At 61.7% G+C, this 57,671-nt stretch carries 48 protein-coding genes and 1 other RNA gene (1 of these 49 cut by a window edge); 24 read left to right on the plus strand and 25 right to left on the minus strand.

The genetic code is table 11. The annotated features are described in order from the left end of the window. On the plus strand, positions 1-350 hold a 350-nt coding region (locus ABI_RS25945), incomplete at its 5' end, for a hypothetical protein (protein ID WP_211211160.1). 254 nt (positions 351-604) lie between these two features. Here the strand turns inward: ABI_RS25945 and ABI_RS11220 are convergent. From ABI_RS11220 to ABI_RS11240, 5 genes are all read right to left on the minus strand, one after another. Further along, positions 605-1,090 carry a MarR family winged helix-turn-helix transcriptional regulator gene (locus ABI_RS11220; protein ID WP_083811485.1) on the minus strand — a complete coding sequence of 162 codons (486 nt, stop codon included), beginning with the start codon at positions 1,088-1,090 and terminating at the stop codon, positions 605-607. Further along, positions 1,083-2,414, minus strand: a complete 1,332-nt coding sequence (locus ABI_RS11225) for a S41 family peptidase (RefSeq protein ID WP_083811486.1) — start codon at positions 2,412-2,414, stop codon at positions 1,083-1,085. Before ABI_RS11225 ends, ABI_RS11220 begins: the two co-directional genes overlap by 8 nt. 127 nt (positions 2,415-2,541) lie before the next feature. Continuing rightward, positions 2,542-2,838: a type II toxin-antitoxin system RelE/ParE family toxin gene (locus ABI_RS11230; protein ID WP_040309164.1), complete on the minus strand. Its 297-nt coding sequence runs from the start codon at positions 2,836-2,838 to the stop codon at positions 2,542-2,544. Continuing rightward, positions 2,825-3,121 (minus strand): type II toxin-antitoxin system RelB/DinJ family antitoxin, encoded by a 297-nt coding sequence (locus ABI_RS11235; protein WP_040309165.1) that lies wholly within the window; start codon positions 3,119-3,121, stop codon positions 2,825-2,827. Before ABI_RS11235 ends, ABI_RS11230 begins: the two co-directional genes overlap by 14 nt. Before the next feature lie 157 nt (positions 3,122-3,278). After that, positions 3,279-3,653, minus strand: a complete 375-nt coding sequence (locus ABI_RS11240) for a GxxExxY protein (RefSeq protein WP_006273094.1) — start codon at positions 3,651-3,653, stop codon at positions 3,279-3,281. A gap of 382 nt (positions 3,654-4,035) precedes the next feature. Here ABI_RS11240 and ABI_RS11245 point away from each other — a divergent pair, with 382 nt between their 5' ends. Both ABI_RS11245 and ABI_RS11250 read left to right on the plus strand, forming a co-directional pair. After that, positions 4,036-6,141, plus strand: a complete 2,106-nt coding sequence (locus ABI_RS11245; protein WP_006273095.1) for an autotransporter assembly complex protein TamA — start codon at positions 4,036-4,038, stop codon at positions 6,139-6,141. A 2-nt stretch (positions 6,142-6,143) separates the two neighbouring features. Then, positions 6,144-10,448, plus strand: a complete 4,305-nt coding sequence (locus tag ABI_RS11250; RefSeq protein ID WP_006273096.1) for a translocation/assembly module TamB domain-containing protein — start codon at positions 6,144-6,146, stop codon at positions 10,446-10,448. Positions 10,449-10,586: 138 nt separating this feature from the next. Here ABI_RS11250 and ABI_RS11255 read toward each other — a convergent pair whose 3' ends face one another. Continuing rightward, entirely contained in the window at positions 10,587-11,702 is a 1,116-nt protein-coding gene (locus ABI_RS11255) for an Mrp/NBP35 family ATP-binding protein (RefSeq protein ID WP_006273097.1), read from the minus strand. Between the two features lie 84 nt (positions 11,703-11,786). Here ABI_RS11255 and miaA point away from each other — a divergent pair, with 84 nt between their 5' ends. Genes miaA through ABI_RS26240 form a run of 5 tightly spaced genes read left to right on the plus strand, consistent with a single transcriptional unit; the run spans position 11,787 to position 18,810 of the window. Next, positions 11,787-12,659, plus strand: a complete 873-nt coding sequence (miaA, locus tag ABI_RS11260; protein WP_006273098.1) for a tRNA (adenosine(37)-N6)-dimethylallyltransferase MiaA — start codon at positions 11,787-11,789, stop codon at positions 12,657-12,659. A 58-nt stretch (positions 12,660-12,717) separates the two neighbouring features. Next, a complete protein-coding gene (locus ABI_RS11265; protein WP_040309166.1) occupies positions 12,718-14,733 on the plus strand; it encodes an alpha/beta hydrolase family protein in 2,016 nt (671 codons plus the stop codon). A 59-nt stretch (positions 14,734-14,792) separates the two neighbouring features. After that, positions 14,793-16,781 carry an alpha/beta hydrolase family protein gene (locus ABI_RS11270; RefSeq protein ID WP_006273100.1) on the plus strand — a complete coding sequence of 663 codons (1,989 nt, stop codon included), beginning with the start codon at positions 14,793-14,795 and terminating at the stop codon, positions 16,779-16,781. 45 nt (positions 16,782-16,826) lie between these two features. Further along, complete coding sequence (locus tag ABI_RS26235) at positions 16,827-18,104, plus strand: hypothetical protein (protein WP_006273101.1); 1,278 nt, start codon at positions 16,827-16,829, stop codon at positions 18,102-18,104. Continuing rightward, positions 18,091-18,810, plus strand: a complete 720-nt coding sequence (locus ABI_RS26240; RefSeq protein ID WP_245531363.1) for an alpha/beta hydrolase family protein — start codon at positions 18,091-18,093, stop codon at positions 18,808-18,810. Before ABI_RS26235 ends, ABI_RS26240 begins: the two co-directional genes overlap by 14 nt. Positions 18,811-18,901: 91 nt before the next feature. Here ABI_RS26240 and ABI_RS11280 read toward each other — a convergent pair whose 3' ends face one another. Continuing rightward, positions 18,902-19,798, minus strand: a complete 897-nt coding sequence (locus tag ABI_RS11280) for a DUF3828 domain-containing protein (RefSeq protein WP_006273103.1) — start codon at positions 19,796-19,798, stop codon at positions 18,902-18,904. A gap of 168 nt (positions 19,799-19,966) precedes the next feature. Between ABI_RS11280 and ABI_RS11285 the strand changes: the two genes are divergently transcribed. The 3 genes from ABI_RS11285 (at position 19,967) to ABI_RS11295 (ending at position 23,976) form a co-directional block, all read left to right on the plus strand. Beyond that, the gene (locus ABI_RS11285) at positions 19,967-20,788 is read left to right on the plus strand and encodes a FadR/GntR family transcriptional regulator (RefSeq protein WP_085930193.1); all 822 of its coding nucleotides are present in this window, start codon (positions 19,967-19,969) and stop codon (positions 20,786-20,788) included. A gap of 202 nt (positions 20,789-20,990) precedes the next feature. Continuing rightward, positions 20,991-22,166, plus strand: a complete 1,176-nt coding sequence (locus tag ABI_RS11290; RefSeq protein WP_006273104.1) for an aldose epimerase family protein — start codon at positions 20,991-20,993, stop codon at positions 22,164-22,166. 7 nt (positions 22,167-22,173) lie between these two features. Continuing rightward, positions 22,174-23,976, plus strand: coding sequence for an IlvD/Edd family dehydratase (locus ABI_RS11295; protein WP_006273105.1), 1,803 nt, complete (start codon positions 22,174-22,176; stop codon positions 23,974-23,976). A 56-nt stretch (positions 23,977-24,032) separates the two neighbouring features. Here ABI_RS11295 and hutU read toward each other — a convergent pair whose 3' ends face one another. Genes hutU through hutI form a run of 3 tightly spaced genes read right to left on the minus strand, consistent with a single transcriptional unit; the run spans position 24,033 to position 28,420 of the window. Further along, on the minus strand, positions 24,033-25,697 hold the full coding sequence (gene hutU, locus ABI_RS11300) for a urocanate hydratase (protein WP_006273106.1): 1,665 nt from the start codon (positions 25,695-25,697) through the stop codon (positions 24,033-24,035). A 9-nt stretch (positions 25,698-25,706) separates the two neighbouring features. Further along, positions 25,707-27,233, minus strand: coding sequence for a histidine ammonia-lyase (gene hutH, locus ABI_RS11305; RefSeq protein WP_006273107.1), 1,527 nt, complete (start codon positions 27,231-27,233; stop codon positions 25,707-25,709). Then, on the minus strand, positions 27,230-28,420 hold the full coding sequence (gene hutI, locus ABI_RS11310; protein WP_006273108.1) for an imidazolonepropionase: 1,191 nt from the start codon (positions 28,418-28,420) through the stop codon (positions 27,230-27,232). The genes hutH and hutI overlap by 4 nt, the downstream gene beginning before the upstream one ends. Positions 28,421-28,523: 103 nt before the next feature. Here hutI and ABI_RS11315 point away from each other — a divergent pair, with 103 nt between their 5' ends. The 7 genes from ABI_RS11315 (at position 28,524) to ABI_RS11340 (ending at position 36,719) form a co-directional block, all read left to right on the plus strand. Further along, positions 28,524-29,876 (plus strand): formimidoylglutamate deiminase, encoded by a 1,353-nt coding sequence (locus ABI_RS11315; RefSeq protein WP_040309167.1) that lies wholly within the window; start codon positions 28,524-28,526, stop codon positions 29,874-29,876. Further along, positions 29,873-30,574: a histidine utilization transcriptional repressor HutC gene (gene hutC / locus ABI_RS11320; RefSeq protein ID WP_040309168.1), complete on the plus strand. Its 702-nt coding sequence runs from the start codon at positions 29,873-29,875 to the stop codon at positions 30,572-30,574. The genes ABI_RS11315 and hutC overlap by 4 nt, the downstream gene beginning before the upstream one ends. 166 nt (positions 30,575-30,740) lie before the next feature. Beyond that, positions 30,741-32,111, plus strand: a complete 1,371-nt coding sequence (locus ABI_RS11325) for an MFS transporter (protein WP_006273110.1) — start codon at positions 30,741-30,743, stop codon at positions 32,109-32,111. A gap of 242 nt (positions 32,112-32,353) precedes the next feature. Then, positions 32,354-33,187, plus strand: a complete 834-nt coding sequence (locus ABI_RS11330; protein ID WP_006273111.1) for a HAMP domain-containing protein — start codon at positions 32,354-32,356, stop codon at positions 33,185-33,187. Between the two features lie 61 nt (positions 33,188-33,248). Continuing rightward, positions 33,249-33,600: a transfer-messenger RNA gene (gene ssrA / locus ABI_RS24445) on the plus strand. Positions 33,601-33,739: 139 nt separating this feature from the next. Continuing rightward, positions 33,740-34,285, plus strand: coding sequence for an SspB family protein (locus ABI_RS11335; protein ID WP_006273112.1), 546 nt, complete (start codon positions 33,740-33,742; stop codon positions 34,283-34,285). A gap of 103 nt (positions 34,286-34,388) precedes the next feature. Then, a complete protein-coding gene (locus ABI_RS11340) occupies positions 34,389-36,719 on the plus strand; it encodes a serine hydrolase domain-containing protein (protein WP_245531339.1) in 2,331 nt (776 codons plus the stop codon). 233 nt (positions 36,720-36,952) lie between these two features. Here ABI_RS11340 and ABI_RS11345 read toward each other — a convergent pair whose 3' ends face one another. The 6 genes from ABI_RS11345 to ABI_RS24450 all read right to left on the minus strand — a co-directional run bounded on the left by ABI_RS11345 (position 36,953) and on the right by ABI_RS24450 (position 41,741). After that, complete coding sequence (locus tag ABI_RS11345; protein ID WP_040309169.1) at positions 36,953-37,312, minus strand: RusA family crossover junction endodeoxyribonuclease; 360 nt, start codon at positions 37,310-37,312, stop codon at positions 36,953-36,955. Then, positions 37,309-38,091, minus strand: a complete 783-nt coding sequence (locus ABI_RS11350) for a peptidylprolyl isomerase (protein WP_006273115.1) — start codon at positions 38,089-38,091, stop codon at positions 37,309-37,311. Before ABI_RS11350 ends, ABI_RS11345 begins: the two co-directional genes overlap by 4 nt. 128 nt (positions 38,092-38,219) lie before the next feature. Beyond that, positions 38,220-40,505: an ATP-dependent helicase gene (locus tag ABI_RS11355; protein ID WP_040309170.1), complete on the minus strand. Its 2,286-nt coding sequence runs from the start codon at positions 40,503-40,505 to the stop codon at positions 38,220-38,222. Between the two features lie 77 nt (positions 40,506-40,582). Beyond that, entirely contained in the window at positions 40,583-41,002 is a 420-nt protein-coding gene (locus tag ABI_RS11360) for a hypothetical protein (protein WP_040309171.1), read from the minus strand. A gap of 142 nt (positions 41,003-41,144) precedes the next feature. After that, positions 41,145-41,381 (minus strand): ribbon-helix-helix domain-containing protein, encoded by a 237-nt coding sequence (locus tag ABI_RS11365; protein WP_040309172.1) that lies wholly within the window; start codon positions 41,379-41,381, stop codon positions 41,145-41,147. 147 nt (positions 41,382-41,528) lie between these two features. Beyond that, a complete protein-coding gene (locus ABI_RS24450) occupies positions 41,529-41,741 on the minus strand; it encodes a DUF4169 family protein (protein ID WP_006273118.1) in 213 nt (70 codons plus the stop codon). A gap of 381 nt (positions 41,742-42,122) precedes the next feature. Here ABI_RS24450 and ABI_RS11370 point away from each other — a divergent pair, with 381 nt between their 5' ends. The 3 genes from ABI_RS11370 to ABI_RS11380 all read left to right on the plus strand — a co-directional run bounded on the left by ABI_RS11370 (position 42,123) and on the right by ABI_RS11380 (position 44,833). Then, entirely contained in the window at positions 42,123-42,521 is a 399-nt protein-coding gene (locus tag ABI_RS11370) for a YccF domain-containing protein (RefSeq protein ID WP_006273119.1), read from the plus strand. A 347-nt stretch (positions 42,522-42,868) separates the two neighbouring features. Continuing rightward, positions 42,869-43,909: a GIN domain-containing protein gene (locus ABI_RS11375; protein WP_006273121.1), complete on the plus strand. Its 1,041-nt coding sequence runs from the start codon at positions 42,869-42,871 to the stop codon at positions 43,907-43,909. Positions 43,910-44,005: 96 nt separating this feature from the next. Beyond that, a complete protein-coding gene (locus ABI_RS11380) occupies positions 44,006-44,833 on the plus strand; it encodes a slipin family protein (RefSeq protein WP_006273122.1) in 828 nt (275 codons plus the stop codon). A 157-nt stretch (positions 44,834-44,990) separates the two neighbouring features. Here ABI_RS11380 and uvrC read toward each other — a convergent pair whose 3' ends face one another. Beyond that, positions 44,991-46,895 carry an excinuclease ABC subunit UvrC gene (gene uvrC / locus ABI_RS11385; protein WP_006273123.1) on the minus strand — a complete coding sequence of 635 codons (1,905 nt, stop codon included), beginning with the start codon at positions 46,893-46,895 and terminating at the stop codon, positions 44,991-44,993. A gap of 258 nt (positions 46,896-47,153) precedes the next feature. Here uvrC and ABI_RS11390 point away from each other — a divergent pair, with 258 nt between their 5' ends. Further along, a complete protein-coding gene (locus ABI_RS11390; RefSeq protein WP_245531340.1) occupies positions 47,154-48,305 on the plus strand; it encodes an acyltransferase family protein in 1,152 nt (383 codons plus the stop codon). Positions 48,306-48,486: 181 nt separating this feature from the next. On the opposite strand, the gene ABI_RS11395 is transcribed toward ABI_RS11390, so the two are convergent. Continuing rightward, the gene (locus ABI_RS11395) at positions 48,487-49,743 is read right to left on the minus strand and encodes an MFS transporter (protein WP_006273125.1); all 1,257 of its coding nucleotides are present in this window, start codon (positions 49,741-49,743) and stop codon (positions 48,487-48,489) included. Positions 49,744-49,838: 95 nt separating this feature from the next. Between ABI_RS11395 and dapE the strand changes: the two genes are divergently transcribed. Then, entirely contained in the window at positions 49,839-50,990 is a 1,152-nt protein-coding gene (dapE, locus tag ABI_RS11400; protein WP_006273126.1) for a succinyl-diaminopimelate desuccinylase, read from the plus strand. A gap of 194 nt (positions 50,991-51,184) precedes the next feature. On the opposite strand, the gene truA is transcribed toward dapE, so the two are convergent. From truA to ABI_RS11420, 4 genes are all read right to left on the minus strand, one after another. After that, positions 51,185-51,958, minus strand: coding sequence for a tRNA pseudouridine(38-40) synthase TruA (gene truA, locus ABI_RS11405; RefSeq protein ID WP_006273127.1), 774 nt, complete (start codon positions 51,956-51,958; stop codon positions 51,185-51,187). Continuing rightward, positions 51,958-52,887, minus strand: a complete 930-nt coding sequence (gene fmt, locus ABI_RS11410; protein WP_006273128.1) for a methionyl-tRNA formyltransferase — start codon at positions 52,885-52,887, stop codon at positions 51,958-51,960. Before fmt ends, truA begins: the two co-directional genes overlap by 1 nt. 63 nt (positions 52,888-52,950) lie before the next feature. Continuing rightward, the gene (gene def, locus ABI_RS11415; RefSeq protein WP_006273129.1) at positions 52,951-53,484 is read right to left on the minus strand and encodes a peptide deformylase; all 534 of its coding nucleotides are present in this window, start codon (positions 53,482-53,484) and stop codon (positions 52,951-52,953) included. A 346-nt stretch (positions 53,485-53,830) separates the two neighbouring features. Further along, entirely contained in the window at positions 53,831-55,123 is a 1,293-nt protein-coding gene (locus ABI_RS11420; protein ID WP_040309173.1) for a DNA recombination protein RmuC, read from the minus strand. Positions 55,124-55,230: 107 nt separating this feature from the next. On the opposite strand from ABI_RS11420, the gene ABI_RS11425 reads away from it, so the two are divergent. Continuing rightward, entirely contained in the window at positions 55,231-55,788 is a 558-nt protein-coding gene (locus ABI_RS11425) for a VUT family protein (RefSeq protein WP_006273131.1), read from the plus strand. On the opposite strand, the gene recR is transcribed toward ABI_RS11425, so the two are convergent. The 3 genes in view from recR to ABI_RS11440 are tightly spaced (at most 6 nt apart) and all read right to left on the minus strand, a layout consistent with a single transcriptional unit that may run on beyond the window. Further along, the gene (gene recR / locus ABI_RS11430) at positions 55,785-56,387 is read right to left on the minus strand and encodes a recombination mediator RecR (protein ID WP_006273132.1); all 603 of its coding nucleotides are present in this window, start codon (positions 56,385-56,387) and stop codon (positions 55,785-55,787) included. The two genes, ABI_RS11425 and recR, sit on opposite strands and share 4 nt — an antisense overlap. Positions 56,388-56,393: 6 nt before the next feature. Beyond that, a complete protein-coding gene (locus ABI_RS11435; protein WP_374188350.1) occupies positions 56,394-56,726 on the minus strand; it encodes a YbaB/EbfC family nucleoid-associated protein in 333 nt (110 codons plus the stop codon). Next, positions 56,723-57,671, minus strand: the 3' portion of a protein-coding gene (locus ABI_RS11440; RefSeq protein WP_006273134.1) for a DNA polymerase III subunit gamma/tau. Its footprint extends 860 nt past the window's final position; only the last 949 of its 1,809 coding nucleotides appear in the window; its start codon lies beyond the right edge, outside the window — the gene reads right to left on this strand; its stop codon occupies positions 56,723-56,725. The genes ABI_RS11435 and ABI_RS11440 overlap by 4 nt, the downstream gene beginning before the upstream one ends.

Raw genomic sequence — 57,671 nt, forward strand, 5'->3', positions numbered from 1 at the left:
TAATTAAAGAGCACTTCACGGGACCGCTGGTGTGTTCGCAAGAAAATGCCACTTTCGTTCTTGCTGGCCGGACTACTGGAGGTAAGTTCTCGGTCTATGATTACCGTTACAGGTACCTTCCAGCCGAGGGGGAAGTTATGCATGGAGGGCAGAAGGTGGTTATATTTCAAGGGAACAAGTATATTGGTCAGTATACGTTGTCACCTCCTCCGTATACCGCCATATCCGTGGATGGCAAGCATGTCATATTAGATTCAATTGATACTAAAGAGAGGGTGTCACTGGACCTTACAAAGGAACCGCCAAGGGAGGTATGGGTAAATGGAGAGATGGCAGTGTTTTTTCGCTAAATGGCCAATCTGCAATAACAAGTTCGCTATATGCACGCTTGGCATTTCGATCTTAACTGCCTATTCGACCTTTACGCCTAGAGCTTTATAGAGCGTTTCAGAAACAAACGGGGCAGCGACAGTTACGAGCTTACAGCAACTGCGTCCGCTGCGTCACCAACGTCTCTTCCTCGCGCTTCTTGCTTGCCCGCCCCCTCACTGGGCGCTCGACGTCAACTTGTCGCAAATCGAGCCCCAAGTGGATACCGCAGTCCTCACCCTGGGGATTTTATGCGCTTGTCGAGCGGCCTCGCGTTGAGCGCGTCGGCAGTCCGGTCGACTAAATGCCTTACGTCACCCACCTCAGCGAACAACTCGTTATAGGCCGTACGAATCTGCGCAGCGCATCGCTCGAATTTCGCAAGCTGGCTTACGCCTTCATCCGTGAGTTGAAATATCTTTCGACGGGCGTCATCGTCGTCGTTTCGATGCTGTATAAGGCCAAGCCGGACGAGCTTGGGCAACTTTTGCATGACCAACTGATGCGAACACCCCAGTTCCCGCGCCAGATCCGAGGCCGACGCGGTGCCAAGGGTTGCAAGAACAGTCATGGCCGAGCACGAGCGAACCGGGATGACGATCCCCATCGCATCGAAGACGATTTTGGATTGTTCGGCGATCAGGACGCTAAGCCGCTCGACGTCGCGGCCGAGAAACACAACGTCATCAATCTCCGCCAGAGTAGGCTTGTGCTCAGTCAAGGCGCTTGTACTCCTGGAGGCTGCCGTCCTTGTTCACGCGCTCCAACGACGTCACTTTTCCGCGCTGAGAATTTAGACGATATCGGAAATCGGACACGCCTTCCACCGCGAACAGATTCGGGCCGATCGGCTCCAAGGCGACGCGAAACCGGTCCCGCCAGATATAGTACAGCGTGCCGTTCTCCAGAACGATCTGGCGCCCTTCATATCTCCCGACAGCTTTTTGCATCATGTCGAGGTCGATGACGGGGCGCTGTATACTTGCCGTCAAGGCCGGGAGCAGCCAGTCATAGTCCGCTCGCCTGGCATCATTGGTCTTCGCCAGATTTTCGAGCGCCAGCATGTGTGCCCGCGCAAGTGCCTGAATGGAGGGGCTTTGAATATCGGGTTGCACCCCGGTTCCTTCGAAATCGCCATGGTCGACCGGATCGCGTATCTGACCGATCGGCACCTGTACGAAGAAATCGTCATTGACCGGTTTCCGCGCGACCGGATGCGCCCCGCCGGCTGTCCGCTCGCCGATCAGGGTCGCCCTCCCTAGCTTCTTCATCGCGTAGGAAAACCATTCCGCGGAGGAAAACGACGTGGAACTGGTCAGGATATAGACCGGTTTGTCCACCATTCGCTTGCCAGGCAGTCCAGGCAATACCCATTGCCCACGCTCGATGCGCCTGCCGTCCTCGTTATAGTAATAATCGAAAAGGAGCTGATCTTTTTCGCTGGAAAAGAAATAGCTCGCGAGAAATTGCGCCATTTCCAGATATCCGCCGTTATTATATCGCAGATCGATAATCACGGCATCGGTACTGCCGACGAAACGCATGGCGGAGGCTGCGGTCTCGTAGGCAAGCTCGGGATCGGCAAAATAGCTAAGCCGGATATAGCCGATATTGCCGTTGAGGCGACTGACCTCGTCAAAGCCGAAATTGGTCGCCTCCAGACTGGCCAAGTCTTCCTTTCGTATCCGGCTCTTGACCGCCGGGTCTCCGTTCGCCCGGAATTCGGCGACCCATTTCGTGTCGACGCCGACGAAGAAGTGCAGGTCGCCGCTCACCTTAACCAGATCCTCGGTCAGCCTGGCGGCAAGCTCTTCCTTGGTGGTGGCCGAGTCATAGTCGCCCTTTTCCAGATGCGCCTGCAGCACAGGCGCAATGTTTTGGGCGATCTCCGGAAAAACATAGTTCGCTTTCAAGGTGCTATTGAGCGACGCGACAATCGCGGCCTTTTCGTCCGCCGAGATGCCCGGCGTGCCGGCAAAAGCCGCGGTTGTCCAAAATATCGACAGCGCCGAAAGCATCTGAAGCAGTGGTAGGTGATTGCGCATTCTGACGATTCCCAAGGTGGCAGCCCGATATACAACATATTGCGCAATATATTGCAATGATGCCCAGCAGCGTTATGTCTATCGCGGTAGGAGCAGAAAGGGGTCCGGCTGATTCAGGGACTTGGTATCAATTACGGCTGCCGTCCCCGCTCGGCCATTGCCGCGCCGCATGAAGCACACGAAGGACAAAAACCTTATGAGCGTCGAAAGCGTAAATGACGATATAGTTCGGTCGGACGACCATTTCCCTTGTACCCGCAACCCGCCCCGGACGAAACAGCTTCGGTCGAAGCTTTAGCTTTTCGACCTTGGCTTCGATGTCGTCCTTAAGCCGCTGGGCGGCGTCGGGATTGTCGTCAGAGATGTAGTCGATAATGGCCAAGAGGTCGGCTCGGGCCGCCAACCGCCATTCAAGCGCCAGCACGGCGCTTCCTGTCGATGATCCGTTGGGCATCATCCATCACCTGTTGATGGTCAATCCCCGGCCGTTCATCCTCTAACGCCTCATGGACCTTGGCGCGGAACCAGGCATCGTAAGCTTCGGGTGTCGTCGTCAGGCCGGCGGGTAATCCGCCATCCTTCGCGATGCGAACCAGCAGGATACGAACGGCATCAGAGATGGTCAGACCGACACTGGCGAGCTTTTCAGCGGCAACCGTCTTCAATTCGTCATCCACTCGAACATGGAGCATTGATGTCTGTGCCATGGCCTTCTCCTCTTGCAACGCGACGTATGTCTCTCAAATGAGATACGCGCAACATCAATTTTTAAGCCTCCCCGGAAAAGGCAATCCAGCGGAGCCTCGGCTTAAGTATTGTCCACAGATAAGCCAGATAAGCCAGACGATCCATGGGCTGCAACGCCTAAGATTTCAGCCGCTTAAAATCCAGCTTTGCACCACCAAAGTTGATCAGCAATCCAATAGATAGGCGCGCAGCGCGAAGATAATTCATAACCTGGGCATCTTCACGTGGCGATAGTTCAGCCAAAGCCTTCAATTCAACTAGGACATTGTCGAAGCAGATGAAATCCGCGCGATACTGACAGGCAAGGATGCTATCCCGATAATGAATGGGCAGGGCGCATTCGCGCCGGAAGGGGACGCCCGCCCGTCCAAGCTCAATCGCAAGGGCTTCGTGATAGACAGCTTCCAGAAACCCGTGCCCCAACCGCGAATGCACCTCCATCGCCGCGCCGATAATGGCGTAGGTCTGTGGATCACGCTTGTCCAAGCTCATCTGCTACCTCCCTGAACCGCCTTATCTACACTCGATAACACCACTTTCGCGCGAAGCGCATTACTTTTGAAAGCACCAACGCCACCAATCCAGGCGCGCAGATTGGGCCACCATGGATCATCTGGCTTCTCTGGCTTATCTGTGGACAACCCTTTCTAACCTCAGCCTCCACCACCCACGACCGCCGGAAATAACCCAGAACACAATCCCGCCGCACCCCGCGTTCATTCTAGATCAATCGATCGATGAGTCTCTGGCGGCTATCGAATCAAGCCATACTTCCATATGGATTTTTTGCGCCGCGGTGGCGTGTGTGTTCGGTATCTGACGACAGCCGAAAGCCCCGGCATCATTCGGGCACTGGCAGAATAGAGGTGGGCACGTGACGGGCGCAAGGGGTGGACTAGTCTTATGCGCCGTCAGCCTGGCCGCCCTGCTGGCCGGCGCGGCCGCCGCCCAGGAAACACAAGCCCCGCCCCCCGACGATATCGTCTCCGACGAAGCCTTCGACGAAGCCCTCCCCACCCTCGACGACACACCGGCGCCTGAACCCGAAACGCCACCCCCGGCCGAACCGGCACCACCGCCCAATCCCGACGCCACGGTCACCGTCACCGAAACCGCCCCCACCCGGGCCGACGCCCTGCCCGCCGTTACCGTCGACGACCAGGAACTCGACGCCCCCCTCCCCGCGCTGGAAGGCTATGACGTCCAGCCGCTCCAGGCCGCCGCCGAGCCCGATCGCGACCTGCCCGAAATCCGCTACGCACTTCAGGTCGATGGCCTGTGGGGCCGCATGAAGGACCGCTTCAAGGACCTGTCCGCCCTCGAACAGGGCGACGGCAAGGCCGCCAACACCGCCATGATCCGCGCCCGCGCCAATGAGGACGAAGCCCTCATCCTGCGCCTGCTCAAATCCGAAGGCTATTTCGACGGCGCGGTCATGACCACCCTGGCCCCCGTCACCGGCCAGCCCGACCAGACCCGCGTCGCCATCACCGTCACGCCCGGCAACCTCTATCGCCTTAACGCCATCGATATCGCCGCCCAGCCGACCACCCCGCCCGACCTGATCCGCCGCTCCCTGCCGCTCAAAAAAGACGACGGCATCGTCGCCGACACCGTCCTGGCGGCCGAGGCCAATGTCAGCCTGGAGATGCAGCGCAACGGCTATCCCTTCGCCAAGATCGGCGCCCGCGACATCGCGCTGGAAGAACTCACCCACACCGGCCATTACACACTGAATGTCGACACCGGCGACCGCTCGCGCTTTGGCGGCTTCCGCAGCGATGGCGACATCGTCTTCCAACCCGACCATGTCGAGGTCCTGACCCGTTTCGAACGCGGCGAACTCTACGACAACCGCAAGGTCGACGACCTGCGCGAAGCCCTGGTCGCCACCGGGCTGTTCTCCAGCGTCGGCGTCGAACCCGTCCCCACCGGCGAAAAGGCCGAAGACGGGACCGCCTATGTCGACCTTCTGGTTCATCAGCAGAAGGGTCCCAGCCGGACCCTGGCGGCCGAGGTCGGCTACAGCACCGGTGAAGGCTTCCAGGCCTCGGCCAGTTGGACCGATCGCAACCGCTTCCCGCCGGAAGGCGCCGTCATCTATACCGGCGTCATCGGCACCCAGGAACAGAGCCTGTCGGCGACCTTCCGCCGCTCCAACGACAAGAAGCGCGACCGCACCACCCAGTTCGGCGTCAGCGCCGCCCACAATGTCTACGACGCCTACGACGCCAACACGGCCAGCCTGGCCTTGTCGCGTTCCCGCGTCTCGACGCCGCTGTGGCAGAAGGTGTGGACCTGGTCCTTCGGCGCCGAAATCCTGGCCACCCAGGAAATCTCCACCGACCTCAGCGGTGCCGCGACCACCAACAGCGTCCGCGAAGTCTTCTACCTGGCCGACCTGCCGATCCGCATCGGCTACGACCGTTCCGACGACCTGCTCAATCCGACAACAGGCTTCCGACTTGGCATCCAGACCACCCCGGAAGTCAATCTCGGCGATACCGGCGCGCCCAACGTCAAGACCCTCCTCGATGGCAGCTATTACCGGGCGATCAACGACAAGATGGTGATCGCCAGCCGCGTCCGCCTGGGGACCCAGCTGGGCGCCCAACTCGACCAGATCGCGCCGTCCCGTCGCATCTATGCCGGCGGCGGTGGTTCGGTCCGCGGCTTTGCCTTCCAGGGTCTGGGTCCCGTCGATACCGACGGCGATCCGACCGGCGGCCTGAGCGTCTTCGAAGCCTCGGTCGAATTGCGCTACCGCCTGGGCGACCTCGGCATTGTGCCCTTCATCGATATCGGCCAGGCCTATCCCGAAGAGGTCCCCAGCTTCTCCGACCTGCGGGTCGGTATCGGCGTCGGCGCCCGGCTCTACACCAATTTCGGCCCCATCCGCATCGATGTCGCCATGCCGCTCAGCAAGCGAGACAACGACCCCCAGGTTGCGCTGTATGTCGGCATCGGCCAGGCCTTCTAAACATGGACACGCCGCCCGAAAAGCCGATCCTCAGACAGCGTCTCGACGCAGCCCGCAGCCACGCCACCCGCCTTAGCCGTCACGCCGCCAACGAAGTCCACGGCCGCTGGAAGGCGTTGGACTGGCGCGAAGTCACCTGGTCGAAGGTGGCGCTCAACATCGCCATTGTCCTGGCCATCGTCACCGCCATCGTGGCCATCCTGCTGATGTCGCTGAACACCGCGCCCGGCCGGCGGCTGCTGATCGAATACGCCACCGGCATCAAGCTCAATTCCGGCCTGCAGATCGAGATCGAACGCATCGACGGCTCGCTCTACGGCGAAATGACCCTGCACAATGTCCGCGTGAAAGACCCCAAGGGCGTATTTGTCCAGAGCCCGATCATCCACCTCAACTGGCGGCCCTTCGGCGCGCTCAACAAACACGTCGATATCCGCGAATTCTCGACCCCGCGCATCGATGTCCTGCGCCAACCGGCGCTGAACCCGTCCCAGGATCCGGAAAAGGACACGGGCCCGCTCCTGCCCGACATCAAGATCGATATAGGCAAGGTCAAGGTCGAGGCCATCAATCTGGCGCCCGAAATCACCGGCGAAGCCCGCACCTTAAGCCTCAACGGCGAAGCCCACCTGCTGAAACGCCGTGCCAAGGTCGTCGCCGACGCCCGCAGCACGCAGGGCGATCTGCTCAATGTGCTGATCGATGCCGTACCCGACGACAACCGGCTCGACATCGAAGCCCGGCTCAGCGCCCCCTCCGGCGGCCTGGTCGACGATATCCTGAAACTGGACGGTCCGGTCACCGCAGCCATCGCCGGCAAGGGCGAATGGAAACTGTGGCGCGGCAAGGCGACCGCCAGCCTCGGTGAACAATCCCTGATGAACCTGGACCTGACGGCCCAGGACGGCACCTTCTTCGTCAAGGGCCCGGCCTATCCGGGTGTGCTCCTGACCGGCGAATCCGCCGCGCTTTTTAAGCCCGCTGTCCAGGTCGACCTGACCGCCAAGGGCAAGGACCGCCGCTTCGACACCGACCTGAAACTGACCTCGGATGCCTTAAGCCTCACCGCAAACGGCGTGGTCAACCTGGCCGGCAACCGTTTCGACAAGGTCGAGGCCCATCTGCGCCTGCTCGACCCGGACGCACTCGGCTACGGCTTTGCCGCCAGCGACCTCTATGCCGACCTGGTCATCGACGGCGAGTTCCGTCAGCCGCGCTTCGACTACGACGTCAAGGCGACGCGGTTCAATCTGGACACACTGCGTCTGGTCGACTTCACCGCCAAGGGCACGTCGCGCGGCAGCGACGGCGTCGTCATCATCCCGGTCAATGCCCGCGCGACCGCCATTTCCGGCATTGACCCGCGAGTCGATCCCCTGTTGACCCACCTGAAACTCGACGGCGATGTCCGCATCGAAGACGGCCAGTTGACCAGCGACAATATCCGCCTGGTCTCCGATCGCGCCAAGGCCAGCGGTTCCCTGCGCGGCAATACCCGCGACGGCGTCTACACCGCCGACGTCAAGGCCAGCGTTGACGACTACACCATCGCCGAAATCGGCACGATGAATGTCTCGACCGTGGCCAAGATGACCTATCGTGACAAGCCGGGCTTCTCCATGACCGGTTCGGCCGATATCGTCACCACCAAATGGTCCCAGGACGGCGTGCGCGACCTCATGGGTGGCAATGCCCGCCTGACCGGCAACTATGCCTGGTCGCCCGCCGGCATCTTCTCCTTCAGCAAGGTCAGCGGCAAAGCCCCTCTCTTTACCCTGGCCTCGGCCAACGGCAATTTCAACACCAAGGGCGCCATCACGCTCAAAGCGCTGGGCACCTCGCAAACCTACGGCCCGCTCGACCTTACCGCCACCGGTACTTTCGAGCGTCCGGTCGCCGTCCTGCGCGCCGCCAGCCCGGGCCTGGGTGTCGAGATGCGCGATGTTGTCGCCAACATCACCGGCGTTGACGGCGCCTACGCCATCGTCGGCGAAGGCAACAGCGCCTACGGCCCCTTCTCGGCCGACACGGTCCTCCTGATCAGCCAAGGCCCGCTGATCATCGACATCAAGACGGCATCCTTCGCCGGCATCAACACCTCGGGACGGCTGACCCAAACCGACGGCGGGCCCTTCGCCGGCAACCTGGTCCTGGCCGGATCGGGCCTGACCGGCACCGCCATCCTCAGCAACAACGCCGGCGACCAGGCGGCCATCGTCAACGCCACCGGCTCCGGAGTCGTCATCCCGGGCGACATGCCAGAAAAGAATCGTGGCACGGTCGGCCGCGCCATCATTGCCGCCAATCTGGTGCTGCGCGATCAGCTCGAACTCACCGGCGAAGTCCAGATGGCCAATGCCACCTGGCAGGATTTCAGCCTTGCCACCGGCCGCGCCAAGATCAACCTGAAGGGCGAAGCGGGCACCATCCAGGCCGTCGCCACCGGCTCGGCCGCTGTGCCGTTCCATGTCGCGGTCAACGGCACCATCGCGCCCAACCTCTACACCGTCGCCGCCAAGGGCACCGCCAACGGGCTTCCGTTTACCCTCGAAAAGCCGGCACGTATCACGAAAGCCGGAAGTGCCAAATCTGGAGCGGAATGGGTATTGCAACCGACCAAGCTGGTCATGGAGCAAGGCCGCATGGACCTGGCCGGCCGGTTTGGCGAAAAGCTCCAGATGCAGGCCCGACTGCACAATATCGACCTCTCCGTCGTCAACCTGTTCAGCAACGACCTGGGCGTCGCCGGCCGCGCCGAAGGCTCGGTCGAATTCGCCCAGGTCGGTGGCCGCTTCCCGACCGCCCGCCTGGCTCTGAAGATCGACGACTTCTCGCGCACCTCGGCCGCTGTCGTCTCCACCCCGGTCGACATGACGGTCGACGCCCAACTCAACCCCAACCGCTCGGCTTCCTCCAACTATGTCCGCGCCGTGGTGCGCCAGGGCGGCAATGTCGTCGGCCGCGTCAATGCCGACCTGACGCCGTCGGGCGACGCTCGCTGGGTCGAAGCCCTGATGGACTCCGGCCTGTCCGGTGGCGTGCGCTACAATGGCCCCGCCGCCGTGCCCTTTTCGCTGGCCGGCCTGCCGCGCCAGAACCTGACCGGCGCCGTCGCTGTGGCCGCCGACATGTCCGGCCGCCTCAGCCAACCGCGCCTCAACGGGGTGATCAAGGGCACGTCGCTGACCTACGACAACGAAACCTTCGGCACCCGCATCACCTCCCTGGCCATCGACGGCCGCTTCACCAATGACCGCCTCGAACTGACCAAGCTCGAAGGCCGCGCCGGCGCCGGCACCGTCTCCGGTTCCGGCTGGCTCAGCCTGGCCGCTGACCAGCGCTTCCCCATGTCGATCCATGTCGACCTCTCCAACGCCCGCCTCGCCCGCAGCGACACGGTCGACTCGACCGTCTCCGGCACCCTCGACGTCACCAACTCGCAAGCCGACGGGGCATGGGTCCGGGGTGATCTGAGTCTGCCGCAACTCAAGTACGAAATGGTCCGCCAGGGTGCTGCCCAGGTCAACGTCCTGGACGGAGTCCACAAGAAGGGTTTCGAGGACAAACCCCAGGTCGCGGATTCCACAATTCCAGCCTTATGGAATTTAAGCATTGGGGTCCGCGGCGACCGCCAGATTTTCGTCTCCGGGATGGGTCTCGATTCGGAATGGGAGATGGACCTGCGCGTCATCGGCACGACGCGCGACCCGCGCGTCGTCGGCCGCATGGAGGTGGTCCGCGGCAACTATACCTTTGCCGGCAAGGCCTTCACCATCGACAACGGTAATATCATCTTCGACGGCGGGCCTTTGGTCGACCCGGAAATCTCGATCCAGGCGTCGGGCGATATGCAGGATGTCAAGGGAATCATTAGGGTTTCTGGCTCGGCCCAGCGTCCGTCCCTGGCCTTCTCCTCGACCCCGGCCCTGCCCCAGGACGAGGTCCTGTCGCGGATGCTGTTCGGCGAGAGCGTGACCAACCTATCGGCCACCGAAGCCCTACAATTAGCGAGCGCGGTCAATGGCTTACGCGGCGGGACCGACTTCCTGAACCCGCTTGGGGCCCTGCGCTCGGCGACCGGGATCGACCGGCTGCGCCTGGTTGGCGCCGACACGGAAACCGGCCGCGGCACCTCGCTGGCGGCCGGTAAGTATCTGACAAGTAACGTTTATGTCGAGATCGTCACCGACACCAAGGGCTTTACCGCGACCCAGTTAGAGGTCGCCCTGTCGCGCGCCTTGTCGGTCCTGTCCCAGGTCGGCAACCAGGGCACCGCGGTCAGCGTCCGCTATTCGAAGGACTATTGAGGTAAGAGGTCCACAGATTACACAGATTACGCAGATTTATTCCGGATGGGGCAGCCGCAGGCGCGAAACGCAATCTTCATCTGTGTAATCTGTGAAATCTGTGGATCGCCTTACGAATAAAGCCGCTACGCGGTAGGTTCAGGACTTTCCCACATCGGCCGCCAGGCCATCTAGTACCTTCTGGGCCATGACCTTGAATCGGGCGGCCATGTCGCCGTCTGGTTCCAACGCCGTCAACGGCCGGCCGTCGTCGCAGCCCGCCCTTAACGCTGGGTCCAGCGGCACTTCGCCCAGGAAGGGCACCTTGGAAGCATCGGCTAAGCGAGCCGCGCCGCCACGACCGAAGATCTCGATCTCGCTGCCATCCGGCGCCTTGAAAAACGCCATGTTTTCAACGACTCCCAGCACCTTCACGCCCGTTTTCCCAAACAATGTCACAGCCCGCCGGGCATCCGACAACGCCATTTCCTGGGGCGTCGACACGATCACTGCCCCGTCGATCAGGGTCTTTTGCGTTAGGGTCAGTTGCACGTCCCCCGTGCCCGGCGGCAGATCGACCACCAGAACGTCCAAGGGCTGGCTTTCCGTCCCCCAACGCGTCTGCGTCAACAGTTGCGTCAGCGCCTGGGACGCCATGGGACCGCGCCAGATCATGGCCTGGTCAGCATCGACCAGAAATCCGACGGAATTCACTTTCAAACCAAAGGCTTCCGGCGGCACCATCAACTTGTCGGGACCGAATTCCGGTGGCCGTCGCACGCCCAAAAGCGTTGGTGCCGACGGCCCATAGATGTCGGCATCCAGAAACCCAACCCGCAAACCCAATTGATGCAGGCCCAGGGCAAGCCCCAGCGACACGGTCGACTTGCCAACCCCGCCCTTGCCGGAACCCACGACGATGACCTGCTTGACGTGATCCGGTCGAGCATCGGCAACGGGCGCCGCCTTCTTGACCTGATCGATCGCCTGGGGCGACAGCTTGGCCTGAGCGGGCTTGGGCGGCGCCGCCGCCATTTCCGCCGTCAGCACGACCTGAGCCTTACGCACGCCCTCCAGGCCCGCCAGCAGCTTTTCCGCCGCCAACCGCACAGGACCATAGGAGGTCACCTTGTCCTGCGGCACTTCCAGCATGAAGCCGACGCGCTCGGGCGAGACGATCAGCGCCCGCACCAGACCGGCATCGCTCAGCCCCTGACCGGTCGCCGGATCGGTGATGGCGTTGAGGGCAGTCAGGACTTGGTCGCGGTCTAACATGGACGGGACTCATTTCGTTGGCTAAGGGAGGCTTAGTAAGAGGGGGTTGACATAAGCGTTCAAGCCCCGGCTTTAAAGTGGAAAATGTCAGAAAGAGACCCGCCCATCTATCTGCTGGCCGGACCGACCGCCTCAGGCAAGTCGGCCCTGGCGCTTGCCTGGGCGCGGGAAACGGGCGGGATCATCCTTAATGCCGACTCCATGCAACTCTATCGCGACGTTCCCATCCTGACAGCGCGACCGACGGTCACCGATATGACGCAGGCCGAGCACGTCCTCTACGGTCATCTCGGACCGCAAACCCTGTGGTCGGCCGGTGAGTGGCTGCGCGCCGCCAAACCCTATCTCGATGCCGCCCTGGATGGAGGTCGGCCGGTCTGCATCGTGGGTGGTACGGGGCTCTATTTCAACAGCCTGGTGTTCGGCCTGGCCGAGATCCCGGAGATCGGCGAACTGGCCCGCACCACAGCCCGCGACACCTATGACGTCCTGGGCGAAGCCGCCTTCCGCGACCTGCTGCGCCAGCACGACCCGAAGGCGGAACGTCGCATTTTTCCGAATGATCGCCAGCGCCTGGCCCGCGCCTATGAGGTCTTTCTGCATACCGGAACCTCGCTAACCGATTGGCAGAACAAGACAAAACCTGCCCTTCCAAAACATTCCTACAAGCTGGAAATATTATATCCTGACCGCGAAGACCTCTATGCGCGGTGCGATGCGCGCCTGCAAATCATGCTGGATCAGGGCGCGCTGGACGAGGTCCGCGACGTGATGGCACAGGGCCTGCGCGACGACTGGGCCATCATCCGCGTCCTGGGTCTGCGCGAATTTTCCGCCCACCTGAGGGGCGAGATGACGCTCGACGCAGCCCTGGCTCAGGCCCGGCAAATGACCCGCAACTATGCCAAACGCCAGTCCACCTGGTTCCGCAACCAGTTTCCATTGCAATCGACTTGATGACGCGCCCGCGACGCGGTAGTCTTTTCCAGAATACAGTGTCAGTTACGGGGGATCCATGACTCAGATGAACCGCCGCGCCCTGCTGGGCGCCACCTCGAGCGTTTTGGCATTGGCCCTAGTGCCGCGAAGCGCGGCCGCACAATCGGCCTCAACCCCGCCGCCGCTGATCACCTTTACTCAGCCGGCTTACGTCTATGACATCGCCCTTTCGCCCGACGGCAAACGGGTCGCCGCCGTCACGCGCGATGGCGCCACAGACAACAAGGTCCTGGTGGTCTTCGACGTCGGCTCACCCGACTCGACTCGCATCCTGCTGGGTGACGGCAAGGTCCGCGGCCTGTTCTGGGGCGATCTCGAGCACGTTGTCCTGCTCAGCTCGTCGACGATGGATCTGCCGATTTTCCGCAACAAGCAGGAAATCAGTTTTGCCCAAAGCATCAACGTCAAGACCAGCGACGTGAAGGTCTTCTTCACGAACCAGCCGGACATTACGACCTCGACCGGATCGGTTATGGCGAAGGCGGGCAAGTTCTATCCGATCGCCTACCCGCCCATCGCGCGGATCAAGGTTGATGGCGAATACCGTGTCACCGCCTCGAACGTTCGCCTTGCCGACACGTTCGACCTCAGCCTGTTCAGTTTCAGTATGGGCAGTGCCATCGGGAAGCTGATGACCCAGGGTAGCAACGGCACGGACGGGTTTGTCATTACCCCCGATGGTCGGGTTGTCGCGAAATCGGCGTTCGAACTGAGAAGCGAGGAGTGGGTGCTGGCGCACAATACGGCCCTGGCTGAAGGCAAACAGAAGTTCAATCCGGTCTATCGCACAAAAGGCGAGGTTCTGGAACGTCCCAATCTGATCGGTCTGGGACGTGACGGCACGTCCGTGGTCATCGCCATCAACAATCCGCAGGCCGACGGCGCCCAGTACCACGAAATATCGGCCGACGGCGCCCTCAGCGAAGCGTTGAGTTCCCCGAACGCCACGGGGCCAATCTCGCCGCTTTTCCATCCGACCACCTTCCGGCTGGCCGGATTTGCCTACCACACCGACACGCTGCACTACGACTACTTCGATCCCGGCATGAAGAAGGTCCATGAGGCCCTGCCTAAGGTCCTGGGTGACGGTTACCGTACATATCCGGTCAGTCATGCCGAAGATCCACGCAAGATGATTGTCCGCAGCGAAGGTAACGGCGATGCCGGGAGCTATTACTTTGTCGACCTGACCACGGGTGATGGCGCCCATCTGGCGTCCGACTACCCGGAATTGCCTGAAGAATGGGTGACCGAGAAACAGGTGATTTCCTATCCGGCCGCCGACGGCTTGACCATTGATGCCTACCTGACTCTCCCACCGATGCGATCAGGACAGAACCTTCCGCTTGTGGTTCTGCCGCACGGCGGTCCGCAGGCACGTGACTATGCCGACTTCGACTGGCAGGCCCAGGCGCTGGCGTCGCGTGGCTATGCCGTTCTGCAGCCCAATTTCCGCGGATCCAGTGGCTATGGCCAAGCTTTCGTCGAAAAGGGCTACGGTGAGTGGGGTCGAAAGATGCAGACCGATCTCAGCGATGGCGTGCGCCACCTCACCGGAAAAGGCATTATTGACCCATCCCGCGTGGCGATCCTGGGCGCTTCCTACGGCGGTTATGCAGCCATGGCCGGAGCTACACTGGATGCCGGAGTCTATCGCTGCGCTGTAGCCATTGCAGGCGTCTCCGACCTCGAAGCCATGATCGCATGGGAAGAGATCGACAGCGGCAGCAGCAAGTCCACAACCGTCCGGTATTGGAACCGCTTCATGGGTGACAAGGCCGGATGGGCCGAGGTTTCACCCGCTCGCCAAGCCAGCAAGGCCTATTGTCCGATCCTGCTGCTGCACGGCACAGATGATACGGTTGTGCCGATCGATCAGAGCCGGCGGATGGAGAAGGCGCTGAAGGCTGCAGGAAAACCGGTCGAATTCATCACGTACAAGGGGCAGGATCACTGGGAAACCATTGGCTCGCACCGCATCGAAATGATGAATGCGGCGGTGGCCTTCCTGGAAAAACACAACCCTGCGTAACGACCTTGCCTGATGGCCCGGCCGGCGGTATTGTCATGCATAATACCGGGGGGAGTTCCATGACCAAACTGAATCGCCGCGCCTTGTTTCGTCTCGGCGGTGCCGCCGCGGCGGTTAACCTCGCGACTCTGCCCGTCCGCGCCGAGGATACACCGACGACGCCGAAAACACCTTTGCCGCCGGTCGAAGCCTATGCGGCGCCTCCCTTCGTCGATGAGATCGCTCTGTCCCCCGACGGCAGCCGGGTGGCTTTGGTTACGCAGGGCGGTGATGACAAGGTCATCATGCATTTTACCGTCGACAACCCTCAACCCGGAATTCTGACCTTGGGGCCCGGCAAGATTCGCGGGCTGTTCTTCGGCGATAATCAGCACGTCATTCTTATCAATTCGGTGACCGCCGACCTGCCGGGCTTTTTTGGTAACCGTCACGAATTCAGTTCGGCGCGGTCCATCAATCTTGAGACCGGCGATTCGAGTGTTTTCTTCACGAAGGAAAATGGTTTTCACAGCATCGTGCTGGGGAGCTTGCAGCGCGTTCAGGTCGACGGCGAATACCATGTCACGGCGTCAAACTACCGCATGCTGGCGGGAGGGTCCATCTGTCTCTACCGTTTCCGAATGCGCGACGGAAAAAGCCAAATTCTAGCGGCTGCGCCTGCCACCACCGAGGATTGGCTGATTACGCCCGAAGGGCATCCGCTGATGCTCAGCCAGTATTCTCGCTCAAGCAAGCAATGGGAGTTGTATTACAACCGCGCACCAGCCGGAAAATCCACTCAGTTCAAGTCGATTTACACATCTGAGCCCGGCGTCGGTCTAAGTCTGCTTGGGCTTGGCCGCGATGGCCAATCGGCCATTATCGGCTTTGATGACGACGACGGGAAAGGTGAATACCGCGAAATTTCCCCGGACGGTATCTTGGGAGCTTCCTTGGACGAGAGCGCCGATGAGCTCGGCCGTTACCCCTTGTTCCACCCCGTTACCGGTCGTCTGACCGGATTTGCCCGTCATGACGACGCCATCACCTACGACTATTCCGACCCTCTGCTGAAGAAGATCGCAGAGGGGCTTTCACCGACCATCGGACCTGACTACCGCCTAGCCATTTCCGAATTCGCGGAGGATCCGCGCAAGGTTATCGTTTACGGGGAAAGTGCCTACGACGCAGGAACCTATTTTTTCGTCGACTTCAGCACCGGCAAGGTGGTGACGCTATCCGCCAATTATCCGAACCTTCCCGAAGAGTGGATAACTCAAAAGACAGCCGTCACCTATACGGCCCGGGACGGCTTGGATATCCATGCCTATCTGACCCTGCCGCCGTTCGCCAAGCCTGTGGATCTGCCGTTGGTCGTTATTCCACACGGCGGGCCCCAAGCCCGCGACTATATCGATTTCGACTGGCAGGCTCAGTGTCTGGCTTCCCGCGGCTACGCTGTAATCCAGCCGAATTTCCGCGGTTCCGCAGGCTATGGCGGCGACTTCATCACCAAGGGGCACGGCGAATGGGGTCGTAAGATGCAAACGGACCTGTCAGATAGTGTCACCAGTCTGGCCGCTCAGAGGATCGTCGATCCGCGGCGTGTAGCTATCCTGGGCGCATCCTATGGCGGCTACGCGGCTCTGGCCGGCTCGACGCTCGACCCCGGCGTCTACCGTTGCGCTATATCCATCGCCGGCATTTCCGATCTCAAATCCATGATCGGCTTCACAATCGACAACAGCGGCAGTGACCGCGCGCGCTCTGTCCTTTATTGGAAAAGGTTCATGGGCGATCCCAAAACCTATGACGATATCTCGCCCGCCCGTCAGGCAGCCAAGGCCGATTGCCCCGTCTTGCTAATTCATGGTAGCGACGATACGGTCGTCCCCATTGACCAGAGCCGCCGGATGGAAAAGGCTCTGAAAGCCGCCGGGAAAGCCGTCGAGTTCGTCACGTACAAGGGCCAAGACCACTGGGAAACCGTCGGGTCACACCGCATCGAGATGATGAAGACGGTCCTGGCGTTCCTGCAAAAGCACAATCCGTCGGACGACCTTGCCTGACACCCATCGGCGCAGCAATGTGGTGATATATCTTGGGGGGGGACCATGACGCCAAACCTGAACCGCCGCGCCTTGTTCCGCATCGGTGGCGCCGCAGCCGCGCTTAACCTGGCCACATTGAGCGCCCGTGCCGACGAAACGCCGAAGGTACCGGCGACGCCCATGCCACCCATCGAGGCCTTTGCCTTGCCGCCGGCGATTGACGAAATCGCGCTGTCGCCTGACGGCAAGCGCTGCGCCCTTGTGACCCAGAAGGGCGACGATAAGATCTTGATGCATTTCACAATCATCGACCCCAAAACCAAGACCATCAATATGGGGCCGACCAAGATCCGTGGCCTGTTCTTTGGGGACAATGAGCACGTGGTGCTGATCAATTCGGTGACCACCGCGCTACCCGAGTTCGCCGGCTGGAAACACGAGTTCTCCATCGCCCGATCGGTTCACCTGGATACGGCCGAGGTGGTCAACTTCTTCTCGCGGGAAGGGGGATTCTACGGCATCGTTCTGGGCGACGTCCAGCGCATCAAGGTCGATGGCGAATACCGCGTTACCGGCTCGAACTATCGCATGGCCCTGGGCTACAATCTGTGTCTGTTCAGTTTCAGCATGACCAAGCCCCGGGGCAAGCTGCTCCATGAAGGCAGCAACGACACCGAAGGCTGGGTCGTCGCCCCGGACGGGCGGCCGGTGGCCTATTCCGAGTACAGCGACGAACGCAAGACCTGGAAACTGTACTTCAACGTCGGCGAACCCGGAAAATCCCATCGCTTCAAGGAAATCTACAGCGTCAAGGAACCGCTCAACACGCCTGACCTGATCGGCCTGGGCCGCGACGGCCAATCGGTGGTGCTGTACCTTAACGCTGGCGAGAACGAGGGCGAATATCACGAAATCTCGCCTGACGGCACCCTGGGGCCGGCGCTGGACAGCGGCGGAGACGACCGCGGGCGCGGCGCTCTGTTCCATCCCAATACCGGACGCCTGGCCGGATTCTCGCACCATGACGACTGGTTCTCCTACGACTATTTCGACCCGTTGATGAAGAAGATCGCTGCCGGACTGGCGCCGACCATGGGTGACGATTATCGCGTCGCTATGCGCGGTTTCGCCGAGGACCCGCGCAAGCTGCTGATCTATGGCGAAAGCCCCTTCGATGCCGGCAGCTTTTTCTTTTGCCGACTTTTCGACCGGCCAGGTCGAACGTCTGGCGCTGAATTATCCCGACATTCCCGAGGAATGGATCACGCAAAAAGCGGGCGTCACGTACAAGGCCGGCGATGGGCTGGAGATTCACGGCTATCTGACCCTGCCGCCGTTTAAGGCGGCGAAGAACCTGCCGCTGGTGGTGCTGCCGCATGGCGGGCCGGAATCACGCGACAATATCGATTTCGACTGGCAAACCCAGTGCCTGGCGTCACGCGGCTATGCCGTCCTGCAACCCAATTTCCGAGGCTCCAGCGGCTATGGCGAGGTTTTCGTCGAAAAGGGTTTCGGTGAGTGGGGCCGCAAGCTGCAGACCGACCTGTCGGACGGTGTGCGCTGGCTAGCGGCCCAGGGTACAATCGACCCGAAACGCGTGGCGATTCTGGGCGCCTCCTATGGCGGCTATGCCGCCCTGGCCGGTGCGACCCTGGATCCGGACATCTACCGTTGTGCCGTCTCCATCGCCGGAGTATCCGACCTGAAGTCGATGACCGGCTTCGAGCTCGACAACAGCGCGGGCAAGCAGACCCGCCGGGTGCGCTACTGGAAACAGTTCATGGGCGATGCCAAGACCTTTGATGCCGTGCCCCCGGCACGGCAAGCGGACAAGGCCTATTGTCCCATTCTGTTGATCCACGGCACCGACGACACCATCGTTCCCATCGACCAGAGCAAACGGATGGAAAAAGCCTTGAAGGCCGCCGGGAAACCCGTGGAATTCATCACCTATAAGGGCCAGGACCACTGGGAAACCGTCGGTTCGCACCGTATCGGCATGATGACATCGGCTTTGGCGTTCCTTGAAAAGCACAATCCGGCCTGAGTGCGTTTCGATCCAGAAGATCGGCCCGGCACCCTCAGCTTTTGTTTTGAAGCGCATACCCAAAAGTGCGTCACCCTTTTGGGTATGCGCTCTAAGGCTCAAGCCCGACGACCCCATCGTTCTCGATATAGGCCGTCAGGGAGAAGCCCTGGGGAAAGGTCTCATTCTCCGGGTAGCGGACGTCGCGGATTCGCCAGCCGTCCGCCTGTTTGACAAAGTCATAGATGACCGCCGTGGCTGTGCCCATATTGGCGAAAAAGGCCGTTACGGTCTGCTCACCCGGTGTGTCCTTGTCGCTGGCGACAACATAAACGTATTCGATCCGGGCGTCCTGGCCGCTGACGAAGATGTCCCAGTCGATCAGCGGCATCTCACCGTCCGGCGAGTCCTGAACCGCCTTGTCGTACTGGGCTTCCAACTCCGCCGTGAACGGCATGAACGGCTCATCGCCGGAACCGGGCGATTGTTCCATCATGGGCCGGTAGTATCGGACAATCGTCGATGCCGGTTCCGGGTCCGAAGCCGGGGTCGCGATGAGGAGATGGACGAAACGGCGCAGGTCGAATCCCGGTCCGTTTTCGTCGTCGGGATAGCGGACATTGTCGATTCGCCAGCCGTCCGGCGTCGCGATAAAATCGAAATAGATCGTTGTTGCCTCGCCCAGATTGTCGAATTTCGCGGTGACCGTGCCGACATCACGCTTGAGCTTCAGCCGCGTGACGCCAAAGTCCTGGCCATTGACGAAAATGTCCCAATCCAGCGGCGGAAGGTTATTATCGGGCTCGGTCGACCCGACCGTGTACAGAACCGCCAGTTCAGTCGTCATCAGCCGCTGCGGCCGGACATCGGGATAGGGCGCCATCCCGACCGGCTTGTACAGGGCATAGAGATCACGAAGGATCTGCTCGGGCGAAGGGCCCGGCGTCTGCGCAAAAGCCGGCGCCGCCGGCATCGCGAGGACGGAGATAAGAAATGTGCGGCGCTGCATGACGGCCTCCCCTGGGTTACCTCAAGTCTAAGCTTTTCGCCGACAAGGCGCCATGCACAAACCCTGTAATGGAAGCTCCTCTATACTCAGACAAATGTAAGAATTTGTCTCGCCAATACGCTACAAATTAGCTTTGTCAAACAGACAATTCGATGTCATGACAAGGACATGAGAAAACCCGCCCCTCCCGAGTCGGCTGGCGAAGACAAGTCCTCCGACATCAAGACGCTGTCCCGCCGCCTCAAGATGAGCGCCGTGCGCCCCCACGACAGCGGTTCCGGCCAGAGCCACCTGATGTATCAGGGGCGGTTGCACGGAGCGCTGGCGCGCCAACTCGGCGTCGACATTCTGCGCGGCGTCTACAGGCAGGGCGAGATCCTTCCCAACGAAATCGATTCGTCGTCGTCTCTGGACATTTCGCGGTCGGCCTATCGCGAGGCGATCCGCATCCTGGCCGCCAAGGGCATGGTCGAAAGCCGCCCCAAGACCGGCACGCGGGTCACCGAGCGGGCGCGCTGGAATCTGCTGGATCCCGAAGTCCTGGGCTGGATGTTCGAGACCGAGCCCCCCCATGACTTCGTCAAGGCGCTGTTCGAGCTGCGCCTGATCACCGAGCCGGCAGCCGCGGAACTGGCAGCCCAGCGCCGCACCGATGAGCAGATCGAATCGATGCGGCATTCGCTCGACATCATGAAGCGCGAAACCTTGCAGACCGAGGCCGGCCGCCGCGCCGACCTGGAATTCCACCATGTCCTGATCCAGGCGACCGACAACGAGGCCCTGGCTTCGCTTAGTTCCTCGATCGGTGCGGCAGTGTCGTGGACGACGCGGTACAAGGCAAGGCACAACGCCCTGACCCGCGACCCGGTGCCCGACCACGAGCGTGTCTTCGAAGCCGTGGCCGCGGGCGATGGCCGGGCAGCGCGGTGGTGCATGGAATCGCTGATCCGCATGGCGCACGAAGACACCGAACGCGCTTTCCAGAACTGACCCTTCCGCAAAGGCAGGCGCGGAGCTTGCCTTGACGGCCCGGCACGGCGGTTATTTTGTGTGATTTATAGATTTCCTATTGTCTGACTTTATCGTCACGGCTATGACTCGTGCGATAAATGAGCGCCCGCCGCACGGCCGGGTGCATAACGGGTGTTGGAAACGGACTTTCACAGTCCCAAGCGTCTCAGGAGAGGCAAGCATGATGTCGATGGTAAAGAGATTGGGTTTGGCAGTGAGCCTGGGTGCGATCATGTGTCTGTCGGCGTGTGCCGACAAGGGCGCGGACGCCTCCAAGACTGCTGCCGCAGTAAGCGCGACGCGCGCCGACTGGGGCGCGCTGTCCGATGGCGCCAAGGTCGAGGCCGTCGAACTGAAGAATTCCAAGGGCGTCTCCGCCCGTATCATCACCTACGGCGCCACCCTGCAGAACCTGATCGTGCCTGACAAGGCCGGTCTCCCAGGGGATATCGTCATCGGCTATGACAACATTGAAGGCTACGAAAAGACCCCGAACTATACCGGCGTCACCGTCGGCCGCTACGCCAACCGCATTGCCAAGGGCAAGTTCACCATCGATGGCAAGGAATACACGCTCGCCATCAACAATACGCCAAACGCCCTGCACGGCGGCCTGAAGGGCTGGGACAAGCGCAATTGGACCATCACCGACGTCAAGAGCGGTGATACGGCGTCCGTGACCTTGCAATATGTCTCGCCCGACGGCGAGGAAGGCTATCCCGGCACGGTGACCGCTGAGGTCACCTATAGCCTGAACGAAAACAACGACCTGACCGTCAGCTACAAGGCCACGACCGATAAGCCGACCGTCGTCAACATGACCAACCACTCCCTGTTCAACCTGGGCGGCGTACCGGTCACCCGTTCGGCACTGGACGCCTATGTGAAGATCGAGTCCGACGCTATCCTGGCCGTCGACAAGACCCTGATCCCGACCGGCGAGCTCAAGGTTGCGGGTACCCCGTTCGACTTCAACACCCCGGGCCTGATCAGCGAGCGCGTCACCTCGACCCACCCGCAAATCGTCATCGGTAATGCTGGCATCGACCACAATTACATCATCCGCGGCGGACTGACGGCTGCCCCCAAGCCTGCCGTCACGATCGAAGACAAGACCTCGGGCCGCGCCATGACCATCGCCACGACCGAACCGGGCATCCAGATGTATACCGGCAACTTCCTGGACGGCACGATTGCCGGCAAGGGCGGCCAGAAACTGGTCAAGTACCAGGCCGTCGCCTTCGAAGCCCAGCGCTATCCCGACAGCCCCAACCAGGCTTCGTTCCCGACGACCCGCCTGGATCCGGGCCAGACCTACACCCAGACAACCGTCCATCACTTCTACACCGTCCAGTAAGCCTCCTATGTCCTTCGATAAGCCTGCCCAAAAAACGCTGCGCTCGCGCGCCTGGTTCGACAACCCGCACAATGCCGACATGACGGCGCTCTACCTGGAGCGTTACATGAACTTCGGCCTGTCGCTGGAGGAGCTGCAATCCGGCAAGCCGATTATCGGCATTGCCCAGACCGGCTCCGACCTGTCGCCCTGCAACCGGCACCACCTGGTGTTGGCCGACCGCATCCGGGCAGGCATTATCGAAGCGGGTGGTATCCCGCTGGAATTCCCCGTTCACCCGATCCAGGAAACCGGCAAGCGACCGACCGCCGGACTGGACCGCAACCTGGCCTATATCGGCCTGGTCGAGGTCCTCTACGGCTATCCGCTGGATGGCGTCGTTCTGACCATCGGCTGTGACAAGACCACGCCTGCCTGCCTGATGGCGGCCGCCACGGTCAATATCCCGGCCATCGCCCTCTCGGTTGGGCCCATGCTGAACGGCTGGTACAAGGGTCAGCGTACCGGCTCGGGCACCATCGTCTGGAAGGCCCGCGAACTGCTGGCCGCCGGCGAGATCGACTACCAGGGCTTTATCAAGCTGGTGGCGTCGTCGGCGCCGTCGACCGGCTACTGTAATACCATGGGCACGGCCACCACGATGAACTCGCTGGCCGAAGCCCTGGGGATGCAACTCCCCTACGCGGCCGCCATTCCGGCACCGCACCGCGACCGCCAGGAATGCGCCTGGCGGACGGGCAAGCGCATCGTCGACATGGTCCATGAGGACCTGAAGCCCTCGGACATTCTGACCAAAGACGCCTTCATCAACGCCATCCGCGTCAACTCGGCCATCGGCGGTTCGACCAATGCGCCGATCCACCTCAACGCCCTGGCCCGCCATATCGGCGTCGAGCTGAAGGTCGAGGACTGGCAGACCTATGGCGAGGAAGTGCCCCTGATCGTCAACCTGATGCCGGCCGGCGAATATCTCGGTGAAGACTATCACCATGCCGGCGGTGTCCCAGCCGTCGTGAAGCAACTGATGAACCAGGGCCTGATCTTTGAAGACGCCCTGACCGTCACCGGCACGTCGCTGGGCGACAACTGCCGTGACGCCGTCACTGAAGACGAGAACGTCATCCGCCCTTACGACAAGCCGCTGAAGGAACGCGCCGGTTTCCGCGTCCTGTCTGGCAACCTGTTTACCTCTGCCGTCATGAAGGTCAGCGTGATCTCGCCGGAATTCCGCGAACGCTACCTGGCCAATCCGGACGACCCGGAGGCCTTCGAAGGCCGCGCTATCGTGTTCGACGGCCCGGAGCACTATCACAACAGCATCGACGACGAATCGCTTGGGATCGACGAACACTGCATCCTGTTTATGCGCGGCGCCGGCCCGATCGGCTATCCGGGCGCGGCCGAGGTCGTCAACATGCGTCCGCCGTCCTACCTGATCAAAAAGGGCATTTCTTCTCTGGCCTGTATCGGAGACGGTCGCCAGTCAGGGACCTCGGGCTCGCCGTCGATCCTGAATGCGTCGCCGGAAGCGGCGGCCGGGGGCAACCTCGCCCTGCTGCAGATGGGCGATCGGGTCCGCGTGGACCTCAACACCAATACGGTCAATGTGCTGCTCTCCGACGCGGAACTGGCCGAGCGCCGCGCTGATCTTGAGGCCAAGGGCGGCTATCAGTATCCGAAGAGCCAGACGCCGTGGCAGGTCATGCAGCGCGCCGTCGTCGGCCAGATGGACACGGGCGCCACGTTGGAAGACTCGGTGCAGTTCCAGCGCATTGCCCAGACCATGGGCCTCCCGCGCGACAATCACTAGATACCGTTTGCAAACGCCTCAGGCTGAGGCGTTTGCAATACGGCATCTCCGAGGACCTAAAGTATCGCTGGCAGATCCAGCCCATGCTCGCGGGCGCAGTCCAGCGCGATGTCGTAGCCGGCATCAGCGTGGCGCATGACGCCCGTGGCCGGGTCGTTCCACAGCACCCGGCGCAAGCGGCGGTCGGCGTCTTCGCTGCCATCGCAGACGATGACCATGCCGGCGTGCTGCGAATAGCCCATCCCAACCCCGCCACCATGGTGCAGCGACACCCAGGTCGCACCCGACGCGGTGTTCAGCAACGCATTGAGCAGCGGCCAGTCGGAGACGGCGTCCGAGCTATCGCGCATGGCCTCGGTTTCGCGGTTGGGGGATGCCACCGAACCGGAATCGAGGTGGTCTCGTCCGATGACCACTGGCGCCTTCAGTTCACCGTTGCGCACCATCTCGTTAAACGCCAGGCCCAGGCGGTGGCGATCCCCAAGCCCCACCCAGCAGATCCGAGCCGGCAGCCCCTGGAACTTTATCTTTTCCCGCGCCATGTCGAGCCAGTTGTGCAGGTGGGCATTGTCCGGGAGCAGTGCCTTGACCTTGGCATCCGTGCGGTAGATGTCCTCAGGGTCGCCGGACAGGGCCACCCAGCGAAACGGACCAATGCCGCGGCAGAACAGCGGCCGGATGTAGGCCGGGACGAAGCCCGGGAAATCGAAGGCGTTGGTGACGCCTTCGTCCAGGGCGACCTGGCGGATATTGTTGCCATAATCGACCGTGGCGACACCGGCCTTGGCGAAGTCCAGCATGGCGCGGACATGGACGGCCATCGACGCCTTCGCCGCACGCGCCACGGCCTGCGGATCGCTTTCGCGCATGCTCAGCCATTGCTCTACCGTCCATTCGGCCGGCAGGTAACCGTTGACGGGATCGTGGGCCGAGGTCTGGTCGGTCAGCATGTCCGGGCGGACGCCACGCCGGTACAGTTCGGGCAGGATTTCGGCAGCATTCCCGAGCAAGCCAACCGACAGGGGCGTTTTTTGGGGCGTCTTCGCTTCGGTGATCCAGGCCAGAGCTTCGTCGATATCGGCTGTCGAACGGTCGAGATAGCCGGTGCGCAGACGCATCTCGATCCGCGACGCCTGGCATTCGATGGCCAGGCACGAAGCCCCGGCCATGACAGCGGCGAGCGGCTGCGCCCCGCCCATGCCACCCAGGCCGGCCGTGAGCAGCCAGCGGCCTTTCAGGTCGCCGCCGAAATGCTGACGGCCCATCTCGGCAAAGGTTTCATAGGTCCCCTGGACGATGCCCTGAGTGCCAATATAGATCCACGATCCGGCCGTCATCTGGCCGTACATCATCAGGCCCTTGCGATCCAGGTCGCTGAAATGCTCCCAGGTCGCCCAGCGTGGCACCAGATTGGAGTTGGCGATCAGGACGCGTGGCGCGTCGCGGTGAGTTTGGAAAACGCCAACCGGTTTGCCCGACTGGATCAGCAGTGTCTCGTCATCGTCGAGGCGGCGCAGGGTCTCGACAATCTTGTCATAGCTGTTCCAATCGCGCGCTGCCCGCCCAATGCCGCCATAGACGACAAGATCTTCCGGTCGTTCGGCGACGTCGGGATGCAGGTTGTTCATCAGCATGCGCAGCGGCGCTTCGGTCAGCCAGGACTTGGCGGTCAGTTCGGTGCCGGTGGCCGGCAGGATGCGGCGAACATTGTCGGTCGACATGGGGGCTCCTTACGGATTGACGTCGGGCAGGGCGATGCCGGCGGCCTGGGTAACGGCACCGGTACTTGCCAAAGCGATGGCCTTGGTCAGGTCGGGGTGGAAATGGCGGTCGTCATCAAGGGCCGGGACCCAGGCGCGGACCAGGGCACGTACCCGTTCCAGCGCTGCTGACGAGGTCAGAGGGGCGTGGAAGTCGCAGCCTTGGGCCGCTGCCAGGAGTTCAATCCCGAGCACGCCAAAGGCGTTGTCAGCCATGTCTTTCAGTCGGCGCGCACCGTGGGCCGCCATCGAGACATGGTCTTCCTGATTGGCCGAGGTCGGGATGGAATCTACGCTGGCGGGATAGGCTCTCTGCTTGTTTTCTGAGACCAAAGCGGCGGCGGTGACCTGGGGGATCATAAAGCCGGAATTCAGCCCAGGATGCGGCGTCAGAAAGGCTGGCAGGCGCGACAGGGCCGGGTCGACCAGCATGGCAACCCGGCGTTCGGCCAGGGAGCCGATCTCGCAAATAGCCAGGGCGATGATGTCGGCGGCAAAAGCCACCGGTTCGGCGTGGAAATTGCCGCCGGACAGGGCAACATCCGGGTCGGTGAAGATAAGTGGATTGTCGGAGACGCCATTGGCTTCGGTTTCGAGAGTGGCGGCCGCCTGGCGCAGGATATCGAGCGCCGCGCCCATGACCTGGGGCTGGCAGCGCAGGCAGTATGGATCCTGGACTCGCTCATCGCCTTTCAGATGCGAGGCGCGGATAGCCGATCCGACCATCAGTTCACCCAGGGTGTGGGCGGTATCGATCTGGCCACGATGACGGCGCACGGCGTGGATTCGCGGGTCGAATGGAGCGTCGGAACCTTTAGCCGCTTCGGTCGACAAGGCGCCGCACACCAGGGCGGTTTGCAACAAGCGTTCAGCTTCGAACAGGCCGGCCAGAGCATTGGCGGTCGAGAACTGGGTGCCGTTCAGCAGGGCCAGGCCTTCCTTGGGGCCCGGGACAAGCGGGCTCAGACCGGCCGTTTTGAGGGCGTCCGCGGCCGGCATGACGGTGCCGCCGGCGTCGATCTCCCCTACCCCCATCATAGCCGCCGCCATATGGGCCAGCGGCGCCAGGTCGCCGGAGGCGCCAACACTGCCCTGGCACGGGATCAATGGCATAAAGTCAAGGGTCAGCAGGGCTTCGAGCAGGGTCAGGGTGGCGATCTGCACGCCCGACACGCCCTGGGCCAGGCTGACCAGTTTCAGCGCCAGCATCAGCCGCACCACCGGCCGCGGCGATGGCGCTCCGACCCCGGCGGCGTGGGACAGGATGATATTCCGTTGCAGCCTTGCCAGGTCGTGGTCGTCGATTCGGGTCGAGGCCAGCTTGCCAAAGCCGGTATTGATGCCATAGACCGGTTCGCCCTGGGCCAGGATGCGCAGCACAGCGGCGGCGCTGGCCTCGACGGCGCCCAAACAGGCCGGATCGAGTTTGAAGGCAGCGCCGCGATAGATGTCGCGCCAGTGGTCCAGTGTGACCTGGCCGGCCGTCAGGGTGATCATGACACCGCTCCGTTGAAAACGCGTTGGTACAAGGGATTGAGGCCGACGCGGCAGACCAGTTGTTCCGGTGCGTCAACATCCCAGATGGCCAGGTCGCAGGCCTTACCGGGTTCGAGCGTACCGATTTCTGCGCCGAGGCCCAGGGCCGTCGCGGCATGACGGGTGACGCCCGCCAGGCATTCGCCGACCGTGAGACGAAACAGGGTCGCCCCCATATTCATGGTCAGCAACAACGAACTGAGCGGCGAGGTTCCAGGATTGTGGTCGGTGGCCAAGGCGATCGGTACACCGGCGCGGCGCAGGGCGTCGATCGGCGGGACTTTGGTTTCGCGAAGGGTATAGAAGGCGCCGGGGAGTAGCGTAGCGACCGTGCCGGCGGTGCGCATGGCGGCGATGCCGGCCTCGTCGAGATATTCGAGATGGTCGGCGGACACGGCGCAATGGCGGGCGGCCAGGGTGGCACCGTTCAGGTTCGACAACTGCTCGGCATGAAGCTTGACCTGCAGGCCATGGGCGCGAGCGGCTGTCAGGACGCGCTCGGTCTGGTCGGGCGTAAACCCAATGTTTTCGCAAAAGGCATCGACGGCTACGGCCAGACCTTCGGCGGCGACGGCCGGGATCATCACCTCGCAGACCTCGGTGATATAATCGTCCGGACATCCGGCATATTCCGGCGGCAGAGCATGGGCGCCCAGAAACGTGGTGACGATCCGTACTGGGCGATGCGTCGCCAGGGCATGGGCGGCGCGCAGCATCTTCAGTTCGTCAGCCAGGGTCAGGCCATAGCCCGACTTGATCTCGACGGTGGTCGTGCCTTCTGCCAGCAGGGTATCGAGCCGCGGCAGGGCCTGGGCGATCAGATCGGCCTCGCTGGCTGCGCGGGTCGCCTTGACCGTTGTGGCGATACCGCCGCCCGCACGGGCGATATCCTCGTAGGACGCGCCTTCCAGCCTCAGGCGGAATTCGTGGCAACGGTCGCCGGCATAGATAAGGTGAGTGTGGGGATCGATGAGGCCCGGCGTTACCAGCCGTCCAGCCAGGTCGTGCGTGGTGTCAGCATCAAAATCGTGCTCCGGACCGGCATAAACTATGCGGCCGTCACGGGCGGCAATCATGCCCTCGACGATCTCCACTCCGGAGGTCATGGTGATGAGGCGAGCCTTGGTCCACAGCGTATCGCAGCGCATCGGCCGTCCCCACAATTATGTCTAGACATAAAAGATAATGTATAGACATTACTTCTGGCAAGCGGCAAACTGTCCGGCGACGCAGTTTTCGTGAGGTGGCCCGGTGCAGAGCCGACTTTGGTTCAGAGAAGCCCTGCTCAGTACCGGGTGGGCACAGGATGTCCGCCTGACCGTGCGCCGCAATGTCGGCGTTGTTGCCCGGATCGAAACCGGTGTGGCGCCGGAAGCCAGCGACGAACGTCACGCCATCGCCCTTCCCGGCATGCCCAACCTGCACAGCCACGCCTTTCAGCGCGCCATGGCCGGGCTGACTGAGCGCCGTGGAACCGGTGAGGACAGTTTCTGGAGCTGGCGCGATCTGATGTACCGGTTCAATGCCCGCATCGGCCTGGAGGAACTGTGGGCCATAGCCGCCATGGCCTATATGGAAATGCTGGAGGCCGGCTTTACCCGCGTAGGAGAATTCCACTACCTGCATAACGCTCCCGATGGCCGCGCCTATGACAATCCGGCCGAAATGGTGGGGGCAATCGGCTCCGCCGCCATCGAAACCGGCATCGGCCTGACCTTGCTGCCGGTGTTTTACGCGCATTCCGGCTTTGGGGGCGCGCCACCGACCGAAGGCCAGAAGCGGTTCGTTTCCACGCTCGACAGCTATGCGCGGCTAATTGAAGCCTGCCACCCCTATATCGACGAAATACCGGGCGCCCGGCTGGGCGTCGCGCCTCACTCCCTGCGCGCGGTCACCGAGGAAGAACTGTCCGTGCTGTCCGCCCTGGCCGGCGACCGGCCGATCCATATCCACATCGCCGAGCAGGTGCGCGAAGTCGAAGACTGTCTGGCCTTTACCCGGCAAAGGCCGGTGGAATGGCTCCTCGACCACTGCGATGTCGGGCCGAACTGGTGCCTGGTTCACGCTACCCATATGACAGAGGATGAAACTGCCCGGCTGACGCGCAGCGGCGCCGTCGCGGGTCTGTGCCCGATCACGGAAGCCAATCTTGGCGACGGACTCTTCCCGGCGGCCGAATATGCGGGCCGCTGGGGGATCGGCAGCGATTCCAATGTCTGCATCAGCGTCGCCGAGGAATTGCGGGTGCTGGAATATGGCCAGAGACTCTCGCGCCGGGCGCGTAATGTCCTGGCGAAGCCTGGCCAGTCGACAGGTGCGCGGCTCTATACGGACGCCGCGGCGGGGGGCGCTCAGGCCCTGGGCTATCGGGCCGGACTCTTCGAGAGTGGACCTGCGGATATCGTCAGCCTGAACGCCGATCATGCGGCGCTGGCGGGAAAGTCAGGCAACGAGATCCTCGATTCCCTGGTTTTTGCCGCCACGGGCAGTCTGATCGATCGGGTCTGGCGGTATGGTCGCCTGCAGGTTCAGGACGGTCGCCACATCATGCGCGACCGGATTCTACCGAAGTATGTTCGCGCCTTGGAGACCCTGCGCGCATGAGCCTTGTTGGTAAAGGTTGGGCCCTGCACCGCCGCATAAGCCGCGACCTGGAAGACCGCATACGTTCTGGCGATCTACGGCCCGGCCAGCGCATCCCGACCGAGCACGACTTGATGCAGACCTATGGCTGCGCCAGGATGACGGTCAACAAGGCGCTGAGCCAACTGGCCGGTGACGGCCTGATCGAGCGGCGCAAGCGCGCCGGCTCCTTCGTGCGTATGCCGCGGCTGGAAACGCCCGTGCTGGAGATCCCCGACATCGAGGTCGAGGTCACCGCGCGCGGCGACCGCTACCGTTTCCAACTGTTGATCGCGCAGACCCGCAACGACAGCGATCTCAACGGCCCAACCCTGTCCCTGACCGGCATCCATTTCGCCCAGGACCGCGCCCTGGCCTATGAGGAACGCCGGATCAGTCTGACGGCGGTCCCCGAAGCGTCGACAGCGGACTTTACGGTGCAATCGCCGGGGCACTGGCTGTTGCAGGCTGTACCGTGGACGCGGGTCGAGCACATGGTCAGCGCCCTCGCCGCCCCCGCATCGATCGCCGCCCGGCTAGGCGTTGATAGAGGCGCTGCCTGCCTGGTGGTCGAGCGCCGGACCTGGAAGGACGAGAGCGTGGTCACCGTCGTCCGCCAAGTCTTCGACGGCACGGCCTACCGGTTGACCGCGTCCTTCGGCAAAACCGAGACCCGCTGATCCACCCTGATCACAATCGCCAGCTAAAAAATATCGCCGTTAGATATTCACCGATGAGGGGAGCCCTTCTTGACACCGGTGTCACGGTGAGGCTTATTGCTCTGGACAAAAGGCCCAAAAAGGGCTTGATGGCGCTAACAAGGCACATAACACAGGGACAGTCTAAATGCCGAACGACCTGGATCGTGACCAGATCACCTCCGCCGCGGTGCAGAAAGCCAGCAACTACCGCTGGATCATCTGTATCCTGTTGTTGGTGGCGATGGTCATCAACTACACCCACCGCCAGACCTTTGCGCTTTTGAAGGATGTCGTCGGCCCCGAACAGGGCTGGACTGAGCAGACCTATGCCGACATCGTCTTCTGGTTCCAGTGCGCGTACGCCATCGGCTATGTCAGCTTCGGTGGCATTATCGACCGCATCGGCGCGCGGGCCGGTTACGGCATCGCCTTCGTCATCTGGACCGTGGCCCATACCCTGACTGGATTCGTTGGCAATGCCTTTCAGTTCATGATCATGCGCTTTGCGCTGGGCATTGGGGAATCGGGCAGCTTCCCGGCTAGTCTGAAGGCCATTGCCGAGTGGTTCCCGCAGAAGGAACGCGCCCTGGCGGTCGGCATCTTCAACGCCGGCTCGAATCTGGGCGCCATCGTCGCGCCGTTCGCCGTGCCGCTGATCACGCTGGGCACCGTCCATATGACGCTCGGCGATTTCAAACTGGAAATGCAAGGCCTGGGCTGGGGCTGGCAAGCGACCTTCTTTGTCACCGGCCTGGGCAGCATGGCCTGGGTCCTGGCCTGGTGGGCCCTGTACCGCCGTCCGCGCGAACATCCCAAGGTCAATGCCGCAGAACTGGCCATTATTGAGAGCGATGCCGCCGACAAGAGCACCAAGGTGCCGTGGCTGAAGATCATCGGCGTCAAGGAGACCTGGATCTTCGCGATCGCCAAGTTTCTGATCGACCCGATCTGGTGGGTCTGGCTGTTCTGGCTGCCCGGCATGCTGAAAAAGAATTATGGCCTGGACCTGTCCAGTTTCGGCCTGCCAATCATCATCATCTACCTGATGTCCGACGTCGGTTCGGTCGCCGGCGGCTGGATGTCGTCGCAACTGATCAAGTCCGGCGTTTCCGTCAACTGGTCACGCAAGATCACCCTGTTCGTCTTCGCCCTGATGGTGCTGCCAGTCTTCTTCCTGGACGGCGTCAAGGATCTGTGGACAGCGGTTTTGATCATCGGTGTGGCCACGGCCGCGCACCAGGCCTTCTCCGCCAATGTCTACACCATTCCGACCGACACCGTGCCGCGCGCGGCGGTGGCTTCGGTCATTGGTTTTGGCGGCATGTGTGGCGCCATTGGCGGCATGCTGATGTCCAAGAATGTCGGCTTCATCCTTGAAACCACCGGGTCTTACCGGACCATCTTCTGGATCGCCGGTTCGGTCTATCTGATCGCCGTCCTCGTCATCCACGTCATGAGCCCGAAGCTCGAGCGCACCACCAAGCTGGACGGTGTTGCCGAAACGCCCAAGGCGTAGCACCTTGGAGCGCGGTTCGATCCGGTAGAACCGCGCTCTAAGTTTTTGTTTTGACGCGCGTCTTTATCCAACAAGTGCGTCACACTTTTTGGGATGCGCTTTAAGCGGGAGACGGCATAGCTGGTCGGCTTCTGGGGCCGGAACGCTCAGGCGTTCCGGCCCTTACTGTATCTAAACACCGCCACGGTTTGTTCAGGCTTTTTTGCTAGACTGCACACCTGATAGTTCTCTGAGGCTAGCTCATGTCGATCCGCGCCCGTATTCTTGCCCTGGTGGGTAGTTTTGCCATCATGGCCCTGGCTGTTACCGCATTGGGTCTGGTCACCCTGTCCGACTACAACCGCATGATGGAACGATCCGACCGCGCCTACCTCAACGCCTGGCGCGGAGAACACCTCAATCGCCTGGTCAGCCAGGTGGTCATGGAAGCACGCGGTCTGTATATCGCCAACGATGCTACGGAAACGACAGTGTTTGCCAGCAATCTCAACCGCAATCTCGATGAGATGGAGGTCCTGCTGGCCGACTGGCAAAAGGACGCCAACAGCGCTCAGGTCGCAGCGCTTCGCCAAGAAGCGACGGCCTTTATCGCCCTGCGCCGCGAACTGGCGCAGGTCGGGGCCGCCGGCGACCACGCCGGCGCGGAACGACTGGGCGTCGCCAACCGCCCGACCCGCATCGCCTTCCAGAGCAAGGTCGAGGCCCTGGTCCAGTCGACCCACGCCGAATTGACGGCAGCACGAACCGACGCCGATCGCTTCACCCAGCGCCGTGCGGTCGAGTTCTTCGCGGCGTCGATCATCGGTATCGTCATCATGCTGAGCCTGGCCCTGTGGGTGGTGTCGCATTTCGTCACCCGCCCGCTGCGTGATATCGCCACCGCCATTATCCACACGTCCAGGGGCGACTACGCTGTTCCGCTGCAGGAAACCGGCGGCAAGGACGAGATCTCAACCGTATGGCAGGCCCTCGCCGTGCTCAAGGAACGCGCCATCGAGCACGAGCGTCTGACTCAGGCGCAACGCGAAGCCGAACGCCAGGACGAGCTCAAGCTTCGTGAAATCCTGCTGGACTGATGCCGGGACGTAGTACCTGCCCGTGCCGGGTTCGCGTTTTCGATGCCTTTTTTCGCGCCCTTCCCTTCCCATGGCCGATGAGCGGGCCTATATAGAGGGTGTCCGGGCAACCGGACTATGGGGATAAACGCCCACGTAATAAGCGAACTGGACCCGGGTGCGATTCCCGGCGGCTCCACCATTCTCCCCTCGGGGATTTCTATGGGGCCGATCAGCATCGACAGGCGTGTAAAGGTGAAGCCTTCCCTCGGTATGAGCCTCCGCGATCGGCTCATTTTTTAACTGCGAACGATAACTTCGCTCAGGAGCATGCCCTTGCTGCGTAATGCAGCGGGGATCCTCCACCTAAACTCCTAGGGAATAAGCCCCCTAGGCGGGGCCCGGCAGGCGCCTTGCAACAGAAGCCTGCCACCTACCCATAATTCCCATGCCAGCGGCGGAGATAACCATCGCTTTTTCGTGACCGGACAATTTTGCGGTTTCGTTTGCCTCCCGGCGTGCTAAGCCTTATTGCTGCGCCCGCACACGCCCTCAGTCTCGACCAAGGATACCATGACCGACGATCAGATAAGTTCCGATCTGATGGACTATGCCAGCCTGACCCAGAACGCCCTGCGCGGCGTGATCCGGCAGGCCTTGCAGCGTGCTGCCTCGCCACAGGGCCTTCCGGGCGAGCACCACTTCTACGTCACCTTCCTGACGCGCGGTTCCGGCGTGTCCGTGCCGGAAGATCTGCTGGCGCGCTATCCGTATGACATCACCATCGTACTTCAGCACCAGTACCGCGACCTGCGGGTGGCCGATGACTTCTTCCGCGTCACCCTGACGTTTGGCGGTGCGCCCAAGGTGCTGACCGTGCCCTACGCTGCCATTACCCGCTTCCACGACCCCTTCGCCCAGTTCATGCTGGAATTCGAAGTGGAGGACAGCCGCGCCCTGACCCAGGACACCGATCCGGCCGACATGCTGGACGATGGATCTGAACCCGAGGTCGCAGCGCCGGACCTGGCCTCGCCCGCAGCGTCCGAGGCTAAGGAAACCGAAGCCCCCGACGACGCGCCCAAGGTCATCTCGCTGGACCACTTCCGCAAAAAGTAATCGTTCCCGGACTCCAAAAAGGACCTACGTCCCGCTCCCAGAATCGATTAAACTTACCGCCAAGGCTTATCGTATCGGCAGGCGTATCGGGATCTCAGACAACATGATGTGGCGCGCTTTTTCGGCTGGCGGCAGGATTTCGAGCATAGCCCCCGCGCTGGCTCTCATACTGGCCGTGACGGCTGGTCCGGCCGTGCCGCAGGAGACCGAAGTGGCAGCCTCTCCACCGGCTGCGGCCCCTGTTCAATCGTCCCTGAAACCCTATGTTCCGCCAGCGTCGTCCGCCTCGTCCAGCGCCGCCAGTGCCCCCAAGCCGAAGCCGCGCCCCCGTCCGGCGGCGGCTTCGGCCAGCGCCTCCAGTGCGACGTCATCGCCTGCGGGGCCCAGCTATCTCCAGCCCGTCACAGCGACGCCTGCCCCGCCGCAAGCGGCCACTACCCAAATAGCGCCCCCAATAGCGCCCATGGCCGTAGCCGATGCTGCCCCCGCCGCCAGCAATGTCCCGATCAGCGCGGACGACATTGAGACCTTCACCGATTCGGTTGTTCGGGCGTTGATGCAGCGGGACCATGTTCTTGGGGCGACGGTCGCTGTGGTCCAGGGCAACACACCGCTGCTGGTCAAGGGTTACGGCTATGACCGCCTGTCGCCGGCGCGCCGCGTCGACCCTAATACCAGCATGTTCCGCGTCGGTTCGGTCACCAAGACCTTCACCTGGATCGTGGCACGCCAGGAGATGGAGGCCGGCCGCATCGGACTGGACACGCCGATTGGTCAGCACGTTCCGGCCGATGTCTTCGCTGAGCGCGGCGTCTACAAGCCCCTGACCTTACGTAACCTGATGTCACACACCGGCGGCTTCGAGGACACCAGTCTGGGACACCTGTTCCAGCTCAATGGTGCCCAGCTGTCCGGTCCCGACGGCTATTTCCGCCGCCATACACCGCGCCAGGTGCGGGCGCCGGGTCAGTTCAGTTCCTATTCTAACTTCGGTGTCGCCCTGGCCGCCACGGCGCTCAGTCAGACCGCCGAGGCCAAGGACGTGCCGTCGCTGATGGAGGCGCGCATCTTCCAGCCCCTGGGCATGGATCACACCACCCTGCGCGAGCCTTACGCCACTGGCCCAGCCGACATCCAGAACCTGCCGGCACCGCTGGCCGCCAACCTCACCGGCTCGCTGTCGGATGGTTTTATCTGGGACGGCGCTACCTACAAGGCCCAGCCCTTCGACCATGCCATCGCCATGTCTGGGGCCCTGGGCGGATCGACGACGGCGCGCGACATGGCGCGGCTGATGTCGGTGATGCTGGCCAACGGCCAGGCCGACGGTATCTCGCTTTACAATGCCGACTCGGCACGTGCCTTTCGTACGCCGCTGCTCAAGATGCCGGAAGGTTATAATGGCTGGGCTTCGGGCCTGATGGTCGGCACGGCGCCGTCGGGTCTGGCGACCTATGGCCACAGCGGTGCGACCTTGTGGTTCAATGCCAACCTGGTCATCGTGCCGGAGATGAACCTCGCCATCTTTATCAGCACCAATACCCAGTCGGGCGCGGCCCTGGCCGAAAGCTATCCCGACCTGCTGCTAGATCATCTGGAAGGTGATTTGGTACGGCCGCCGCTGATGCCGGCTGCGGCCCAGGCCTATGCCGCCAACAAGCGCTATTACGACTCTCTGCGTGGTCACTATGTCTCGACCCGGCGCGCCTATGGCGGGCTGGAAGGCGCCATCACCCGGCTGATCAACACGGTCGAGGTCAGTGTCGACGGCGATGGCCGGCTCATCCTGACCACGGAGGACGGCATCTCCGCCTTTGTGCCAGCATCAGCTCAGGACTTCTTCAATCCCCAGGACAGCGAAAGCAGCGGTCCGGCCGGCAAGCTGGGCGGGTTGCATTTCTTGTTCGCCAAGCCGGGCGGCAAGGCGCAATCATTCGAAACCGCCAGCAACCTGATGCGCTACGAACGCATTGGCTGGATTCACAAGCCGGACACCCTGCACTTTTTGACCGGGCTTATGGCTGCGACCTGCATCCTGGTCTGGGTGTCCGCGGTACGCGGGCTCACGCGCAACGAACGGCCTACCGAGGTCCAGGCGCGGGCATCGCTGATCTCGGCGGGTCTGTCGCTGGCGTGGCTGGCGGCCATCTTTACCTTCAACGCCTGGCAGACCAGCCTGGCAGAAGATCCCGGCAAGCTGTTCACCCATTGGCCCAGTGGCCAGGTGCAACTGGCCTCATGGCTGGCAATCGTTGGGACCTTCGGCACCTTGTATCAAGTGGCGACCTTCTATTTCGTCGCCAACGAGGCGCAGAGGTTCAGTGTCAGCGACGGCTGGGCGCTGTGGCAGAAGATCGCCCACGGCGTGATGCTGGGCTATTGGTTGTTCTATATCATTGTGCTGGCGTGGTGGGGTGCGCTGATGCCGGTGTAACGCGCGACAACTTATGGGGTTTGGGGGTGAGAAGCGCAGGTTTGTCGCATGGCCGGCAAACCTGATGAAATCGACCCAGTGGGTCGATTTCCGCGACGAACGCCCAGAGCCATGCGGCGGGCGGCCCCATAAAATCTTTCTTTTTCCTTTTCCTTAGCCTCACCTCAAAAGGCGAGGCTAAGGAAAAGGAAGAGGGAAGACTTGGGGCCACGGGCCCCAAACCCCGTTACCTGTCAGCGCTTCAACGCATACACCTTTATCGTAATCTGTTCGCGTTCCCCTGGGAACCGCTCGACTAGCAACCTTGCCACCTGACTATCGTCGTGGAAAACAAACCCCTTGATCGCATCCAGCAGCGCCTTGGCCAGGTTGTCCAGGTCCATCCAGGGGGGATCGCCGATATGCTCCATGCGGATATCGACGGCGTGGTCTCCCCAGGCCGGCCGCGAACCGCGCCACTCTTTGCGGAAAAACTCATAGACCAGCGGCTTGTAATACCGCCCTTGCGTCGTCAGTCCGTCGATGACGATCTCCAGCCCTTCGGCCGTCTCACGGGCCTTGACCTTGCCCGAAACCACCCAGCCATCGCTCACGATGCAACCCGGCCGGCCACCGGCACATCACATGCCGAAAAATCCGCCCCGCGTTCTGCGCGAATGACAGCGACCTTTTCGGCGAAACCTGTCCCGGCTGTGTCCTCAACCTCCAAGCGTCCGTTGTCCTTCACATCGGCCAAAACCCGGACCGTCCGGATGACATCCGGTGCCGCCGGCGGTTCGCCCTGCGGAAGACCGGCCAGAATATCCTGCCCTACAACGACGCGACCGACCGGCGTGTATTCCCGGTCAATCCCCGGATAGACACCGGTCATGAAAAACAGCTCGGCATTGGCCGAATCCCGTTCAGCGTCGCGGCCCATACCGACGACACCCGTGCAGTAACTGATCCAGGCCGAACGGCTTCCGTCGGCAGCCTTCGGCGTCCCCCACGAGTTCTTTTCCACCGCAATATAGGGCATGGCGCCGATAAAGCCACTTTCCAGCCCCTTCGGCTTAGCGATCACCGTATGCGGCGCATCCACCTTCAACCTAAACCGAAACTCCGGCGGCAGGTTGGGTAGCTCGGTCTTGCCGCCTTCGACATTACCGACATCGATCTGGACCACGAAATTCGGCGCCACGCGCCAGAACTGCAGGCCGTCATAGGTGCCGCGACGGGTCAGCAGCTTGATGCGCTCAACCGCCTTGGGCGCCATCTCCGGGTGCAGTTCGACGAAGATCCGTCCCTTGGCCGTATCGACCACCAGCACATTCTCTGGATCGACGGCTTTCCATTTCGTGTCACCGGCCTGGGCCGCGCCCGCCGCCAACATCAAACCCAAAAGGGCAACGTGTACGCAGCCCCAAATGCGACGTTGCCCTAAGTTTTTTAGACGCCTCATGTCTACCCAAAAAGTGGCAATCCACTTTTTGGCAAGAGGCTTTGCCGCTGTCTTCATCATCATGCCCGATCTACGAAACTGTCGATGACCTTCTTTTCGCCACTGGTCTCGAAATCCACCAGCAGTTTATTGCCCTCCACCTCGGTCACCTGGCCGTAGCCGAACTTGACGTGGAAGACCCGCTCGCCGACCTTCAAATTCTTGGCGTCCGGCTTGGCGGCCACCGGCTGACGGTGCGGCACCGGCTTGCGCTCCAGGCGTGACATGTCGACACCGCCGGGCTGACTGTTATCACGCTCGCGCTTGGTATGGTTCGGTTGATAGCCTGCCCGGTCCCAGCGCGATTCCTGCGACGTCCATCCGGCATTGCCATAGCCCGTCTGGGAAGCCGCCTCGACATGCTCGATCGGCAACTCGTCGACGAAGCGCGACGGAATCTGGCTGGTCCAGCGGCCATAGACCTGGCGGTTGGCGACGAAGCTCACCTTGGCCTGCTCGCGCGCCCGGGTCAGGCCGACATAGGCCAGCCGACGCTCTTCTTCGAGGGACTTCAAGCCACCCTCGTCCATAGAGCGCTGCGAGGGGAAGATGCCCTCCTCCCAGCCCGGCAGATAGACGATCGGGAATTCCAGTCCCTTGGCGGCGTGCAGGGTCATCAACCGCACGCTGTTGGCGCCATTGTCGCGCTCCAGATCCATCACCAGGGCGACATGCTCCAGGAAGGCTTCGAGATTGTCGAAGGCAGCCATCGAGTCGCCCAGTTCCTTCAGGTTGTCCAACCGCGTCTGTCCCGAGGTCTTGTCGGCGCGCTGCATGTCGTAATAACCGCTGTCAGTCAGGATGGTGTCCAGCACGACTTCCGCCCGGCTCTCCTTTGCCAAGCCGGCCCAGCGGTCGTAGTCGCGCATAAAGGCGATCAGCGGCGTCTTGGACCGGCCCGGCAACTCATCCGTCTGGATCAGGTCGCGCACGGCCGTCATCACGCTCTGGCCGGAGAGACGCGCTTGCTGCAGCAGTTTCTGCACCGTCGCGTCGCCAATGCCACGCTTTGGGACGTTGATGATGCGTTCAAAGGCCAGGTCGTCGTCCGGTGACTGGATCAGGCGCATATAGGCGATGGCGTCACGTATTTCCGCCCGTTCGAAGAAGCGCGGTCCGCCAACGACGATGTACGGTATCTGCAGCATGACGAAGCGCTCTTCGAAGGCCCGCATCTGGAACGAGGCCCGCACCAGGATGGCCATATCCGCCCAGTTACGGCCGGACTTCTTGAGCTTCTCCATATCTTCGGCGATGAACTGGGCCTCGGCAGCGCCGTCCCAGATACCGTTGACGCGAACCTTGTCGCCCCCCTTCTGTTCGGTGAACAGCGTCTTGCCCAAACGCGCCGAATTGGCCTTGATAAGGCCCGACGCGGCGCCCAGAATATGCTGGGTCGAACGGTAGTTGCGCTCCAGCCGGATAACCTTGGCGCCAGGGTAGTCGCGCTCAAACTTCAGGATGTTGTCGACCTCGGCACCCCGCCATCCATAGATCGACTGGTCGTCGTCACCGACGCAGCACAGGTTGCGATTGGCGTTGGTCAGCAGACGCAGCCAAAGATATTGGGCGACGTTGGTGTCCTGATACTCGTCGACCAGGACGTATTTGAAGCGCTTGTGATAGTGCTCCAGAACGTCCTGGTGCTGCGTCAGGATGGTCAGGTTGTGCAGCAGCAGATCACCGAAGTCGCAGGCGTTCAGGATGCGCAGCCGGTCCTGGTACATCTGATACAGCTTCTGGCCGCGATTGCCGGCAAACTCCGTCCCGTCCCCCTTCACCTTGTCCGGCGACAGGCCTTTGTTTTTCCACTGGTCCAAATGCCAGGCGAAGGATTTCGGCGTCCAGCGCTTTTGGTCGATGTTCTCCCCTTCGAAGATGCCCTTAATCAACCGCACCTGGTCGTCGTCGTCCAGAATGGTGAAACTCGACTTCAAACCCACCAGTTCGGCGTGGCGACGCAGGATCTGCGCGGCGATCGAGTGGAAGGTGCCGAGATTCGACAGGCCTTCGGCAGACGGCCCGATCAGACGTTCGGTACGTTCGCGCATTTCGCGCGCCGCTTTGTTGGTGAAGGTGACGCAGAGGATCTCCCACGGCCGGGCCAAGCCGGTCTGCAGGATATGGGCGATTCGGGTGGTCAGCACGCGCGTCTTGCCCGTTCCGGCGCCAGCCAGGACCAGAACGGGGCCTTCCGTGGCACGGATGGCGGCGTCCTGTTCGGGGTTCAGGCCGGAAAACAGCTCCGGGCGTTCGGGAGGCCTGACGGCGGCGAGTTCGCTGATGCGGGTAGTGACAGATTCCATCAGAACAATTTAGCAACTGCCGCCGCCAAGTCCAACCCCGATTCCGTGATATCCGCAGAAGCCTTCACACGCACCTTCTATTGGCAGCCCGCATCCATCCATGACCCTTCTGCCGAGTGCAGACGGTCGGATGCGTCGAAATGAACGGTGATGTTATAGCGCACCTGGCAGGGATCGATCTGAAAGCCCTTGCCCATGGTTTTGCCATATACGCCCAGGGAAGGTTCACCCGGCCGCGGCGCAACGATGCCGGTATTGAACAGACGATAGCCGGCCGCGTTTAACTGACGCTCGACATCTGCCTTGGGCGCACCGGTACGCAGCGGCGGAATCAGGCCGATGCTCTCGCCTTGCGCCGGAGCGGCGTCACGGATAGCCAGGGTCAGGGCGTCAATGTCGCCCTGACCGCCGACCGCCGGTGTCGTCTGACAGGCGCCGAGGAACAGCGCCGCCAGTCCGAGTACCGGCAAAAACGAACAGGATCGCGGGAGGGTCATGACGATATCTCTGGGCAATAGTCTATGGTTTCCACCAGAATGGTGAAAATCATGGCCGAGATAGGGCACGCGTACCAATTACCCGGCCCGGACATAACATTGTTATGATTTGGGCCGCAAAATTCCCCGGAAATACTGTTACTCAGACCTTCTTGCGCTTGATCGTGGCACGTCCCTGGACAAAGGCCAGGGCGGACAGACGGCAGAAGGAGGCCAGAAGGCTTTCTCCACGTTTCGAATCAAGCTCCGCAATCAGGGCCGCGAGGCTGATTCGACGTTCTTTGGCGATGTTCTCCAGCACCACCCAGAACTCGGGTTCAAGGGCAACCGATGTGGCATGTCCAGCAAGGTTGACCGATCGTTTCTTTAGGCCAGGCATTTATTTTTCCTCCGGATCGTTGATGACCCGCTTTTGCAGTGTGCGCCGGTTTTGGCCGTCTCTATACGCAACTGTAACCCGTGTACTTACGCAAGCTTGTGGTAATATTAGACCACACCCCCTCCTCGAAAGTTAATCTGGGGTTTTTTATTGTTCCCCGTCAACAGGTTTTTGATTTTCAACAGTTGTCGCAAGACGATGACCGTCAACCTGTGCCATTTGCCGCTCACGTTCCCGGCTGGCCGCTTCGCGCGCTTTGACGGAAGTGCCGAAACGAATGCGATTTTCAGCCGCCTGTTTCGTTTTGCTTTGTTTTAGCTTGGCTTTTCGCGCCTTATTGAGATTGATAATGTCCGTCAATTAGGTCTCCTTCCGAGCCGATTCTGCGCTGCCCGGCGCACGGGTCAGCGCGATTTTTGACGTGAAGACGCAGGGGGCGTATAGACGGGCGCTTGAGATAACGCCTCGCAAATGCAAGTAGAGCCTACTTGCGTTTTCATGTTTCGACTGGGCCGCCCCGCCCGCCTGTAAGCAACCAATACCGCCATCGTTACGAACGATAGTTGTCAGGCAAGTATATACCTTATCTTTTTCCGCGTCCAGCCTTGAGTGTAGCCCGGACAGGAACGAGACGTTCCGGACATCTGCGGTTTTTGGATAGGATGGAAATAAATGAAAATTAAGGTGAAGCCCATCACAAGGTGTCTATAATCCGGTGTCATCTGAAACGGGTGACATCTTATGACTTTTATTCTCAACATTCTCTGGCTGATTTTCGGCGGTTTCATATCCGGCTGCCTGTGGCTTTTGGGGGGCGCCATCCTGGCCCTGACCATCGTTGGGCTCCCCTGGACCTTTGCCGCATGGCGAATCGCCGGATTCGTTTTCTGGCCCTTTGGACGCGAGATTGTCGACCGCTCCGAGTACGATGGCCAGCCCGATATCGGCACGGGTTGCCTGGGTGTCGGCCTCAACATCATCTGGTTTATTTTTGCCGGCTGGTACATCGCGCTGAGCCATATCCTCATCGCGATCGCCGAGGCCGTTACGATTATCGGCATCCCGTTCGCCTTCAAGGACGTGCAATTGGCCGCCCTAGCTCTGGCCCCTATCGGCAAGAAGATCGTCGACAAGCCATAGCACTGTCGCTCCCAATGAGCGCCCGCTGTCGAAACAAGGATTTCTGCGTCCCAGCGCCGAAATCCCCAGCATGCGACGGCATGCCGCCGCCCCTACCCAGCCTCGCGTCGCTTGAGCGACGAAAACGAGCCTCGCGGCGCCGGAGTGCCGCACAGACAAAGATTTCGGCGTCCCCAGCGCCGAAATCCCCAGCATGCGACGGCATGCCGCCGCCCCTGCGGCGAGCCTCGCGGCGCCTGAGCGATGAAAGCGAGCCCCGCGGCGCTAGAGCAGCAAAGATGACTCCCTTTTAATTTGATTTCGTTGCGGCCAAGGGCCACTTTACAAGGAAGTTTCGGAGTATCCCTATGCGTAAGTCCCTGATCACGTTCGCCGCCAGTATCGTCGCCATCACCTTGGCCACGGATGCCGTGGCCCAGATGCGCCTGATTTCCGACGGCCCGCAGATTGAACTGCGCGACCTGGCCGCCCGCGTCGTGGTCACGCCCGAGGATCGCAGCGACATCGACATCAAGGTTCGCTACGGCAAGGCCAAGGTACCGACCCTGATGATCTCCCAGCGCGGCAATGTGACCGTGCTGAACGGCCATCTGTCGGGCGGCAAGAGCAAGATGAACCTTCACTTCAACGAGGATGACCTGGCCAATGGTCAGGTGGCCATCGCCGGCCTGGGCAAGGTAAGATTCGACGACCTGCCGCTGATCTTCGTGCGCGTGCCCAACAACGCCGTGGTCAAGGACGCCGCCCTGACGGTCGGTCATGTCAAGCCCAGCCGCAGTCTGGACATGATCATGAGCGGCGCCGGCAGTTGGACGGTCGAGCCTGTCTCCGGACCGCTCAACATCATCAACAGCGGCGCCGGCGACATCAGCGTCTCGACCGCTGGTGACTCCATTATCGACAATATGGGCTCGGGCGATATCAACGTTCAGTCGGTGCGCAAGCTGAAGCTGACCCAGACGGGGTCGGGTGGGTTCTCGGCGCACAACAGCCAGGACGTCGAGATTTTCAACCAGGGCTCGGGCGATGTAGAGGTGCTGAATGCGCGCTCGGTCAAGGCCAAGATGAACGGTTCGGGTGACCTGACGCTGGGCAATGTGATGAACGGCCTGACCCTGGTCAACAACGGTTCCAGCGACGTGTCGGTACAAAAGATAGCCGGACCTGTCTCGCTCAGCCTGGCCGGGTCCGGTGATGTCGACATTGCCGGTGGCCATATTCCGGGCTTTGTCATGAAGGGTTCGGGCTCGGGCGATGTTGCCTTCGGCGGCATTGCCGGCACGGTCAATATCGACGCCAACGGTCCGGGCGACATCAGCATCATGAAAGCCACCGGCCCCGTCATCACGAAGGTGAATGGCTCAGGCGAAATGTACATCGGCCAGTAAATCCACCACGCCTGCCTGCCGTTTGCCGTTGGCAAATGGTTAACGGCAGTGTAGTCTTCCGTCGGTGGCCGCGAAAACGGCTGTAAGGGGGCTTTCATGGATCAGGTGATTTCCGTATTCAATGCCATCGGTGGTGGCATCGGCGGTGTGTGGGCTGCCTTGGGCGCCCTGTCGGTGCCAGTCCTGGTCCTGTTGATCGTCTTCGTCGCCATGGGGTTGAAAATCAATCAGGAATGGGAACGCGGCGTCGTCTATTTCCTGGGCCGCTATGCCTCGACGCGCGGTCCGGGTCTGTACTGGATCATCCCCTTCATCGAATACGTCAAACGGGTCGACGTCCGCATCCTGACGGTCAAGCTGGAAACCCAGGAAACCCTCAGCCGCGATGGCGTGGCGGTCCGCGTCAATGCCGTGGTGTGGTACAAGGTCATCGATCCAGCCAAGGCGCTGAACGCCGTGTTCGATCCCTATATGGCCGTGTTGCAGGCATCGGAAACGGCGCTGCGTGACACCATCGGCCAGCACGGTCTCGACGAATTGCTGAAGCATCGCGAGATGGTCAATGCCAAGCTGATGGACATGCTGGAACGGTCGGCGTCCAAATGGGGCGTAGATATCGACACCGTCGAAATGCGCGACCTCGACATTCCGGAACAGATGCAGCGCGCCCTGGCCCGTGAAGCCGAAGCAACTCGCGAAGCCAAGGCCCGACTGATCAAGGCCCAGGGCGAAGCGGCGGCGGCGGAAACCCTGGTGGCGGCCGCCAAGATGATTCAGAGCGCCCCGGCGGCGCTGGAGCTGCGGCGTTTGCAGACCCTTAGCGAAATCGGCTCCGAGCAGAACACGACGATCGTTCTGGCCCTGCCGATGGAAATGACTCAGGCGGCAAGCGGTCTGATCGACATGGTCAAGAACAAGACCTAAGAGCGATCGAGATTAAGTTGTAAGGCGTCCGCGAGGCGGCTTCGTTCGCTAAGTGGTCCACAGATTACACAGATTAGGCGCGCAAGCGCGCTGATTTTAATTGGCGCGAAGCGCCGTTCTTAATCCCGTCTAATCTGTGTAATCTGTGGATCCCCTTCTACCCTTCGCCATGGAAGAAGTCGTAGATCTTCTGCGCCAAGGCCGCGGAAATGCCTTCGACTTTTTGCAACTCCTCGACCCGTGCACTCGCGACCTCGCGGCCGGAACCGAAGGCCGCCAACAGCGCTCGCTTTCTCCGCGCGCCGATGCCGTCAATATCGTCCAGCGGATTCTGTGAGATCGCCTTGTCGCGCTTGTGCCGGTTGGCGCCGATGGCATAGCGGTGGGCCTCATCGCGCAGCCGTTGCAGGTAATACAGGACCGGCGATTTCGGCTCCATCATGAACGGTAAGCGTCCAGGCATGAAGAAGCGCTCAAGACCCGCATCACGATCGGGTCCCTTGGCGACACCTACGATGCGGATATCCTCCATCGCCAGTTCCGCCATCACGCCGAGAACAGCGTCCAGTTGCCCCTGGCCGCCGTCGACCAGGACCAAATCCGGTTTGCCGAAGGCTTTCTCACCTTCGGGCACGTCCTTTTCCTTGATTAGCCGCATGAAACGGCGCCGGAAGACCTCGGCCATCATGGCGTAGTCGTCGCCCGGCTTGGTATCGAGATCCCGGATGGTGAACTTGCGGTACTGCCCTTTCATGAAGCCTTCCGGCCCGGCGACCACCATGCCGCCGACCGCATGGGTGCCGCCCAGGTGTGAGTTGTCGTAGACCTCGATGCGGATCGGGGGGGCGTCCAGGCCAAACGCCTCGGCCACGCCCTGCAACAGCTTCGACTGGGCCGAATGCTCGGCCAGCCGCCGCCCCAGTGCCGCCTTGGCGTTGTTCAAAGCATGCTGGACGATCTCGCACTTGCCACCGCGCATCGGCCGGGTGATCTGAACTTTGCGTCCGGCTTTCAGGCTGAGCGCCTCCATCATCAGGTCCGGCTCGTTGAGATCGTGGGACACCAGGATCAGGCGCGGCACCTGGCGGTCCTGATAAAATTGCCCCAAGAAGGCATCGAGGATGGCGCCTTCGGTATCTTCGCTATCGACCCGCGGGAAGTAGGCGCGGTCGCCCCAATTTTGGCCGGCGCGGTAGAACACCACCTGCACGCAGGCGCCACCGCCTTGGGCAAACACCGAAAAGACATCGGCCTCTTCCTCGTTCAGATCCACCGAGGTCGACATGGCGACGTGATTCAACGCCCGCACTCGGTCACGCAGATGGGCGGCACGCTCGAAGTCCATCTCGTCGGAAGCCTGCATCATCTCGGCGCTCATGCGCTCGATGACCTTGCGGCTCTTGCCCCGCAGGAAATCATGAGCCTGGCTGGCCAAGGCATTGTAGTCCGGCAGCGAGATGACGCCGGTGCACGGCGCACTGCACCGCTTGATCTGGTGCAGCATGCACGGCCGGGTGCGCGACGCGTAAACACTGTCCGTGCAGGTGCGTAACAGGAAGGCTTTCTGCAGCGTATCCAGGGTATTGTTGACGGCAAAGGTCGAGGCGAAGGGGCCGAAATAGTCGCCCGGAATGGAATGGGCGCCGCGATGTTTGGTGACCTGTGGCGCTTCGTGATCCTTGCGCACCAGGATCTCGGCAAACATCTTGTCGTCGCGCAGCAGCACATTGTAGCGCGGCTTTAAGGCCTTGATCAGCCGCGCCTCCAGCAGCAGAGCCTCGCCTTCGGTGTCAGTGCGGATCAGCACCATTTCACGCGTCAGGGCGACCATGCGGGCGATGCGCTGGGTATGGAACCGACCTTGCGCATACTGCAGCACGCGCTTTTTGAGCGACTTGGCCTTGCCGACGTACAGGACCTCGCCGTCGTCGCCGAGCATGCGGTAGACGCCCGGCTTGTCAGGCGCCAGGGCCGCTTCACGCCGGATCAGCTCCGCGCCCTTCAGCGGTTCTTCCGGCGCCGGACTGTCCGGCGTAGCGATGGTGATTTCTGGATGGTCCACGACTCAACTTCTACTCTGTCTTCTGCCAATAGACGACAGCGGCGCATAACTCTAAATCAGGATTCTACCCTGATTTGGCAAGGGCATCAGATAGCTTCTTGGCCAGCCGCGCACGTTTGTGCGAGCCCGCGCGGCGCGTGAGCGCATACAGTGTAACAATTTCTGTTCACGGGCGCGTGATATTGCACTTGCGAAAATCGCCGTTTTTAGTATCCACAGCATATGCGTTTTGTATCGTCCGTTTTCCAGAGTCTGAAGGTGGCTTCAGGATCTTTCGCTGCGGCATTGACCGCCGCGGCGCCGGGATCGTCCCCGGCCGAGATCCGTTCGCTCACCGGCCTGCGCGGCCTGGCGGCTCTGTACGTGGTGATCTTCCACGCCAACGGGTTCTGGAAGTTCCCTGATCCGGTGCGGCCGTTCATCCATCACGGCTATATGGCGGTCGACCTGTTCTTCATTCTAAGCGGGTTCGTCATGGCGATGACCTATGCCCACATGTTCGAAGACGGCTTCTGCTTCAAGAAGTTCAAGCACTTCCTGGTACTACGCCTGGTGCGGATCTATCCGTTGTTCGCCCTGATGACGGTGCTGACCGCAATCCTAATCGTCACCGTCCTGGCGCCGACCTACCGCTTCGAAGACCTGCCTCTGGCCCTTCTGCCGAACTTTACCCTCACCCAGGTGTGGGGCCTGTCCAACTCGATCGTGCCCCAAGCATGGTCGATTTCGGCGGAATGGGCCGCCTATCTGCTGTTCCCTCCCGGTGTCTGGCTGGCGCTGAAGGTGTCGCGACGCTGGACCGTGCTGGGCCTGCTGGCCAGCTTTGCTGTGTTGGGCGCCATTGCCTACGGCCCGCACTGGATTGCCGAAACGCCGCTGCGCGGCCGCCACGGCCCCCTGGATATCGTCAGCTCCTACGCCCTTGGCACGACCCTGCGCTGCCTGGCGTCGTTCTACATCGGCCTCGTCGCCTGGCGGTTCAAGGACCTGATCCCGGCGCGCGCCGCCGGCGTTCTGTTCCTTCTGGCGTTGCTCCTGCTCTCTATGAAGGGGTCGGACCTGATCCTGGTCGGCGTCTTTGGCGTGCTGATTATGGCGCTCAGCCACGACACCGGATGGGTGGCGCGGCTGATGCAGGTGCGCTGGGTCTATTGGCTGGGCGGCATTTCCTATGCCCTGTATCTGATCCACGACATCGTCCAGAAGATCATCTTCCAGTCCTTTCCGGGCTGGGGCCTCAGCGGCGCCCTGCCGAAGTGGGGCTGGGTCATCGTGTCGGTGACCGTATCGATTGCCCTGGCAGCGCTGAGCCATTACCAGTTCGAAAAGCCCTCACGGACATGGTTCCGTCGCCTGATCAAGAACCCGCCGGCCTCGAAGCCGCGCGAAGTCCTGACGCCAGCGGAGTAAACCCTCGCGCCGGTTACTGCGGCAGTCTTCGCGAAGTGGGTCCACAGATTACACAGATTAAGAGAGATTAAGAACGGCGCTTCGCGCCAAGAATAATCAGCGCGCTTGCGCGCTTAATCTGTGTAATCTGTGGACCCACTTCGCGTAAATGGCCGCTACGCGGCGCTTTCGAGACAGGCATCTATTCTAGCTTATCAGCCTTGTACAGCGTCGGGAACAGCTTGATCCAGGCGCCCGTCACAATCAGAGAACCGATGCCGCCGAACAGGGCCGCACCGACCGGGCCTAGTATGCGCGCTGCCACGCCGCTTTCAAATTCGCCCAACTCGTTCGACGCCCCGATAAACAGGTAGGACACCGACGCCACCCGACCGCGCATATGGTCGGGCGTCACAATCTGGACCAGGGTACCGCGGACATAGACGCTGATCATGTCGGCCGCGCCCAGCACGGTCATGGCGAAGATCGACAGCCAGACATTGGTCGACCGGCCGAAGACGATCGTCGCCACGCCGAAGATGGCCACACCGCCGTACATCCACGGCCCGGCATGACGGCGCAAGGGCCGAAGCGACAGGTAGAAGGACATGATCAGCGCACCAATCGCCGGCGACGCCCGCAACAGACCAAAGGCAATTGCCGCCGGCAGCAGGGTATCGGCAACGATGACGTCGCGGACAAACACCGGCATCAACGCCGTCGCACCGCCCAGCAGCACGGCGAACAGGTCCAGCGAAATCGCGCCCAGGATCAGCTTGTTGGTCCAGATATAGTTCCATCCCTCCTTCACCATCTGGGTCTTGGAGGTGGTGGACGGTTCCGGCGCCGTCTTCGCCTTGATCGTGAACACCAGGACCGACGCGACGACCAGCAGGACGGCACAAAAACCATAGGCAAAATGGGTCGAAAATCCGATCAGCACGCCGCCGAGGGCCGGGCCGACGATCAGGCCGGTCTGAAAGGCCATGGAGTTGACGGCAATCGCCTTGGGCAGCACGAACTTGGGCACCAGCATCGGGCCGATGGCCGAACTGGCCGGCGCGCTGAAGGCGCGGAAAGCGCCCAGGACGGCGCTGAGGGCAAAAAAGCCCCAGAACGGCGCCGCCGGCAGAAACGAATAGGCCAGGAACCCCAGCGACAGCAGCATTTGCCCGACCAGGACGATAGAGATGATCTTCTTGCGATCATAGCGGTCCGCAATGATGCCAGCCGGGATGGTGAAGGCGAACAGGGTAATGAACTGCGCCAGGCCGATGAGGCCGACATACAGCGCCGATTCCAGCACGTTGGAGGTCTGACGGGCGATGTCGTAAACCTGCCAGCCTATGGCCGCGCTTTGCGCCGATGTCCCCAACACACCGCACAGGCGCGACAGCCAGAAGGCGCGGAAATCGGGGATCTGGAGCGGGTGGCGCTGATCCTGATCGGCATCAGGCACGTTGGGGGTCTCGCGTGGAGTCTCTGGCGTCACGGCAACAGCCTTTGCACACAAATGAGTTGCGGGCACCCTATTTGAGTCTTACATCCACCGCCATGCCGAACACCGTAAAATCCACGCCAATTGACCCTGTTGTCCTGACCCAGAACCTGATCCGCCGCGAGTCGGTCACGCCGGCCGATGCCGGCGCCATGGATGTGGTCCAGCGGGTCCTGGAAGGCCTGGGCTTTGCCTGTGAGCGGCTGAAATTCGGTCAAATCGAAAACCTCTATGCCCGCCGCGGCACCACTGGGCCAAACCTGTGTTTCGCCGGCCATACCGATGTTGTGCCGGGCGGCGTGCGGTCGTTGTGGCGGTACGATCCGTTCGGCGCTGAAATCCACGATGGCCTGGTGATCGGCCGCGGCGCCGTAGATATGAAGGGCGGCATTGCCGCCTGGATCGCGGCTGTGTCGCGGGTCGACGTCCCAGGGTCCCTTTCGTTCCTGATCACAGGCGACGAGGAAGGCGAAGCCAGCGACGGCACGATCCGGGTGGTCGAATGGCTGCGTGAACGCGGTGAGGTCATCGATCACTGCATCGTCGGCGAGCCGTCTTCCTCGGCGCAGTTGGGTGACATGATCAAGGTCGGCCGGAGGGGCTCGATCAACGCCACCTTCACCGTCACGGGCAAGCAGGGCCATGTCGCCTATCCACAGCGCGCTCTGAACCCCCTGCCCGTTCTGGTCGACCTGGTGGCGGCGTTAAAGGCGCGCGTCCTGGATGATGGTTATGAGGGCTTTCCGCCGTCGAACCTGGAAATTACCACGATCGATACCGGCAATACAGCGACAAATGTCATCCCGCAGTCTGCGATGGCACGGGTCAATATCCGCTTCAACCCCACACATACCGGGGCTGAGTTGAAAGCATGGTTCGAGGGGCTGGCGGTGGACCATGCCGCGCGGTCGGGTGCCAAGATCGATGTCCGGGTCAGCATTTCGGGCGAGGCCTTCCTGACCGAGCCCGGCCCCTTTGTCGACCTGATCGCCGAGGTCATCCAGGCGCAATTCGGCATCGAGACGGATCGTTCAACCACGGGCGGAACCTCGGACGCGCGGTTTATCCGGGCGCTGTGTCCGGTGGTCGAATTCGGCCTGGTCGGCCAGACCATGCACCAGATCAATGAGTGCGTCCCGGTGACGGAACTACAGGCTTTGACGGACGTGTATGCGGCTTTGATTGAAGCCTATTTCAGGAGATTCTGACAGCAATAAGGTTGTCCACAGATAAGCCAGATAAGCCAGATGGACAGCGCTTCCGAACCATAGCTTGTTGAAATGTATGAAGTTTCGACGAGCTTTGCTCGTCATTTTTCCGTTGGTTGATCCGCGATTTCAACCGTCTGCGCTGTCCATCTGGCTTATCTGGCTTATCTGTGGACAACCCTTTTTGCGCACGTTCAGATCGAGCTGTAGGTGCCGAAATCGGGCTCCGCCTCATAGGTGACATGCGTCAGATACAGCCCTTCCGGCGGGGCGACTTGGCCGCAGGCGGCGCGGTCTTTGGCCGCCAGAGCCTCCGCCACATCCGCGATATCCCAACGGCCGATACCGGCTTCTACCAATGTCCCCGTCATCGACCGCACTTGGCGATGCAGGAAGGATCGTGCCGCGAAGACCAGATGGATTTCGTCACCGAAGCGCTTCACCCGCGCGATATCCAAAGTCTTGACCGGGGATTTCGCCTGGCATTCAACGTGGCGGAAGGTCGTAAAATCATGCGTGCCGACCAAAGCTTTCGCCGCCTGCGCCATCACCTCGGCATCCAGCGGCTTCTTGACATGCCAAACCCGGCCCATATCCAAGGCCGGTGGGGCCCGTCGGGTGAGGATGCGATAGAGATACATCCGCCCCGTTGCCGAAAACCGCGCCGAGAACTCATCATCGACCTGTTCGGCCGCAAGGACCGACACCGGCTCGCGCGCCAGGAAAGCATTCATCGCGTCGCGTACCGTATCGGCCTTGAACGCTTTGCTGAGGTCGAAGCTGACCACCTGCCCCGTCGCATGCACGCCTGTATCGGTCCGGCCAGCCGCCGTGATGCGCAGAGCTTCACCCGAAAAGCCCAGGATGGCACGCTCAAGTGATGCCTGGACGGTCGGATGGTCGCCCTGGGCCTGGAAGCCCTTATAGGGGCGGCCATCATATTCGATCAGGCAGCGATAGCGCGGCATCAGATGAACCGGTCGCCCGGCTGCAGGTCGGTGCCGTTGAGAAAGTCCAAGGCGTCTTGCGCAGCCTTGCCTTCGCGCTGCAGCCGCAAGATCTGGATGACACCGTCGCCGGTCGCCACCTTGAGCCCGCCCAGCAGCAGGGTGCCGGGCGTCTCGCCGGAGTGTTCGTCGCTCAGGCGCGACATCAGCACCTTGACTCGGACTTCGCCCTTGCCGGTCGCCATGGTCGTCCACGCACCGGGGAATGGCGACAGGCCGCGGATATGCCAGTCGAGTTCGCGCGCCGGCCGGTCCCAGTCGATGCGCGCCTCCTCCGGCGTGATCTTGCGGGCATAGGTGACCTCGCCAGACTGTTCCTGTTCGTTGGCACCACCGCGTTCGATCGCTGCCAGGGCCACCGGCAGCAGGGAGGCGCCAAGGGTCGCCAGTTTGTCATGGAGGGACTGGGCGGTGTCCTCGTCGGTGATTTCGACCCGGCCCGACAGGATGATCGCCCCCTCGTCCAGGCCTTCCGACATGCGCATGACTTCGACACCGGTATGGCTGTCGCCGGCCATGATAGCGCGTTGGATGGGGGCCGCGCCACGCCAGCGCGGCAGCAGCGAGGCGTGGAGATTGAAACAACCCAGAGGTGGGTGGTCTAGCACGGCCTTTTTCAGGATCTGGCCATAGGCAACGACGATACAGGCATCGATGTCCAGCGCCTGGAACTCGGCAATGGCGTCGGCATCCTTCATCGATTTGGGCGTGCGCACGGGCAGGCCCAGGGAGGCGGCGAAGGCATGGACCGGCGACGGGCTCAGCACCTGGCCACGGCCTTTCGGCGCTGGCGGCTGGGAGTAGACGCAGACGATGTCGTGACCGGCCGCGACCAGTTCGGCCAGGGCCTTCACGGCGAATTCGGGGGTGCCCATAAAGGCCAGACGCATGAAAAAGACCTCGCGACGGTTTCGCCGCGAGGTCTAATCACAAATGCTATGTGGAGCAAGCCTTTAGGCGGCGCGGGTAAGCTTCTTCACTTTCGTAATCGCGCGGTCACGCTTGAGCTTCGACAGATGATCGATGAACAGCGTACCTTCCAGGTGGTCCATCTCATGCTGGATACAGACGGCGAACAGGCCGTCGGCGTCTTCTTCGACGGCGTTACCGTTGTAGTCGAGATATTTCAGCTTCACCTTGGACGGGCGCAGGACCTCATCGTAGATTTCCGGCACGCTGAGGCAGCCTTCTTCGTACGGCGCCACCTCCTCGGACCTCCAGATAATCTCGGGATTGACGAAGTAGCGCGGCTTCTTGACGCCTTCGGCATCGGGCTCGGCGCCTTCGGGTTTCTCCTGCAAATCCATGACGATGACGCGGATCGGCTCACCGATCTGGACAGCCGCCAGGCCAATGCCCGGCGCGTCATACATGGTTTCCAGCATGTCATCCATCAGGCGGCGCAGATCGTCGTCGACCTTGTCGACGGGCTTGGACACCTGTTTCAGGACGGGGTGGGGTACAGTCAGAATTTCACGAATAGCCATGTCGCAGATGTAGTCGTTTGCCCCGGAACAATCAAGATATACAAGAGCTTTGAACCACGGATGGACACGGATGAACACGGATTTCCGGTTTAGTCTGCCCCTGCCGCGCAGCGGCGTCTAAGTTGATTTGGAACCGCGAATGGACGCGAATGAACGCGAATATCCATGGTGATTTCAAACCGTGGAGTGTCTCAGATTTTTTTTTTGAGCGCGCATGGCGCTCCCTCTATTCGCGTTCATTCGCGTCCATTCGCGGTTTGAATCCCCCAGATGCTTCCGCTGCGCAATTGTATCAGGCTTGACCGGAAATCCATGTTTATCCGTGTCCATCCGTAGTTCAAAACCCTTAGACCGTCTCGTCCTCGGCCGGCGAAAGGGCCTGGAGCTTGGTCGCGGCGCGCGGTTGGGTTTCGATCGACGGCAGGTCGGGGATCGACTTGCCCTGATGTTCCACCTGCAGATCCTCGAACCGACGCGCCTGGGTCAGCACCTTGGTTTCCAGCGACCCAACGAACGCATTGTACTTGTCGACCGCGCGCGACAGGGATGAACCCAGGTCGCCGACATGGCCGCCCATCACCGACAGGCGGGCATACAGTTCACGCCCAAGATCGGCTATCTGGTTGGCGTTTTTCATCTGGTCTTCAACCCGCCAGCCGTAGGCCACCGCCTTGCACAGGGCAAACAGCGTCGTCGGGGTGACGATGATCACCTTTCGGTCCATCGCCTCGGTCATCAGGTTGGGCTCATGGTCCAGCGCCGTCGACAGAAGACCGTCGCCCGGAATAAACATCACCACGAAATCCGGCGAAACCTGGTCCTTGAACTGATCCCAATAGGCCTTCGCCGACAGGTCGCGGACGTGAGCGCGCAAAGCCTGGGCGTGGCGCTTCAGATGCAGATCCCGCGTCGCCTCATCCGTGGCTTCGGCAGCTTCGAGATAGGCGGTCAGATTGACTTTGGAGTCGATGACAAACACAGCCTCGGCCGAATTGCCCGGCAGCTTGACCACCACGTCAGGACGCCGCCGGCCTTCGTCGCCGTCCAGATTCTGTTGTTCGATAAAGTCGTAGCGCGACGACAGCCCCGCCGCCTGCAACACGTTACGTAAAACCTCTTCGCCCCAACGGCCCTGAACCCCGGCGCCGCGGCGCAGGGCGCCGGCCAGTTTCTGGGTCACTTCGCGGGTAGCGTTGGAGGCGGTCAAAAGGTCGGCGATCTGTTGCTTCAGCCCACCGGTATCGCCGGCGCGCGCCTCTTCCATGGCCTTCACCTGGGCCTCGAAGCGTGTCAGGTGTTCGGCGACCGGCTTGAGGCTGGAGCTCATCTTTTCCATGGCCAGCTTTTCGCGGGCGACAAACGCCTCCTCCGCCCGCTTCAGCAGCGAATCCGCCGAGACTTGCATGGCCTGCTGCGACACCAGTTGGAACTGCTCGCTCATGGTCGTGCGTGCCTCTTCCAGAGCCCTCGCCCGTTCGCGAAGCTGCGCCACCTCGACCTCGCTGCGGCGCAGGCTGTCCGCCATTTCGTCCTTTTGGGTCCTGAGCCGGCGGCCTTCGGCAAAGGCCAAATACCAGGCACCGGCGAAGACCAGGGCCAGGACCATAAAACCGAGAGACATGAGGTCGAGTGCGTTCATGTATTGTTCTTAGAGGGATTCCGCGAAACTGGCCAGTCCAATCTCTCCCCTTGCGCGTACACCCTTTCGCTGACAGTCTCAGCTCAGGCACGTTTCGGGGATAGGCAATGAACGTCAGGACGTTGGCTGGCAAGGTGCTCACAGGCAAGACGCCGTGGACCTATCTCTACCTGTTCCTAATTCCGTTTATCAACTGGTGCTTCGCAGCCGTTCCGCAAATCGCCTTGCCCGACGGCGGTTCCTGGACGCCGATGGCGATTGTTACGGGCTTCGTTCTTGTTGTGCGTGACTTTGCCCAGCGCGAAATCAATCACTGGATTATCGGCGCCCTGGGTGTCGGCCTGGCACTGTCGTTCCTGACGTCCGATCCGGCCGTGGCACTAGCCAGCACCTGCGCCTTTGCCGTCAGCGAACTGGTCGACTGGGCCGTCTATACCTTTATCAGGCGGCCCCTGTCGCAACGTGTTGCCATTTCGACAGCGATCAGCGCCCCACTGGACTCCGTGGTGTTTTACGCCATCGCCAGCACCTCGATTGCTGGAATCTTCAACATCTGGTCGCTGGCTTCGTCGGTCATTTCGAAGCTGATCGGCGTCTTGGTTGTCTACCTGATCTTGCGCCGTCGCGAAAAAGCCATGCCGCCGCCTTCGGGAGCCGTGCTCTAACGCCGGGTCTTCAGCGCATGGGCGATGGTGCCGTCGTCCAGCCAGTCCAGGTCACCGCCGACCGGCACGCCGCGCGCCAGGTAGGTCACGGTCGCCTGGTTCTGCAGTCCTTTCAGGCGATCGGCGATATAGTGCGCCGTGGTCTGACCCTCGACCGTCGCTGGCAGCGCCATGATGATTTCGTGGATGCCGCCTTCGCGCACCCGGGCGACCAGGCCATCGAGGCGGAGGTCCTCCGGCCGTACCCCGTCCAGCGCCGACAACAACCCGCCCAGGACATGATAGCGGCCGCTGAAGGCGCCGACCCGTTCCATGGCCCAAAGGGCGCTGTCCTCTTCGACAACGCAGATCATGGTCGTGTCACGCGCCGGATCGGAACAGGTGGCACAAGGGTTGCGCGTCGATAGTGCCCCGCAGACACCACAGGTCACCACCTTATCGGCAGCGTCCTGCATGGCCACGGTCAGCGGGATCAGCAGTTGTTCACGCCGCTTCAACAGGGCGAGCGCAGCGCGCCGGGCCGAACGCGGCCCAAGGCCCGGCAGCTTGGACAGCAGGGCCATCAGGCGTTCGATTTCCGGACCGGCACCTAAGGCCATGATATCTTAAAAGAACTTCGGCATTTTGGGGATGCCGCCCAACGGCCCCAGTTCGCCGGCGGCCTCCTGCAGATACTGACGGTTCAGCTCTTCCAGCTTGCGGCGCGCTTCGCCATAGGCTGCGCGGATCAGGTCGGACAGGACCTCGCCCTCACCCGGCGCCAACAGGCTTTCGTCGATGTTCAGCACGGTCATCTCGCCCGAGCCCTTCAGCTCCAGCGTGACCAGACCACCACCGGACGACCCCGTGGCCGTGCTCTCGCTGGTCTTGGCGTCGGCCTCATGCAGTTTCTGCTGCACGATCTGGGCCTGCTTCATCATCTGGGCAAAATCCATCAGTCTTCGTCCTTGTCTATGCGCTCGTCTTCGGGCACGGCCGGCGTGATATCGGTGACGGCGGGTTGCGGCCGGGCACGGACGGCCGTGATCTCCGCGCCGGGGAAGGTTTCCAACAATTTGGCGACGAACGGGTCAGCTTTCAAGCGTGCCCGCGCCGCATCGTTTTCACGCTTGTCGCGCTCATAAACGCTTTCGGCGCCGCCACCGCCTTCGGTGGCGATAAGCCAACGCTCGCCCGTCCATTCGCGCAGGCGCATGGACAGGCGCCGCACCAGGTCGGCCGGCGCCCGTGGCGCCAGTTCGAAGGTGATGGCGCCGGGCTTGAACGAAATCAGGCGGACATATTGTTCGACGTCAGTACGCAGACCGATATCGCGGCGTTCGGCAATCAGAGTCAGGACCTGGTCGAAGGTTTGCGGCTTGGGCGCCACCTGCTGGACCTGCGGCCGCACGGCCTGAGCGGCACCGCCCGAGACAGACTGGCCGCCACCTGGACCGCCGCCGCCCGGACCCGGGACGAGAGGTTCACCGTTCTGCAGCCGTTTCATCAGGACTTCCGGTCCCGGCAGGTCGGCGGCATAGCACAGCCGGACCAGGGCCATTTCGAAAGCCGCCGGCGCATCGGGGGCGCGACGCAGTTCCTCGAACGCCTTCAGCATCAGGGTCCACAGGCGCGACAGAGTCCCGGCGGACAGTTGTGCCCCCAGTGCCGTCACCCGCATGGCCTGAGCCTTGGGCATACGCGTGGCATCAGCCCCCAGGATCTTGGCGACCGACGTGCCGTGGCAGTATTCTAGCAGATCGCCCATGATCTGGGTCGGGTCGGCGCCATAACCATACAGGGTGCGGAAGCCCAACAGGGCCTCGCTCATCTGGCCGGAAATGATGTTTTCGAACAAGGCCAGGGTCGCCGACCGATCGGCCAGGCCCAGCATGTCGCGCACA

This window comes from Asticcacaulis biprosthecium C19, assembly GCF_000204015.1.
In the GTDB taxonomy this organism is placed as follows: Bacteria; Pseudomonadota; Alphaproteobacteria; order Caulobacterales; family Caulobacteraceae; genus Asticcacaulis; species Asticcacaulis biprosthecius.

Coding starts and splice junctions, on each gene's coding strand:
- ABI_RS11225 (WP_083811486.1), bottom strand. CDS start 2,414: ATGCGCAATCACCTACCACTGCTTCAGATGCTTTCGGCGCTGTCGATA.
- ABI_RS11235 (WP_040309165.1), bottom strand. CDS start 3,121: ATGGCACAGACATCAATGCTCCATGTTCGAGTGGATGACGAATTGAAG.
- ABI_RS11240 (WP_006273094.1), bottom strand. CDS start 3,653: ATGAGCTTGGACAAGCGTGATCCACAGACCTACGCCATTATCGGCGCG.
- ABI_RS11250 (WP_006273096.1), top strand. CDS start 6,144: ATGGACACGCCGCCCGAAAAGCCGATCCTCAGACAGCGTCTCGACGCA.
- ABI_RS11255 (WP_006273097.1), bottom strand. CDS start 11,702: ATGTTAGACCGCGACCAAGTCCTGACTGCCCTCAACGCCATCACCGAT.
- miaA (WP_006273098.1), top strand. CDS start 11,787: ATGTCAGAAAGAGACCCGCCCATCTATCTGCTGGCCGGACCGACCGCC.
- ABI_RS11265 (WP_040309166.1), top strand. CDS start 12,718: ATGACTCAGATGAACCGCCGCGCCCTGCTGGGCGCCACCTCGAGCGTT.
- ABI_RS11270 (WP_006273100.1), top strand. CDS start 14,793: ATGACCAAACTGAATCGCCGCGCCTTGTTTCGTCTCGGCGGTGCCGCC.
- ABI_RS26235 (WP_006273101.1), top strand. CDS start 16,827: ATGACGCCAAACCTGAACCGCCGCGCCTTGTTCCGCATCGGTGGCGCC.
- ABI_RS11280 (WP_006273103.1), bottom strand. CDS start 19,798: ATGCAGCGCCGCACATTTCTTATCTCCGTCCTCGCGATGCCGGCGGCG.
- ABI_RS11285 (WP_085930193.1), top strand. CDS start 19,967: ATGAGAAAACCCGCCCCTCCCGAGTCGGCTGGCGAAGACAAGTCCTCC.
- ABI_RS11290 (WP_006273104.1), top strand. CDS start 20,991: ATGATGTCGATGGTAAAGAGATTGGGTTTGGCAGTGAGCCTGGGTGCG.
- ABI_RS11295 (WP_006273105.1), top strand. CDS start 22,174: ATGTCCTTCGATAAGCCTGCCCAAAAAACGCTGCGCTCGCGCGCCTGG.
- hutU (WP_006273106.1), bottom strand. CDS start 25,697: ATGTCGACCGACAATGTTCGCCGCATCCTGCCGGCCACCGGCACCGAA.
- hutH (WP_006273107.1), bottom strand. CDS start 27,233: ATGATCACCCTGACGGCCGGCCAGGTCACACTGGACCACTGGCGCGAC.
- hutI (WP_006273108.1), bottom strand. CDS start 28,420: ATGCGCTGCGATACGCTGTGGACCAAGGCTCGCCTCATCACCATGACC.
- hutC (WP_040309168.1), top strand. CDS start 29,873: ATGAGCCTTGTTGGTAAAGGTTGGGCCCTGCACCGCCGCATAAGCCGC.
- ABI_RS11325 (WP_006273110.1), top strand. CDS start 30,741: ATGCCGAACGACCTGGATCGTGACCAGATCACCTCCGCCGCGGTGCAG.
- ABI_RS11330 (WP_006273111.1), top strand. CDS start 32,354: ATGTCGATCCGCGCCCGTATTCTTGCCCTGGTGGGTAGTTTTGCCATC.
- ABI_RS11335 (WP_006273112.1), top strand. CDS start 33,740: ATGACCGACGATCAGATAAGTTCCGATCTGATGGACTATGCCAGCCTG.
- ABI_RS11340 (WP_245531339.1), top strand. CDS start 34,389: ATGATGTGGCGCGCTTTTTCGGCTGGCGGCAGGATTTCGAGCATAGCC.
- ABI_RS11350 (WP_006273115.1), bottom strand. CDS start 38,091: ATGTTGGCGGCGGGCGCGGCCCAGGCCGGTGACACGAAATGGAAAGCC.
- ABI_RS11355 (WP_040309170.1), bottom strand. CDS start 40,505: ATGGAATCTGTCACTACCCGCATCAGCGAACTCGCCGCCGTCAGGCCT.
- ABI_RS11360 (WP_040309171.1), bottom strand. CDS start 41,002: ATGACCCTCCCGCGATCCTGTTCGTTTTTGCCGGTACTCGGACTGGCG.
- ABI_RS11365 (WP_040309172.1), bottom strand. CDS start 41,381: ATGCCTGGCCTAAAGAAACGATCGGTCAACCTTGCTGGACATGCCACA.
- ABI_RS11370 (WP_006273119.1), top strand. CDS start 42,123: ATGACTTTTATTCTCAACATTCTCTGGCTGATTTTCGGCGGTTTCATA.
- ABI_RS11375 (WP_006273121.1), top strand. CDS start 42,869: ATGCGTAAGTCCCTGATCACGTTCGCCGCCAGTATCGTCGCCATCACC.
- ABI_RS11380 (WP_006273122.1), top strand. CDS start 44,006: ATGGATCAGGTGATTTCCGTATTCAATGCCATCGGTGGTGGCATCGGC.
- dapE (WP_006273126.1), top strand. CDS start 49,839: ATGCCGAACACCGTAAAATCCACGCCAATTGACCCTGTTGTCCTGACC.
- truA (WP_006273127.1), bottom strand. CDS start 51,958: ATGCCGCGCTATCGCTGCCTGATCGAATATGATGGCCGCCCCTATAAG.
- fmt (WP_006273128.1), bottom strand. CDS start 52,887: ATGCGTCTGGCCTTTATGGGCACCCCCGAATTCGCCGTGAAGGCCCTG.
- def (WP_006273129.1), bottom strand. CDS start 53,484: ATGGCTATTCGTGAAATTCTGACTGTACCCCACCCCGTCCTGAAACAG.
- ABI_RS11420 (WP_040309173.1), bottom strand. CDS start 55,123: ATGAACGCACTCGACCTCATGTCTCTCGGTTTTATGGTCCTGGCCCTG.
- ABI_RS11425 (WP_006273131.1), top strand. CDS start 55,231: ATGAACGTCAGGACGTTGGCTGGCAAGGTGCTCACAGGCAAGACGCCG.
- recR (WP_006273132.1), bottom strand. CDS start 56,387: ATGGCCTTAGGTGCCGGTCCGGAAATCGAACGCCTGATGGCCCTGCTG.